General features: G+C 46.7%; 46 protein-coding genes and 1 pseudogene (2 of these 47 running past the window's edge). 32 read left to right on the top strand and 15 right to left on the bottom strand.

Features of this window, described 5'->3' with window-relative positions; genetic code table 11:
- From ispG to DYA43_RS10760, 7 genes are all read left to right on the top strand, one after another.
- Positions 1 to 982, top strand: partial view of a flavodoxin-dependent (E)-4-hydroxy-3-methylbut-2-enyl-diphosphate synthase gene (gene ispG, locus DYA43_RS10790; RefSeq protein WP_020429906.1) — the 3' portion only. The gene continues 137 nt to the left of window position 1, outside the view; only the last 982 of its 1,119 coding nucleotides appear in the window; the start codon falls outside the window, past its left edge; its stop codon occupies positions 980 to 982.
- A gap of 25 nt (positions 983 to 1,007) precedes the next feature.
- Complete coding sequence (hisS, locus tag DYA43_RS10785; protein ID WP_061056815.1) at positions 1,008 to 2,276, top strand: histidine--tRNA ligase; 1,269 nt, start codon at positions 1,008 to 1,010, stop codon at positions 2,274 to 2,276.
- Between the two features lie 38 nt (positions 2,277 to 2,314).
- Entirely contained in the window at positions 2,315 to 2,929 is a 615-nt protein-coding gene (locus DYA43_RS10780) for a YfgM family protein (protein WP_020328157.1), read from the top strand.
- Positions 2,930 to 2,941: 12 nt separating this feature from the next.
- Positions 2,942 to 4,099 (top strand): outer membrane protein assembly factor BamB, encoded by a 1,158-nt coding sequence (bamB, locus tag DYA43_RS10775; RefSeq protein WP_061056814.1) that lies wholly within the window; start codon positions 2,942 to 2,944, stop codon positions 4,097 to 4,099.
- A 205-nt stretch (positions 4,100 to 4,304) separates the two neighbouring features.
- Positions 4,305 to 5,792, top strand: a complete 1,488-nt coding sequence (gene der / locus DYA43_RS10770; protein ID WP_061056813.1) for a ribosome biogenesis GTPase Der — start codon at positions 4,305 to 4,307, stop codon at positions 5,790 to 5,792.
- Positions 5,793 to 5,866: 74 nt separating this feature from the next.
- Positions 5,867 to 6,751 carry a hypothetical protein gene (locus DYA43_RS10765; RefSeq protein ID WP_061056812.1) on the top strand — a complete coding sequence of 295 codons (885 nt, stop codon included), beginning with the start codon at positions 5,867 to 5,869 and terminating at the stop codon, positions 6,749 to 6,751.
- Positions 6,752 to 7,053: 302 nt separating this feature from the next.
- A complete protein-coding gene (locus DYA43_RS10760) occupies positions 7,054 to 7,272 on the top strand; it encodes a zinc ribbon domain-containing protein (RefSeq protein WP_020328153.1) in 219 nt (72 codons plus the stop codon).
- Here the strand turns inward: DYA43_RS10760 and xseA are convergent, their stop codons facing one another.
- Complete coding sequence (xseA, locus tag DYA43_RS10755; protein ID WP_172465297.1) at positions 7,273 to 8,610, bottom strand: exodeoxyribonuclease VII large subunit; 1,338 nt, start codon at positions 8,608 to 8,610, stop codon at positions 7,273 to 7,275.
- A 214-nt stretch (positions 8,611 to 8,824) separates the two neighbouring features.
- Here xseA and guaB point away from each other — a divergent pair, with 214 nt between their 5' ends.
- The 8 genes from guaB (at position 8,825) to DYA43_RS10715 (ending at position 19,663) form a co-directional block, all read left to right on the top strand.
- Positions 8,825 to 10,288 carry an IMP dehydrogenase gene (gene guaB / locus DYA43_RS10750; protein ID WP_020328151.1) on the top strand — a complete coding sequence of 488 codons (1,464 nt, stop codon included), beginning with the start codon at positions 8,825 to 8,827 and terminating at the stop codon, positions 10,286 to 10,288.
- Between the two features lie 126 nt (positions 10,289 to 10,414).
- A complete protein-coding gene (guaA, locus tag DYA43_RS10745) occupies positions 10,415 to 11,968 on the top strand; it encodes a glutamine-hydrolyzing GMP synthase (RefSeq protein ID WP_020328150.1) in 1,554 nt (517 codons plus the stop codon).
- 243 nt (positions 11,969 to 12,211) lie between these two features.
- The gene (locus tag DYA43_RS10740; RefSeq protein ID WP_061056810.1) at positions 12,212 to 13,882 is read left to right on the top strand and encodes a chitinase; all 1,671 of its coding nucleotides are present in this window, start codon (positions 12,212 to 12,214) and stop codon (positions 13,880 to 13,882) included.
- Between the two features lie 222 nt (positions 13,883 to 14,104).
- Positions 14,105 to 14,698 (top strand): acetate uptake transporter, encoded by a 594-nt coding sequence (locus tag DYA43_RS10735; protein ID WP_020328148.1) that lies wholly within the window; start codon positions 14,105 to 14,107, stop codon positions 14,696 to 14,698.
- Positions 14,699 to 14,862: 164 nt separating this feature from the next.
- On the top strand, positions 14,863 to 15,807 hold the full coding sequence (locus DYA43_RS10730; RefSeq protein WP_020328146.1) for a bile acid:sodium symporter family protein: 945 nt from the start codon (positions 14,863 to 14,865) through the stop codon (positions 15,805 to 15,807).
- Positions 15,808 to 16,166: 359 nt separating this feature from the next.
- Complete coding sequence (locus DYA43_RS10725; protein ID WP_061056809.1) at positions 16,167 to 17,483, top strand: MFS transporter; 1,317 nt, start codon at positions 16,167 to 16,169, stop codon at positions 17,481 to 17,483.
- An 18-nt stretch (positions 17,484 to 17,501) separates the two neighbouring features.
- Positions 17,502 to 18,701 (top strand): M20 aminoacylase family protein, encoded by a 1,200-nt coding sequence (locus tag DYA43_RS10720; protein ID WP_061056808.1) that lies wholly within the window; start codon positions 17,502 to 17,504, stop codon positions 18,699 to 18,701.
- Positions 18,702 to 18,754: 53 nt separating this feature from the next.
- Entirely contained in the window at positions 18,755 to 19,663 is a 909-nt protein-coding gene (locus DYA43_RS10715) for a LysR family transcriptional regulator (RefSeq protein ID WP_047457677.1), read from the top strand.
- A gap of 93 nt (positions 19,664 to 19,756) precedes the next feature.
- Here DYA43_RS10715 and DYA43_RS10710 read toward each other — a convergent pair whose 3' ends face one another.
- Positions 19,757 to 21,304 (bottom strand): alanine/glycine:cation symporter family protein, encoded by a 1,548-nt coding sequence (locus DYA43_RS10710; RefSeq protein WP_061056807.1) that lies wholly within the window; start codon positions 21,302 to 21,304, stop codon positions 19,757 to 19,759.
- Positions 21,305 to 21,654: 350 nt separating this feature from the next.
- Positions 21,655 to 22,917, bottom strand: a complete 1,263-nt coding sequence (locus tag DYA43_RS10705) for a D-amino acid dehydrogenase (protein WP_024374641.1) — start codon at positions 22,915 to 22,917, stop codon at positions 21,655 to 21,657.
- A 185-nt stretch (positions 22,918 to 23,102) separates the two neighbouring features.
- Here DYA43_RS10705 and DYA43_RS10700 point away from each other — a divergent pair, with 185 nt between their 5' ends.
- The 3 genes and pseudogenes from DYA43_RS10700 (at position 23,103) to DYA43_RS10690 (ending at position 25,631) form a co-directional block, all read left to right on the top strand.
- The gene (locus DYA43_RS10700) at positions 23,103 to 23,993 is read left to right on the top strand and encodes a LysR substrate-binding domain-containing protein (RefSeq protein WP_020328140.1); all 891 of its coding nucleotides are present in this window, start codon (positions 23,103 to 23,105) and stop codon (positions 23,991 to 23,993) included.
- 31 nt (positions 23,994 to 24,024) lie between these two features.
- Positions 24,025 to 24,438 (top strand): annotated as a pseudogene (locus DYA43_RS23325) (restriction endonuclease); the annotation flags it as partial.
- An 87-nt stretch (positions 24,439 to 24,525) separates the two neighbouring features.
- Positions 24,526 to 25,631 (top strand): IS3 family transposase gene (locus DYA43_RS10690; protein ID WP_225869420.1). Its coding sequence is split into 2 segments (ribosomal slippage): positions 24,526 to 24,784 and positions 24,784 to 25,631, totalling 1,107 coding nucleotides; the frame shifts between segments, so codons are not numbered across the junction.
- Between the two features lie 284 nt (positions 25,632 to 25,915).
- Here DYA43_RS10690 and DYA43_RS10685 read toward each other — a convergent pair.
- Complete coding sequence (locus DYA43_RS10685; RefSeq protein ID WP_061056804.1) at positions 25,916 to 29,434, bottom strand: AAA domain-containing protein; 3,519 nt, start codon at positions 29,432 to 29,434, stop codon at positions 25,916 to 25,918.
- A 236-nt stretch (positions 29,435 to 29,670) separates the two neighbouring features.
- Here DYA43_RS10685 and DYA43_RS10680 point away from each other — a divergent pair, with 236 nt between their 5' ends.
- Together DYA43_RS10680 and DYA43_RS10675 are read left to right on the top strand one after the other, a co-directional pair.
- Positions 29,671 to 32,367 carry a DUF8426 domain-containing protein gene (locus DYA43_RS10680; RefSeq protein ID WP_061056803.1) on the top strand — a complete coding sequence of 899 codons (2,697 nt, stop codon included), beginning with the start codon at positions 29,671 to 29,673 and terminating at the stop codon, positions 32,365 to 32,367.
- Positions 32,368 to 32,486: 119 nt separating this feature from the next.
- The gene (locus tag DYA43_RS10675; protein WP_225869419.1) at positions 32,487 to 33,695 is read left to right on the top strand and encodes an McrC family protein; all 1,209 of its coding nucleotides are present in this window, start codon (positions 32,487 to 32,489) and stop codon (positions 33,693 to 33,695) included.
- Positions 33,696 to 33,850: 155 nt separating this feature from the next.
- On the opposite strand, the gene DYA43_RS10670 is transcribed toward DYA43_RS10675, so the two are convergent.
- Positions 33,851 to 34,956 (bottom strand): IS3 family transposase gene (locus DYA43_RS10670; protein WP_225869418.1). Its coding sequence is split into 2 segments (ribosomal slippage): positions 33,851 to 34,698 and positions 34,698 to 34,956, totalling 1,107 coding nucleotides; the frame shifts between segments, so codons are not numbered across the junction.
- Between the two features lie 72 nt (positions 34,957 to 35,028).
- On the bottom strand, positions 35,029 to 35,199 hold the full coding sequence (locus DYA43_RS23260) for a DUF6538 domain-containing protein (protein WP_369688351.1): 171 nt from the start codon (positions 35,197 to 35,199) through the stop codon (positions 35,029 to 35,031).
- Between the two features lie 422 nt (positions 35,200 to 35,621).
- Here DYA43_RS23260 and hcp-2 point away from each other — a divergent pair, with 422 nt between their 5' ends.
- The 6 genes from hcp-2 to DYA43_RS10640 all read left to right on the top strand — a co-directional run bounded on the left by hcp-2 (position 35,622) and on the right by DYA43_RS10640 (position 41,938).
- Positions 35,622 to 36,140, top strand: coding sequence for a type VI secretion system effector Hcp-2 (gene hcp-2 / locus DYA43_RS10665; RefSeq protein WP_001142923.1), 519 nt, complete (start codon positions 35,622 to 35,624; stop codon positions 36,138 to 36,140).
- A 120-nt stretch (positions 36,141 to 36,260) separates the two neighbouring features.
- On the top strand, positions 36,261 to 38,240 hold the full coding sequence (locus DYA43_RS10660; RefSeq protein ID WP_061056800.1) for a type VI secretion system Vgr family protein: 1,980 nt from the start codon (positions 36,261 to 36,263) through the stop codon (positions 38,238 to 38,240).
- Positions 38,237 to 39,022: a DUF4123 domain-containing protein gene (locus DYA43_RS10655; protein WP_061056799.1), complete on the top strand. Its 786-nt coding sequence runs from the start codon at positions 38,237 to 38,239 to the stop codon at positions 39,020 to 39,022. The genes DYA43_RS10660 and DYA43_RS10655 overlap by 4 nt, the downstream gene beginning before the upstream one ends.
- Entirely contained in the window at positions 39,012 to 40,637 is a 1,626-nt protein-coding gene (locus DYA43_RS10650) for a hypothetical protein (protein ID WP_061056798.1), read from the top strand. The genes DYA43_RS10655 and DYA43_RS10650 overlap by 11 nt, the downstream gene beginning before the upstream one ends.
- A 204-nt stretch (positions 40,638 to 40,841) precedes the next feature.
- Complete coding sequence (locus DYA43_RS10645) at positions 40,842 to 41,630, top strand: hypothetical protein (protein ID WP_061057234.1); 789 nt, start codon at positions 40,842 to 40,844, stop codon at positions 41,628 to 41,630.
- Between the two features lie 8 nt (positions 41,631 to 41,638).
- Positions 41,639 to 41,938 (top strand): type VI secretion system PAAR protein, encoded by a 300-nt coding sequence (locus DYA43_RS10640; RefSeq protein ID WP_061056797.1) that lies wholly within the window; start codon positions 41,639 to 41,641, stop codon positions 41,936 to 41,938.
- Between the two features lie 798 nt (positions 41,939 to 42,736).
- On the opposite strand, the gene DYA43_RS10630 is transcribed toward DYA43_RS10640, so the two are convergent.
- Positions 42,737 to 43,810 carry a hypothetical protein gene (locus DYA43_RS10630; protein WP_061056795.1) on the bottom strand — a complete coding sequence of 358 codons (1,074 nt, stop codon included), beginning with the start codon at positions 43,808 to 43,810 and terminating at the stop codon, positions 42,737 to 42,739.
- Between the two features lie 884 nt (positions 43,811 to 44,694).
- Here DYA43_RS10630 and DYA43_RS10625 point away from each other — a divergent pair.
- The gene (locus DYA43_RS10625) at positions 44,695 to 45,372 is read left to right on the top strand and encodes an inovirus Gp2 family protein (RefSeq protein ID WP_061056794.1); all 678 of its coding nucleotides are present in this window, start codon (positions 44,695 to 44,697) and stop codon (positions 45,370 to 45,372) included.
- Positions 45,373 to 45,487: 115 nt separating this feature from the next.
- Positions 45,488 to 45,919: an RNase H family protein gene (locus DYA43_RS10620; RefSeq protein WP_061056793.1), complete on the top strand. Its 432-nt coding sequence runs from the start codon at positions 45,488 to 45,490 to the stop codon at positions 45,917 to 45,919.
- A gap of 59 nt (positions 45,920 to 45,978) precedes the next feature.
- On the opposite strand, the gene DYA43_RS10615 is transcribed toward DYA43_RS10620, so the two are convergent.
- From DYA43_RS10615 to radC, 8 genes are all read right to left on the bottom strand, one after another.
- On the bottom strand, positions 45,979 to 46,314 hold the full coding sequence (locus DYA43_RS10615; RefSeq protein WP_061056792.1) for a protein-tyrosine phosphatase family protein: 336 nt from the start codon (positions 46,312 to 46,314) through the stop codon (positions 45,979 to 45,981).
- A 297-nt stretch (positions 46,315 to 46,611) separates the two neighbouring features.
- On the bottom strand, positions 46,612 to 48,033 hold the full coding sequence (locus DYA43_RS10610; protein WP_061056791.1) for a GTPase: 1,422 nt from the start codon (positions 48,031 to 48,033) through the stop codon (positions 46,612 to 46,614).
- A 164-nt stretch (positions 48,034 to 48,197) separates the two neighbouring features.
- On the bottom strand, positions 48,198 to 49,676 hold the full coding sequence (locus DYA43_RS10605) for a hypothetical protein (RefSeq protein ID WP_061056790.1): 1,479 nt from the start codon (positions 49,674 to 49,676) through the stop codon (positions 48,198 to 48,200).
- A 44-nt stretch (positions 49,677 to 49,720) separates the two neighbouring features.
- The gene (locus DYA43_RS10600; RefSeq protein WP_061056789.1) at positions 49,721 to 50,425 is read right to left on the bottom strand and encodes a WYL domain-containing protein; all 705 of its coding nucleotides are present in this window, start codon (positions 50,423 to 50,425) and stop codon (positions 49,721 to 49,723) included.
- A gap of 210 nt (positions 50,426 to 50,635) precedes the next feature.
- Positions 50,636 to 50,884, bottom strand: coding sequence for a hypothetical protein (locus tag DYA43_RS10595; protein ID WP_061056788.1), 249 nt, complete (start codon positions 50,882 to 50,884; stop codon positions 50,636 to 50,638).
- A gap of 14 nt (positions 50,885 to 50,898) precedes the next feature.
- A complete protein-coding gene (locus DYA43_RS10590) occupies positions 50,899 to 51,348 on the bottom strand; it encodes a DUF2787 domain-containing protein (protein ID WP_061056787.1) in 450 nt (149 codons plus the stop codon).
- A 68-nt stretch (positions 51,349 to 51,416) separates the two neighbouring features.
- The gene (locus tag DYA43_RS10585) at positions 51,417 to 51,851 is read right to left on the bottom strand and encodes a DUF2787 domain-containing protein (protein WP_061056786.1); all 435 of its coding nucleotides are present in this window, start codon (positions 51,849 to 51,851) and stop codon (positions 51,417 to 51,419) included.
- The gene (radC, locus tag DYA43_RS10580; RefSeq protein ID WP_061056785.1) at positions 51,848 to 52,309 is read right to left on the bottom strand and encodes a RadC family protein; all 462 of its coding nucleotides are present in this window, start codon (positions 52,307 to 52,309) and stop codon (positions 51,848 to 51,850) included. Before radC ends, DYA43_RS10585 begins: the two co-directional genes overlap by 4 nt.
- A gap of 159 nt (positions 52,310 to 52,468) precedes the next feature.
- On the opposite strand from radC, the gene DYA43_RS10575 reads away from it, so the two are divergent.
- The 4 genes from DYA43_RS10575 to DYA43_RS10560 form a co-directional block, all read left to right on the top strand.
- Complete coding sequence (locus DYA43_RS10575) at positions 52,469 to 52,645, top strand: AlpA family transcriptional regulator (protein WP_061056784.1); 177 nt, start codon at positions 52,469 to 52,471, stop codon at positions 52,643 to 52,645.
- Positions 52,646 to 52,777: 132 nt separating this feature from the next.
- Entirely contained in the window at positions 52,778 to 56,137 is a 3,360-nt protein-coding gene (locus DYA43_RS10570; protein ID WP_061056783.1) for a DEAD/DEAH box helicase, read from the top strand.
- A 233-nt stretch (positions 56,138 to 56,370) separates the two neighbouring features.
- Positions 56,371 to 56,547, top strand: coding sequence for a methylation-associated defense system helix-turn-helix domain-containing protein MAD1 (gene mads1 / locus DYA43_RS10565; protein WP_009842282.1), 177 nt, complete (start codon positions 56,371 to 56,373; stop codon positions 56,545 to 56,547).
- Positions 56,544 to 57,671: the 5' portion of a type I restriction-modification system subunit M gene (locus tag DYA43_RS10560; protein ID WP_061056782.1), read on the top strand. Its footprint extends 372 nt past the window's final position; only the first 1,128 of its 1,500 coding nucleotides appear in the window; its start codon is at positions 56,544 to 56,546; the stop codon falls past the right edge of the window. Before mads1 ends, DYA43_RS10560 begins: the two co-directional genes overlap by 4 nt.

Below are 57,671 nucleotides of genomic sequence, written 5' to 3'. Positions count from 1 at the left end.
GCAAATCAAAGCGTTGGAAAATGTGGGTGCCGACATTGTACGTGTCTCGGTTCCGACGATGGATGCCGCAGAAGCGTTTAAGCTGATCAAACAGCAGGTGTCTGTTCCTCTGGTCGCGGATATTCATTTTGACTACCGTATTGCGCTGAAAGTGGCGGAATATGGCGTTGACTGTCTGCGGATTAACCCGGGCAACATCGGTAATGAAAGCCGAATTCGCTCCGTGGTCGATTGTGCACGCGACAAAGGCATTCCGATTCGCATTGGCGTAAACGGAGGCTCGCTGGAAAAAGACATTCAGATGAAATATGGCGAACCGACCCCGGCTGCACTGGTGGAATCGGCAATGCGCCATGTCGATATTCTGGATCGACTCAATTTCGATCAGTTTAAAGTTAGCGTTAAAGCCTCCGATGTGTTCCTCGCGGTGGATTCATACCGTTTGCTGGCGAAACAGATTGATCAGCCTTTGCATCTCGGGATTACTGAAGCGGGCGGAGCTCGCGCTGGTTCTGTCAAGTCTGCGGTCGGTCTCGGCATGTTGTTGGCGGAAGGGATTGGTGACACGCTGCGAATTTCTCTGGCGGCCAACCCGGTTGAAGAGATCAAAGTCGGTTTTGACATTCTGAAGTCGCTACGCATTCGTTCGCGCGGTATCAACTTTATCGCCTGCCCAAGCTGCTCACGTCAGGAGTTTGATGTGATTGGTACTGTTAACGCGCTTGAACAGCGTCTAGAAGACGTGTTGACGCCGATGGATGTCTCCATCATCGGTTGTGTGGTGAACGGGCCAGGTGAAGCGGAAGTGTCGCATCTTGGCCTGGCTGGCAGTAACAAGAAGAGCGCATTCTACGAAGATGGTGTGCGCCAGAAAGAGCGTTTTGACAACGATGACCTCGTCGATCAGCTGGAAGCAAAAATTCGCGCTAAAGCCGCTCAGTTGGATGTGAAAAATCGCATCGACATCAAGCAACAAGATTAATCTCAACGATATTACGGTAAGTACTGTGGCAAAGACTATTCAAGCAATTCGAGGCATGAACGACTGCCTCCCAACTCAGTCTCCGCTTTGGCAAAAAGTGGAAGGCATCGTGAAAAACGTAATCAGCGCGTACGGTTATAACGAAGTGCGCATGCCAATCGTTGAAGAAACAAACCTATTCAGCCGCGCTGTTGGTGAAGAGACAGACGTCGTTTCAAAAGAAATGTACACCTTTGAAGACCGTAATGGTGACAGCCTGACGCTTCGCCCTGAAGGTACTGCGGGTTGTGTACGTTCATGTATTCAAAACAGCCTGATCAACCGTGATGAACAGCGTCTGTGGTACATGGGGCCTATGTTCCGCCATGAGCGTCCGCAGAAAGGTCGTTACCGTCAATTCCACCAATGTGGTGTGGAAGTGTTTGGTCTAAATGGCCCAGACGTTGACGCCGAGCTTATCATGATGACTGCACGTCTTTGGCGTGAATTAGGCATCGACAAGCACGTTCGTCTTGAGCTGAACTCAATCGGTTCTCAAGAAGATCGTGCAGACTACCGCACAGCACTGGTTGCCTTCCTTGAGCAACATATCGATGTGCTGGACGAAGATTGTAAGCGCCGCATGCACACTAACCCACTGCGTGTTCTGGATACGAAGAACCCTGACATTCAGGCTATTTTAGGTGATGCACCGCGTCTTTCTGAGTACTTAGGTGAAGAATCAAAAGCACACTTCGCAGGTCTATGTGAACTTTTAGACGCTGCGGGTATCGAATACACGGTAAATGAGCGTTTGGTACGCGGTCTTGACTACTACAACCGTACGGTATTTGAGTGGATGACTGAAAGCCTGGGTTCACAAGGGACCGTGTGTGGCGGCGGCCGCTATGATGGTCTGGTTGAACAACTGGGCGGTAAAGCAACCCCAGCGGTTGGCTTTGCGATGGGCCTTGAGCGTCTGGTACTGATGATGGAAACCTTGGGTAACACAGACGTGCGTCGTAACGTTGATGTGTACATGGTGACTGCCGGTGAAGGTACGCTGACGGCTGGTATGAGACTGGTTGAGCAGCTGCGCGAGCAAGTTCCTGGTCTGCGCGTAATGACGCATTTTGGCGGCGGTAACTTTAAGAAACAATTTAAACGTGCAGACAAAGTCGGCGCGGCAGTGGCTCTGGTACTGGGTGAAAACGAAGTAGCAGAGAAGACTGTAGTTCTGAAAGACCTGGCTGGCGGTGAACAAGAAACGATTTCTCAAACCGAGATTGCGGGCAAACTGGCTCATCTCGTCTAAACGCTAATTTTTGAGATTTCATACTAAGAGGACAGGAAGTGGAACTCTACGATACTGAAGAACAACAAGTTGAAGCGATCAAAGATTGGTGGAAAGAGAACGGCAAAGCTGTCATCTTTGGCGCAGTGATCGGCTTGGGTGGTTTGTTTGGCTGGCGTTTTTATCAAGATTCTGTGACGTCAGCGCAAGAGGCTGCTTCTGCAAGTTACACCAAAGCGATTCAAACTCTGGCAACCAAAGGCGTTGACGGAGAAGCGGACGTACAAAGCTTTATCGACAGCAATAATAAATCTGAGTACGCAGTACTGGCGGCTATGCAACTGGCCAAAGCGCAAGTGCAAGCGGGTAATCTCGATGAAGCTCTGGCTCAGTTAGAGTGGGCGAAAAACGCCACGGGTGATGCTGCGCTGAAACCTGTGATTACCTATCGTGTTGCGCGTCTGCAAGCAGAACAAGGCAACTTTGATGCTGCGCTGAGTGAGTTGGCGAACATTAAAGAGCAAAGCTGGACTGGCCGTGTCGCGGAGCTGCGTGGTGATATTTCTCTGCGTAAAGGTGATAAAGCGGCGGCTTATGCTGCTTACACCGAAGCGCAGCAGGCGGATGATGCAAGTCAGACGCTACAGATGAAACTGGATGATCTGGCCAAATAAGGGCACACCTTGATGAAAAAGATGTTCAACAAAGTGCTCCTGTCTGCCGCAGTTCTGGGATTGCTGGCTGGCTGTGCGGGTGAAGAAGAAAACGTCATCATGGCACCAGTGCCTGTGGTGAAAAGTGAATTTACCCCTAGTTCAGAGTGGAGTGCTTCTGTCGGTGACGGCGTGGGGCACTACTTCTCGAAACTGTCTCCGGAATACGCTTACGACAAAATCTTTGTCGCCAGTCGAGATGGCGAAGTCAAAGCACTCGATCCGGCGAACGGCAAAGTCATCTGGAAAACGAATCTGGAAAAAGATACCCCTGCGCGTTTGTCTGGCGGTATTGCTTCAGCTTACGGTCAAATCTACATCGGCAGCGAAAATGGTGAAGTCATCGCACTAAACGCCGAAACTGGTGAAGAAACTTGGCGTGTTAACGTTGACGGTGAAGTCTTGGCTGCGCCGACCGCGGATCAAAACCAGATTATCGTGAACACCAGTCGCGGTGCGCTGGTGGCGCTCGATGAGCAAACGGGTGAGCAGAAATGGACTATCAGTACTGAAGTACCGAATCTGACGTTGCGTGGCGACAGCCGCCCTGTTGCAACATCGGGTGGTGTTTTCTGGGGTACGTCAGCCGGGCGCTTAGCGGCCGCCATTTCTGAACGTGGTCAGCTAATCTGGCAACAACCTGTTGGTCAGCCAAAAGGCGCGACAGAGATTGATCGTCTGGTGGATGTGGATTCCTCTCCATTGATCATCGGTTCTACGCTGTACACCGTGGGCTTTAATGGTCAGCTGATTGCGATTGACCTGCGTTCCGGGAACCCGATGTGGAAACGTAACTATTCATCATCAACGGATCTGGCCAGCGATGGCGGCCGACTGTTCGTCGTGACCGATAAAGATCACGTTGTTGCGGTGGATGCGCGCAGTGGTACTGAACTGTGGAGCAATGATCAGCTGCAACACCGTCTGCTTACGGCTCCGGTATTGATCAATGGTTTTGTTGTCGTGGGTGACAGCGAAGGTTACCTGCACTGGATTGACCGTAGTACAGGCGAATTCGTTGCGCAGCAAATGGTGAACGATAGCGGTTTCGCGGTAAGCCCACTCGTGCTGGACAATGGTTACCTGGTTATCAGCCGTGATGGCGATATAAAGAAACTGACGATCAAGTAATATTTCGTGATACAATTCACAAACGGCTCCTAGCTGGCAACGGTTAGGAGCCGTTTTATACTTTTCGTACTTGGAAGTGGCAGGATCGCCCGCCAAACTGCGAAACTATTTTAGAGAACCTTTGTGGTTATAGGTAAAAATTTAGCGCTTGTGAAAGAGTGTTTACCTATAACTACATAAGAAAAGAATCATTGTAGAGGTTGTTATGATACCTGTAGTTGCTCTTGTTGGGCGTCCTAACGTAGGTAAATCGACGCTATTTAACCGACTCACCCGCACACGAGATGCACTGGTAGCGGACTTCCCTGGTTTGACCCGCGACCGCAAATATGGCCAAGCAAAACTTGGCGAACATCAGTTTATCGTTATTGATACCGGCGGTATTGATGGCAGTGAAGAAGGTGTGGAAACCAAAATGGCTGCACAATCGCTGGCGGCGATTGATGAAGCAGATGTGGTGCTGTTTATGGTGGATGGCCGCGCTGGCCTGACGGTTGCGGATGAAGCGATCGCTGACCACCTACGCCGTATCGAGAAGAATACCATTCTGGTCGTGAATAAAGTCGATGGTATCGACGCAGAAGCGGCAAGTGCAGAATTCTGGCAGCTCGGCGTTGATCAAATGTTCCAGATCGCCGCTGCTCATGGCCGTGGTGTCGGTGCTCTGATTGACCGCGCTCTGAATCCGCTTGCAGAACAAATGCAGCAGGAAGAAGCGGCACTGGAAGATCTGACCGACTTCATCGATTCTGAAGAAGAAGAGAAGCTCGATTACACCGAAGAAGAAGCGGAAGAAGCGTACAAGCGTCTGCAGGATCAACCGATCAAGCTGGCGATTATCGGTCGCCCGAACGTAGGTAAATCGACGCTGACTAACCGTATTCTGGGTGAAGAGCGTGTGGTGGTTTACGATATGCCGGGAACCACGCGTGACTCTATCTACATTCCGATGAAGCGTGATGAGCGTGAATACGTGCTGATTGACACGGCAGGTGTTCGTCGTCGTAAGCGTATCAACGAAACCGTTGAAAAGTTCTCAGTGGTTAAAACCCTGAAAGCCGTTGAAGATGCGAACGTGGTGCTGCTGGTTGTCGATGCGCGTGAAAACATCTCTGATCAGGATCTGAGCCTGCTGGGCTTTGCTCTGAATGCGGGCCGTTCAATCGTGATTGCGGTGAACAAGTGGGATGGTCTGGATACAGACGTTAAAGAGCGTGTGAAGAAAGAGCTGGACCGTCGTTTGGGCTTTGTCGACTTCGCTCGTATTCACTTTATCTCAGCATTGCACGGTACGGGTGTTGGTCACTTGTTCGAATCGGTTCAGGAAGCTTACCGCTCTGCAACAACACGTGTGGGCACCTCGGTACTGACTCGTATCATGAAAATGGCGACGGACGATCACCAGCCACCATTGGTACGTGGTCGCCGCGTGAAGCTGAAATACGCGCACGCTGGTGGTTACAACCCGCCAATTATCGTGATTCACGGTAACCAGGTGAATGAACTGCCGGATTCTTACAAACGTTATCTGATGAACTACTACCGTAAGTCATTAGACATCATGGGTACGCCGATTCGTATTCAGTTCCAGAACAGTGAAAACCCATTTGAGGGTAAAACCAATAAGATGACACTGTCTCAGGAACGTAAGCGTAAACGCCTGATGAGCATGGTAAAAGATCGCAGAAAATAACAACAAAGCCCGGGTTTAGCCCGGGCTTTTTGCTATTCTGTGCCCACGAAATTCACTCTGTTTGAGAATTGTTTATGTGTTACACGCCAACGATCGTCACTTTCACTCAGTCCGTATGGACGCTCTCCAGTCAGGTACAGCGGGTTCAGCCGCTAAACAATACATTGTGTGTGGTCACACACAGCACGCCATTTCATCCGGTCAGTCATATTTGGCCCGATCATCCGGCGGATAAAGGAACGTTGACCTCCTCCAAGGGGGAATTTGAGGTGCTAGATTGCCAGGTCGGTGCTATTGAGTTGGAAACCGGCCGCTTAGAGGTTGGGCAGCAGATCCCTGTTAAACGTGATGCGCCTGGATGGGTCTTTGTGGTGGTTCATGTTATCGAGGCTGATTCGACCGCTGTGCTTCCTGGCGAAACGGTAATGCTGGCGGTGAATCAGACTTACCAACAAAGTCTCAGCCGTGGTCACAGTGCGGGGCATTTGGCGTATCTGGCCCTGAATAAAGTCTTGGCAGGCGGTTATTGGCGCAAGGATGCGGATCGCAAAGACCCGCACGGTCACTGTGATTTTAATAGTTACGCACAGGTCACCAGCTTCGTGGCAGAAGATCGCTGTGTTGATACCTACCGACTTGGTAAAACACTCCGTAAAAGGGGTTTAAACAGTGAGGATATGCTGAGAGACCTGTCGAAGATTGAGGAGCAGGTGAACCTTCAGTTAAGGCATTGGCTTCAATTAAGAGCAGACATTACCCTTTCCAGAGAGGCTGACGCTTTGACGGATTCCCGTTATTGGGAGTGTGATTTACAGGAGGGAGCGGTCGCGCGTATCCCTTGTGGCGGAACGCATGCAATGAGTTTAGCTAATTACCAAAGCATCACAGTGATGCTCAAAGTGGTCGATGAGCAACACATTGAAATGCACACTCAAGTAACCCCGTTATCGGAAGAATGATCCTTTTATTAAATTCTTTGTGTTTGGGTTTTTTAATGTCTATTTGGATTTTAAATCTGTTTAAAATTCAAAAACAGGATATGTAACTTATGCTTTCGGTGTGTGGTTATATAAATGTTCTTTTGAGGGTAGATCGCTGAACAGGATGTATAAAGCAGATGATCCGGTATTGATCATTCTAAGAAAATGATAGCAGCACCGGAGCCATAAAGAAGACCGGAATGAACGCGCTGTGATAAAGATCAAAGCAAGAAATGGGCAGATCACAGACCATGAACTGAGCGCAACAATGGAGAGACGTTATGAGTAATCTATGTCCGGCCTGTCAACAAGAGCTGGAATGGGATGGCCAGTATCACTGCACCCATTGCGAAGATCACTACAAGAAAATCGGTTATTGTCCGGATTGTGGTGCAGAGTTGGAAAAGCTGCAGGCATGCGGCGCGGCTAATTATTTTTGTAACAGTTGCAATGAACTGAAATCCAAATCGCGTGTGCGCTTTGAATTTGAAAAGCAGTAATCAATTTACGGTCGAGTGAACGTCGCCATCTGCTAAACGGGTGATCAGTTGATCGCCCGTTTTCACATCCGTCGCTTGTCGAACAATCTTGCCTTGTGCGGTTTGAGTGATCGAATAACCTCGAGAAAGGGTGGCCAGAGGACTTACCGTATCGAGTTTGTCGATAAGGCGGGTAAAACGATGTCGGGACATCACCAACTGACGCTGCATCGCGTCAATCAGATTGCGCTCGCGCAGAGCTAATGTATATCGTTGTTCACGCAACGTCTTCTCTGGAGACAGCAGTTGCAGGCGATGTTGCTGCTTAGCCAGATGCTGGCGAGTGCCATTGAGCTGTTTCTGTACCGCGCGCTCCAGGCGCATGCTCAGCTCATCAAGTTGTTGCTGCTGGCGCTGCAGGCGATACATGGGGTGCTGTTTATCTAAACGGTATTGCAGTTGCTTGAGGCTGACTTTTTGCTCGGCGAAATAGTGGCGCATCGCACTGGCGAGCTTGTGCTCATAGCCCTGAAACGCCTGCTTTTTATGACTGTTGTCACGACTAACGAGTTCAGCCGCCGCTGAAGGCGTCGGTGCGCGTACATCAGCCACAAAGTCGGCAATGGTAACATCGATTTCGTGCCCGACGGCACTGATGATCGGGATCTGACTGGCTGCAATAGTGCGCGCGACAATCTCATGGTTAAAGCACCACAGATCTTCTAAAGAACCTCCGCCGCGGCCGACGATCAACACATCACACTCTTCACGTGCGTTGGCGCGTCCAATCGCTTGGGCGATCTGAATCGCGGCGTCTTCACCCTGAACCAGAGTAGGATAAATAATGATTGGCAAGCTGGGATCGCGGCGTTTGAGTACTTGCAGAATATCGTGCAGGGCAGCGCCGGTTTTAGAGGTAATAATGCCGACGCAACGTGGATGCTCTGGTAGCGGCTTTTTCAACGTCTGGGCAAACAGACCTTCTGCGGCCAGTTGCATCTTCAGCTGATCAAATTCCTGCTGCAGGCGACCATCTCCCTCTGGCTGCATGCTTTCAATGATGATTTGGTAATCACCACGCGGCTCATACAGCGATAAGCGCGCTTTAACCAACACTTGCTGACCATTTTGCGGCTTAAAGCGAACCAAACGGTTACTGCCTTTGAACATCGCACATTTAACTTGTGCGCGGGAATCTTTGAGGGTCAGGTACCAGTGACCAGAGACAGGAGCGGAGAAGTTTGAGATCTCACCAAGCAACCACACAATGCCCATTTCATTTTCCAGTAATAACCGGACTTCAGCATTGAGACGGGAAACGGTATAGATGTTTGGATTGGTCAAAGAAGGCTCGCTAATTTGCTCAGACGTGAGTATGGAAATTAGCGGCAATATAATACATATCAAGGGGGTAATTGCAAATAAAAAATAAAAAAATGAGTGGTCAAGCGATTGCTCTGGGCGTATAATCCGTCCGCAATATCTAATCCAAATGCAGCACGCCTGCACTCATTATGCGAAACGATGAGGCTTGGATTGTTCTTTTTACTCCTTATATTGTGAGATATTGCAAATGCTAAGAATTGCCAAAGAAGCGCTGACATTCGATGACGTCCTACTGGTGCCAGCACACTCCACCGTTCTCCCAAATACCGCTGATCTTCGCACTCAGCTGACGAAAAACATCCAACTGAACATCCCAATGATCTCTGCGTCGATGGATACCGTGACGGAAGCCCGTCTGGCTATCGCTCTGGCTCAGGAAGGTGGCATTGGCTTTATCCACAAGAACATGTCTATCGAGCAGCAAGCTGCCGAAGTTCGTCAGGTGAAGAAATTCGAAGCTGGCGTAGTTACCGACCCTGTCACTGTTAGCCCGGATGCAACCATTGCTGATGTGATTGCCCTGACTGAAAAGCATGGCTTTGCTGGCTTCCCAGTGGTAACGGAAAGCAACGAACTGGTGGGTATCATCACTGGTCGTGATGTTCGTTTTGTAACAGACCTATCTAAGAAAGTTTCAGCAGTGATGACTCCGAAAGAGCGTCTGGCTGAGGTAAAAGAAGGCGCAACTCGCGCTGAAGTTCAAGAAAAAATGCACGAAGCGCGTGTTGAGAAAGTACTGGTTGTGAATGATGAGTTCCAACTGACCGGTATGATCACTGCGAAAGACTTCCACAAAGCTGAACGTAAACCAAATGCATGTAAAGATGCGCGTGGCCGCCTACGTGTAGGTGCTGCGGTTGGTGCTGGCGCAGGTAACGAAGCGCGTGTTGCTGCTCTGGTTGAAGCTGGCGTTGACGTTCTACTTATTGACTCTTCACACGGTCACTCTGAAGGTGTACTAAACCGTATTCGCGAAACACGCGCAGCGTACCCAGATCTCGATATCATCGGCGGCAACGTCGCAACTGGCGCAGGTGCTAAAGCACTGATCGAAGCGGGTGTCAGTGCTGTTAAAGTGGGTATCGGCCCTGGCTCTATCTGTACGACTCGCATCGTGACTGGTGTTGGTGTACCGCAAATTACCGCGATTTCTGATGCTGCTGAAGTAGCGAATCAATACGGTATTCCAGTGATTGCTGACGGCGGTATCCGTTTCTCTGGCGATATTTGTAAAGCGATTGCCGCAGGTGCATCTTGCGTGATGGTTGGCTCAATGTTTGCGGGTACTGAAGAAGCACCTGGCGAAGTGATTCTGTACAACGGTCGTTCGTACAAAGCATACCGTGGTATGGGTTCTCTGGGCGCGATGTCTCAAGGTTCTTCTGATCGCTACTTCCAATCTGATAACGCAGCGGACAAGTTGGTTCCTGAAGGTATCGAAGGCCGTATCGCATATAAAGGTCGTCTGAAAGAGATCGTTCATCAACAGATGGGTGGTTTACGTTCAAGCATGGGTCTGACCGGTTCAGCGACGATTGAAGATATGCGTACTAAAGCAGAATTTGTACGTATCTCTGGCGCTGGTATGGCAGAGTCTCACGTACACGACGTTCAAATCACGAAAGAAGCACCAAACTATCGTTTGGGTTAATCAACGTAGCGTCGATTTTTCTCTGACGAGAAAACAACGTAAACGTTTGCTTTTTCCTTGAAGCATTAATAAGAGGCGAGTACACTCGCCTCCGTTTTAATAACCTAGCTTATAAGACTGCTCAAAATGACTAAAAACATTCATGACCAACGTATTCTGATCCTGGACTTCGGTTCTCAGTACACTCAGCTGGTAGCACGCCGTGTACGTGAAATCGGTGTTTACTGTGAACTGTGGAGCTGGGATGTCGAAGAAGCGGATATTCGTGAATTCAATCCAGATGGCATCATCTTGTCTGGTGGCCCTGAAAGCGTTACTGAACTGAACTCACCTCGTGCACCACAATACGTTTTTGACTCTGGCGTACCAGTACTGGGCGTATGTTACGGCATGCAAACCATGGCGGAACAACTGGGCGGTAAAGTTGCGGGTTCAGACGAGCGCGAATTCGGTTATGCGCAGGTTAAAGTTTCTGGTGAATCATCTCTGTTCAAAGATCTAGATGCACTGCAAGACGTTTGGATGAGCCACGGTGACAAAGTGGTTGAGATCCCAGCAGACTTCGTGAAAGTCGGTGAGACGGACACTTGTCCTTATGCTGCGATGGCGAACGAAGAGAAGAAATACTTCGGCGTACAGTTCCACCCAGAAGTTACTCACACCAAACACGGTAAAGAGATGCTGGAGAACTTCGTTCTTGGCGTTTGTGGTTGTGAGCGTCTGTGGACGTCGGAATCGATCATCGAAGATGCAGTCGCTCGTATTAAAGAGCAAGTAGGCGACGATGAAGTGATCCTTGGCCTATCTGGCGGTGTGGACTCTTCAGTTGTAGCTATGCTGGTTCACCGTGCAATCGGTGACAAGCTGACTTGTGTGTTCGTTGATAACGGTCTGCTACGCCTGAATGAAGGTCAGCAAGTGATGGACATGTTCGGCGATAAATTCGGTCTGAACATCATCAAAGTTGACGCAGAAGATCGCTTCCTTGATGCGCTGAAAGGCAAGTCTGATCCAGAAGATAAACGTAAAACTATCGGCCACGTCTTCGTCGATGTATTCGATGAAGAATCGAAGAAGCTGAAAAACGCGAAATGGCTGGCTCAGGGTACGATTTACCCAGACGTTATTGAGTCTGCAGCATCGAAAACCGGTAAAGCGCACGTGATTAAATCGCATCACAACGTGGGCGGTCTGCCAGAAGACATGGAAATGGGTCTGGTTGAGCCACTGCGCGAGCTGTTTAAAGACGAAGTCCGTAAGATTGGCCTAGAGCTCGGTCTGCCGTACAACATGCTTTACCGTCACCCATTCCCGGGTCCTGGTCTGGGCGTTCGTGTTCTTGGTGAAATCAAGAAAGAATACTGTGACCTGCTACGTCGCGCAGACGCTATCTTCATTGAAGAGCTTCACGCTGCCGACCTGTACGACAAAGTGTCTCAAGCATTCACTGTATTCCTGCCAGTACGCTCTGTGGGCGTAATGGGCGATGGCCGTAAGTACGATTGGGTTGTTTCTCTGCGTGCAGTAGAAACCATCGACTTCATGACTGCGCATTGGGCACACCTGCCTTACGATTTCTTGGGTAAAGTGTCTAACCGCATCATCAACGAAGTGAACGGCATTTCTCGCGTGGTTTACGATATTTCTGGTAAGCCGCCAGCAACTATCGAGTGGGAATAATCCCTGTGCGATAGCAAGCCAACTTAATAAAAAGCCCCGGATGTATTCCGGGGCTTTTTTATGTCTATCTAAAGCCGAACTTTTTAGCGCAGTTAGCAGTTAATTTGCCAAGCATCAGTAACGCATCGTTTGGTTGACGAAGTGACTCGCAAAACCATATTTTCTGACCGACTTCTGCTATTCAATCCCACTACGGATACTTACGCTCTTGCTTGTGATGTGCAATCTGGAAGGAAGCGTAACATGTTAACGCCAAGCAAACTGACCCTGATCGCAGGGTGTCTTTTTACAGCCTGTGGTCAGGCGTCGATGACGATAGAACCCGATCCCAATAACCCCAATGGCTACTTAGTGTCGCGGGTAGAGTTGAACGCCGCAGAGCAGGCTAAAACGGCAAACCCGATGTACGCCATTTGGGCCAAAGCTTTACAGACTCAGCCCAATAGCGTCGTTGAAGCCATTGAACCCGGTTTGGCGAGCAACCCGGGTAACGTACAACGGGTTGAGCGCATGTTTCCGCAAAGTGAATGGGATTATCTGACACATATGGCGGCACCGGAATATACCTACACACGTTTTCTGCGCGCGATTGGTAAGTTTCCTGCCTTTTGTGGAGACTACACAGATGGACGTGATGCTGACGCCATCTGTAAGAAGTCGATTGTGACGGCGTTCGCCCATTTCTCTCAAGAAACCGGAGGCCATATCGCCAAAGATAATGTATCGGATAACCCGCTGGCACTGGAAGAGTGGCAGCAGGCGTTGGTGCATGTGCGTGAAATGGGCTGGTCAGAGGGGCAGGAGGGCTATACCACCGGATGCGGACAGAACGACTGGCAAAATGCCCGTTGGCCATGTGCCGCCGGACAGGGCTATTTTGGCCGTGGCGCGAAGCAGCTCTCTTATCACTTCAACTATGGAGCTTTCTCCGAAGCCATGTTCGATGGCGATGCGACGGTGCTGTTGAATAACCCGGGGCTGGTGGCTGATTCGTGGCTGAACCTGGCGTCGGCTATCTGGTTTTTCCTCACGCCTCAGGCACCAAAACCTGCGATGTTGCACGTGATTGATCGTACCTGGGTACCATCGCAACGAGAAATTGATGCAGGTATTGGCTACGGTTTTGGCACAACAATCAATGTGATCAATGGGGGGATTGAATGTGGTGAGCAGAATAAAGACAAAGGCCAGCCCGTCAACCGTATTCGCTACTGGGAAGGGCTCGCCGAACATTATCAAATTCCACAGCAACCTGATGAGAAAAACACCTGCTGGCAACAAACGCCGTATGGCAGCCTCAACCTTAACGGCGCGACTGACGTGCTGTATACCAACTGGGATGGCAACTGGAAGTACTATCCGGATCGCCCTGGCGGTTATTCGTTTGAGTGTGAACTGGTGGGCTTTCAGACCGCTTATTCCGCGTTGGTTGAAAGCGATTACGAGAAATGTGTTACTAACTTCTATGGTTCACACGCCAACTGGCCTCAGGTACGTGTGGTTGAGAAACTTGAACCTTCTGACCCGGGAACCGATCCGGGCAGCAATGTGTGGGATAAAAATGCGGTTTATAACGCTGGTGATCAAGTGGTGTGGAATGGGGCAACTTATGAAGCAAAATGGTGGACTCAAGGAGACGATCCCGCCAATGGAGGGCCTTGGTTATTAGTCAGTGGAACACAACCGACACCAGAACCAACGCCGGAACCTGCGCCAACTCCCGAGCCACAACCCACTCCGGATCTTGTACCTGATACAGGCAGTTTTCTCGAGTGGCAACCGGGAGTCTCTCAGGTCGCTAACGGCGATAAAGTGACTTACAACGGGCGCTGCTTCATTGCGAAAAACGGCCCGGGAGTGTGGGAAACGCCAGTGCAATCCAACTGGTTCTGGGACGAAATTTCCTGCCAGTAAAAAATATTTTTCTTTCTTCAATGGCCTTTCTGCAACGAAAGGCCTTTTTGTTTTTTAAAAGTTATTATTTATCAGTTGATTGGCGTTATCTATCGTGAGTAATTGTTTTTGTGTTATTTATGGGAACTAAGTTTTCATTTTTGAGTTCTATCTTTTTGTATAGGGGTTATTAAAATCCGCGCGTATTTTTTATCAACATTTTTTAATTTTAAGGTAACTTGAATGTCTACTAAATTAGCCAACCCAGCACCACTCGGTCTAATGGGTTTCGGTATGACGACAATTCTGCTGAATATCCACAACGCAGGTTTCTTCCCGCTTGATTCGATGATTCTTGCTATGGGTATTTTCTACGGTGGTCTGAGCCAAGTGATTGTAGGCATCATGTGCTTTAAACGTGGTGATACTTTCGGTACGACAGCGTTCACTTCTTACGGTCTGTTTTGGCTGACTCTGGTTGGTCTGATCGTGATGCCAAAAATGGGTCTGCCTGCTAGCCCGGCTCCATTCATGGGTTGGTACCTTGCGTTGTGGGGCATCTTCACAGGCTTCATGTTCATCGGTTCGCTGTGCTACCCAGTAGCAAAACAGGTGGTATTCGGTTCTCTGACTATCCTGTTCGCTCTGCTGGCTATCCGTGACTTCACTGGTAGCGAGTTCATTGGCATGATTGCTGGTTTCGAAGGTATCTTCTGTGGCGCGAGCGCAGTGTACTTCGCAATGGCTCAAGTTCTGAACAACGAATACGGTCGCGTTATTCTGCCAATCGGCGAGAAGAAAAAAGCCGTTCCTGCTGCACAGGAAATCGCTGCGTAATTTAACGCATCGCAAAGAAGGCTGGCCATGTGCCGGCCTTTTTTATTGTCTGAAGTTAAGCCCTTAATAAAAATCTGGTTGTTTCGATGTGAAGAGCTGAGTTAGCTTAGTTGGTGATATTTAAAACACTATAACAAAGCAATACACAACAGGAATGTATAACCATGTTAAGGACAATCACTCAACTCTTTCCTCTCTGGGCAGTGCTGTTTTCACTCTGCGCTTACTTTTTCCCTTCCGTTTTTGTCGATTTGAAAAGTCAGATCGTACCGCTGCTGACCATTATCATGTTGGCGATGGGGCTGACGCTCAAACCCAAAGATTTTCTCAATGTCGTTACCAATAAAAAAGCGATTGGTATCGGCCTGATTCTGCAGTTTTCCGTGATGCCGCTGGCTGCGCTCTTGGTGAGTTTATTACTCGGCTTCGATCCAATGCTGACGATCGGCATGGTGCTGGTGGGCAGTGTCGCGGGCGGCACCTCTTCTAACGTAATGTGCTATCTGGCGAAAGGGGACGTTGCACTGTCGATCACCATGACATCCATTTCAACATTATTGGGTGTGGTACTGACGCCTCTGTTGGTGAAGTTGCTCGCTGGACAAAGTGTCGATGTGCCAGCGATGAGCATGTTGATGAGTTTGGTTAAGATCGTGCTTGTGCCTGTGAGTATTGGCTTGCTGTGTAATGTGTTGCTGCATTCGGTGACTGAGAAGCTGGAGCCTGTTTTGCCGCTGATCTCCATGGTTGCGATTGTCATGATCATTGCGATTGTAGTAGCACTTAATGCGAGCCAACTGGCGACGATTGGGCCTATCGTAGCGCTGGCGGTCATTCTGCATAACAGTATTGGTCTTGCTTCCGGTTACTGGATCTGTCGTGCACTGGGCTTTAACGAAAGCATTTGTCGTACGGTGGCCTTTGAAGTGGGTTTGCAAAACTCAGGCTTAGCGACCGCGTTGGCGATGAAGTTTTTCACTCCGGCTTCGGCCGTTGCCGGGACGATTTTCTCCATCTGGCATAATTTGTCGGGCTCTCTGTTAGCAGGTTACTGGGCGAAGCGTCCGTTAAAAGGTGGGACAGCCATCAAGGCTGAAGTCACTCAATAACCCGGTCCAACTTTGGCGAGCTATGTAAAAGGAGACGTATGTCTCCTTTTTTGTTTCTCTTTTTTTAAGCCTATAGCTTTTAGTTTGCCGATTCGAATCATTCCCAAGGGCTCACGACATCGGGGGTTTCTAGGCTCTTGCACTATTGCTTTCCTCTATGCTCTTCTCTTTTAGGCTTACTTTCTAGCTAGCTGCACATAAACGGCGCACGTTGCTGAATGCTTGGGCAAATCGTCGAGTTGGAAACTTAACCTAAAGTTTTGTGGATTACTTTTGGTTTCTTAGTGATTGAATGGCAATGGCTATTATCTAATCAGTCGATAGCGAATGAATCGCGATCATTGTAAGGAAGGGAAACCATGAGCAGCACACTTTCTGGCTCAGTGAGCCAAGACCTGACGTCCGTCTCCACCGCTCCTGTGAAGCCGCTGAGTTCACGCAAAGCGATTGTCGCCATTTCACTGGGCAATGGGCTCGAGATGTACGATTTCACGGTCTACAGTTTTTTTGCCGTCATTATCGGCGAACTGTTTTTCAATGTCGGAGGTTCGGCTGCCGGATTGTTGCTGTCGTTGGCAACATTCGGTGTCGGTTTTGTCATGCGTCCGCTTGGCGCGGTATTGATTGGTAACTATGCCGATAAACATGGCCGCAAGGCGGCGCTGACTCTGACCATCGCGCTGATGACCATTGGTACAGGCATGATCGCGTTAACGCCGACTTACGAAAGCATCGGTATTGCCGCCACGGTGATGCTGGTGGTTGGCCGTTTGTTGCAGGGGCTCTCAGCTGGTGGCGAAATCGGCGCGGCATCGGCTGCTCTGATGGAATCGGATAACTATAAGCGTCGCTGCTATATGGTGAGCTGGCAACTGGCGAGCCAAGGCGCCGCGGCGCTGGTGGGCGCAATGATCGGTTTTGCGATCAATGGCTTACTCACTCCGGATCAAGTGCATAGCTGGGGGTGGCATATTCCGTTCGTACTTGGTTTGTTAATTGGCCCCGTTGGCTGGTATATCCGCCGCCATCTGGATGAACCGCACCAAGCACAGACCGCTGTCGAAGAGACGCCGTTTAAAACCGTGCTGTCGAAACAAGGGCGCACCGTACTGATCGGCATGCTGATGATCTGGGGCGCAACCGCATCGATGTATATCGAAGTATTTTACATGCCTACTTACCTGATTAAAGAGTTGGGATATGCCCCCACGACGGCTTTTGCTGTCGCGGTGCTGGCGGGTTTTATGCTGATGGTGTTAATGCCGATTATGGGGAAATGGGCGGATGGGCTCGGAAGCCGCAAAGTGCTGCCGCTGATTGGTATGCTGAGCGCATTCGTCTGTATCTATCCTGCATTCACTCTGCTTGGCGGCGAAGCATCGCTTGTCAAAGCGCTCTTCATTATCGGTGCTCTGATTGCCTTGTTTGCGCTCTCCAATGCCTCGCTACTGGTACTGATCATGGAAGCTTTTGCTCAGCAATATCGTGCCAGCGGCATTTCGATGATTTACGGATTTGGAGTGACGGTGTTTGGCGGTTTCACGCCGCTGCTGGTGGCCAGCCTGATTGAATGGAGCGGCAACAAAATGGCGCCGGCATTCTATCTGATGGTAGCCGTCGCCGTCAGCTCCCTGGCCATCTGGCGTTTTCCAACCCGTGCACCGCAACAACACTGATCGCTTGATAAGGAATTAATGATGACTATACCTGCTTCTTCACTGCTTAATAACGCTGACTTTGTCCAAAGTTGTGAGCAGTTTATTCAGACGCGCCATTCCATTCATGCCCATCCGGAGCTGGGTTCTGAGGTACCGAATACCGCGCAACTCGTCGCCAAGTTACTGCAAGAGTGGGGGTATGAAACACATACTCAGGTCGGCGGACACGGCGTGGTTGGCGTAATTAAGCATGGCAGTTCGGAGCGTTCCATCGGTATTCGTGCGGATATGGATGCGCTGCCAATTCAGGAAAATACCGGTTTACCTTATGCCAGTACTATTGATGGGCGCATGCATGCCTGCGGGCACGATGGTCACACGGCTATTTTGCTTGCTGCGGCGCACTATCTGGCGCAGCATAAACCGTTTGATGGCACCGTGAATCTGATCTTTCAGCCTGATGAAGAAGGCCTTTCCGGCGCTCAGGCCATGATTGATGACGGTCTGTTTGAGCGTTTCCCGTGCGATGCGATTTTTGCGCTGCACAATATGCCGGGCAAAGAAGTGGGGCTGGCCGACGTACGCAGCGGAATTTTCAGCGCTTCGTCGGACAAAGTCACCATTCGCCTGACGGGCAAAGGCGGGCATGCGGCTTTGCCGCATCTCTCTGCTGATGTGACGATCGCCATTGGTCATATCATTCTCGGTTTACAGAGCATTGTGTCGCGCAACATCTCTCCGAGCGATCAGAGCATTGTCAGCATTGGCCAGATCCAGGCCGGAACTACACCGAATGTGATTCCCAATGATGCGATGATGACCTTATCGGTACGCAACTTTAGCCAGCAGAATCAGGATTTGATTGAGCGGCGAATTCGCGAGATCGTGGCGGGACAGTGCCGTGCATTTGGCATTCAGGGCGAGGTCGAATATCTGCGTCAGGTTCCGTCGATTTTCAACGCTGCGGCAGAGACGCGCTGGGCGCGCAAGGCCGTACAAGCCGTGCTGGGGGAAGAGAATGTGGCAGGGGAAGATACTCAGCCGATCACTGGCAGTGAAGATTTTGCCTGGATGCTCCAACAGCGACCAGGGTGTTATTTCACATTGGCGAACGGCTTGGGCGAATGGCACGGCTGCTCGGTGCATAACCCGGGATACGACTTCAATGATCGCTTAGTGACGATTGGCGCGGCATGTTGGGTTCAGTTAGTGAGCAATTACTTAGCTAAAAGCTAAAATTAGTGCACTGTGGCTTTGCGAGCGGCACGCGAAAAGGTATATATAGCGACATGAAACTACATCAAATCAAAGCCTTTTTGGCCGTCAGTCAGGCAGGAAGCCTGAAAACGGCAGCCGAGCAGTTGCATCTGACTCAGCCTGCTCTCAGCAAAGCCATCAAAGAACTGGAACAGCAGTACGGTGTTGCGCTGTTTGAACGCAGTGCCAGCGGTTTAACCCTCACGCCGTACGGTGAACGGTTATTGGGTTACGCGCGAATGATGAATGAAACCGCGCGGCGTGCCAAACAGGACATCGATACCATGCGTGGTATTTCCAGTTGTCTGGTTACGGTGGGCGTAACGCCGATTGCCTCGTTGATCAAATCGCTGACGACCAGCCTCAACGAGTTCATGCGTCGTCATCCGGAAGTGACCCTGAGAATTGTCGAATTAAGACCAGCTCCGTTGCTGGAACAGATTCGTCAGGGTGGGGTCGATTTCGCCATTACGTCGCAGATCCCAGTGATTGACAGTGCGCTTGACTGGCAGGCTATCTGCCGCATTCCCAATGTTGTCGTCACGCGCAAATCGCATCCGCTGTGCAATACGCGTTCACTGCGTGCTCTGCATCAAAGTGAGTGGGTGACGCTGGATGCGCCGGATGACCCTAACACATACCACTATCAGTTGTTTGCGGTGAACGGTTTACCGATTCCGTCGAGGATCCGTGAATGCACGTCGATGACATTGGCCCGCTCGCTGATTCAGACGGCGGATTTGGCGGCGCTGTTTTCGACGGAGTCGCTGGAACTGGATTACATTAAGAACGAATTTGCGGTCGTCCCCCTTCTGGACAACATTCCCGACAGCGTGATCTCTGTTGTGCGGCCTAAGCGCGATATCATGACACAAAGCGCGATGGAGCTGTTTGAGCGAATACTGCAGGACATGCGCGATATCTATCCGGAGTTTCAATAGCGACGGTCGGGTGGCAAGGCCATGCGAATAAAAAAAGGGCCAGCGTAAGCCGGCCCTTTTGCTTTGTGTAATCCACTGCTTTTTTATTATTAATTAGGTTGAAGGTTGCTCAACGGCTTGTGTGCCTTCAACTTCAGCGCTCGGTGCTTTGCCCGTTTTGCGCTTGTATTTCTCTTCCCAGTAAGTGGCGTTCTTGATGCCCAACTTCACTGGGTTGAATACGTACTCTTCAACACCTTGCTTTTGCTGATCTTCATAATCTTTCAGCGCTGCCATGGTTGGTTTTGCCATAAAGAAGATGATCAGAATGCCGACGATGTTCAGCCATGCCATCAGACCAACACCCACGTCACCCATTGCCCAGGCAAGGTTCGCTGTTTTTACAGTACCGTAGAATACCGCTGCCATGATGGCCAGTTTCAGGATGAACACCAGACCGTCGATTTTGAAGGTACGACGAATGTAGGCGATGTTGGTTTCTGCAATGTAGTAGTAAGCCAGAATCGTGGTAAACGCGAAGAAGAACAGCGCGAATGCAACGAATGGTTTACCCACACCTGGTAGCGCGCTTTCAATCGCAACCTGAGTAAATACCGGGCCATTCGCACTGATGTCCGCCGCCAGGTTTTGTACCAGGAAGGCACCTTCTGCGCCGCCGTGTACGTTGTACGCACCAGTGATCAGAATCATGAACGCTGTTGCTGAACACACCAGCAGAGTATCGATGTAAATAGAGAAAGACTGAACCAGACCTTGCTGTGCTGGGTGCTCTACGCTGGCTGCTGCCGCTGCGTGAGGACCAGTACCTTGACCCGCTTCGTTGGAGTAAACACCACGTTTTACACCCCAGCCGATGGCTGCGCCAAGACCCGCCATAGGCGTGAATGCGTCACCCAGGATCATGCCGAAGATGCGTGGCACTTCGCCGATGTTCAGCAGAATGATAACGAATGCAGTGATCACGTAAGCCAGCGCCATGAATGGCACAACGATTTGCGTGAAGTTAGCGATACGTTTTACACCACCGAAGATGATGAAACCCAGTAGGATAGAAACAACCGTACCAGTAAAGATTTTTGCGAAACTGTAAGTACCGATAGCCGTTTCAATCATTGGGCCTGAGCCGAATGCAGATTCTACCGCGTTACCGATGCTGTTTGACTGAACGCCAGGCAGCAGCACGCCACACGCGAAGATGGTCGCGATAGCAAAGATCCATGCGTACCATTTCTGACCCATCGCTTTTTCGATGTAGTAAGCCGGACCGCCGCGGAATTCGCCTTCGTCTTCTTCTTTGTAGATCTGAGCCAAAGTTGATTCTGCGTATGCTGTTGCTGCGCCGAAGAAGGCAACAACCCACATCCAGAAGATAGCACCAGGACCACCAAAACCGATCGCTGCTGCTACGCCAGCGATGTTACCTGTACCAACACGGCCAGACAGTGATACTGCCAGCGCTTGGAACGATGAAATGCCTTTCGATGAGCTTTTGCCAGATAGCAGCAAACGCCACATTTCAAAGAAATGACGGACCTGAACGAAACGGGTCAGAATGGAATAAAACAAACCAGCGCCAAGGCAAAGATAAATCAGCACCGGGCTCCAGATAATTCCATTCAGAAAATCAACAAATGACTGCATGAGTATTTTCCCTGTTTAAAGATGGTTGTGTTTGTTTTGCGTTCAACATATTAATCTTTTTGTAACTCAAATGTTAATTGATTTATCTGCTAATGCTAAGGAGCGTGATATGGAACACAAAATCCTGAATGAATGTTAAAAAACGGCGACTTTATTAGCATTTGATTAATTAGTGAGCGGTTTGTTTTTTACATGCGATCGTACGGAAACAATACGTCTAGGGATGAATAACTATTCGTTATAAAGTGCTGTGCTGAAAGGCAGGAAAAGAGTAGATGATTGTTCTGGCTAAAAAATAGCCGCCATCCGGCGCGTGAATAAGCACCGGATGACGGAGATATGAGTGGGATTTAAGACGCGTTTTGGTAGCGGAACACGTTCAGGCCACGAGTGTCGATCTCGGCTTTGCCGCGGGTCATGATATCCGCCAGCAGATGCGCAGAACCACAAGCCATTGTCCAACCCAGTGTACCGTGACCGGTGTTGGTGAACAGGTTATCGAACTGCGTCGCACCGATGATTGGCGTGCCATCTGGCGTCATTGGGCGGAAGCCGGTCCAGAATTGCGCTTGGTCGAAATCGCCACCTTGCGGGAACAGATCGCGCACCACCATTTCAATCGTCTCTTTACGTGCGGTCGGAATCGATGGGTCAAAGCCCGCCAGTTCTGCGGTGCCCGCCACACGAATACGGTCATCAAAACGGGTCAGCGCCACTTTGTACGTTTCATCCATGACGGTTGATTGTGGCGACAGTTCTGGATTCACGATAGGCACGGTCAGTGAATAACCTTTCACTGGGTAAACCGGAATATCAATGCCCAGCGGTTTCAGCATCGCGGTTGAGAAGCTGCCTAACGCAACCACGTACGCATCCGCTTTCAGCAGACCTTTATCGGTTTGGACACCGACGATCTTTTTGCCTTCCGTCGCCAGCGATTTGATTTGAGTATCGAACTCAAAACGCACACCGTGAGCTTTCGCCAGTTCCGTCATTTGCTGACAGAACAGGTAGCAGTCGCCCGTTTCATCATCCGGCAGGTACAGGCCGCCCACCAGTTTGTCTTTCACTGGGGCCAGGCCCGGCTCTTGCGCGATACACGAGTCGACATTCATCAGTTCAAAACGCACGCCGCTTTCTTCCAGCAAACGCATGTCTTTTTCAATTGAGACCAGCTGTTTTTCATCACGGAACACTTGCAGCGTCCCTTGCTGACGGCCCTGATATTGCACATTGTGCTCTTTGTTCAGTTGGGTCAGACAGGCGCGGCTGTGGTTGGCAATCGCCAGCATGCGCGCTTTGTTGACCTGGTAGCGCGACAATTGGCAGTTCGCCAGCATTTGCGTCATCCAACCCAGCAGTTTTGGATCCAGTGACGGTTTAATTTTCAGGGGCGCGTGTTTTTCAAACAGCCATTTGACCGCTTTTTGCGGAATGCCCGGCGCCGCCCATGGGGAAGAGTAGCCGTAAGAGATCTGTCCGGCGTTCGCGAAACTGGTTTCTTCAGCGCTGCGCGGTTGTCGGTCGACGACCGTGACGCTGTGTCCTGCCTGAGACAAGTACCATGCTGAAGTGAGGCCGACCACACCACTACCTAATACGATAACTTCCATAACGACTTCCTATTACAAAGGCTGTTGATTGCTTAGAGCGACTGACTGTTTTATGAAGTCGCGACATCAAAACGGCGACCTCTGTTTGTTGGTGGCTAGTTTCTTTGCTTTACCTTTTCTTAACAATCGATAATATTTATCACCAGTGTTTAGTTTTTCTAAAAGCAAGCGATGTTAAGCAAGTCATGTTAAAAAGCCACAATGTCTCCGCATTACATACCTTTATGCTGGTCGCACAGCACCCGAGTTTCAGCAGTGCAGCGAAAGCGCTGCACCTCACCACGGGGGCGATCAGCCAGCAATTGTTGCAATTGGAAGGGCAGCTAGGTTTTAGCCTGTTTGAACGACATTCGCGAGGTGTGCGTTTAACTGAAGCAGGGCAGACGCTGCTCACGGTGTTGCAGCGCAGCTTTCAGGAAATTGATTCTGCAATACAAAGCCTTAGCCAACGTGACAACCGCAAAGAGATTCGCCTCAAACTGACGCCGTCGCTGGCCTTTAAATGGTTAGTACCGCGCCTGGATGACTTTTATCGTCACAACCCGGATATTCAGATTCAGATGTTTGCCGAAGGCGCGCTGGTGGACAGTGACCGCCGAGATTTCGATCTTGCGATCGACTACGGCCCGCTGCCATACCCCAAACAAAATGCAGAAATGTTGATGGAAGAATCGTTGCTGCCGGTGATGAGCCCGGCTTATCTGGCGGCGCACCCACAGTTAAGTCATGCCGCCGGTTGGCAGGATGTGGTGCTGCTGCACGATGCGATGCCGTGGGCCAAAGCGCCGCGCGATTTCGAATGGTTGTACTGGGCATCCGAGATGGGATTGGAACTCGCGACCCAGCGCGGCCATTTCTTCAACCGAACCGACATGGCGATGTCTGCCGCCGAAGCGGGCGTGGGTATTGCCATGGCGCGCATGGCGCTCATCACCAATGAACTCGACAGTGGCAAACTGGTCACGCCTTTTACACCCATTGCGGCCAACGCCGGTTATTTTCTCATCACCCACACCGCCAACGACACCACCCGCATCTTCCGCGATTGGCTGAAAGCGCAGATTGAAGGCCGCTGAAAAGGAATGATGGCGGGAAGGATAGACGGTGGTCGATACTTGGCTCACCAAAGACGGCTAACTACGCCTTGTTTAGTGTAAGGATTGGAAAGCGTGTGAGGTTCGGGTTCAAGCGTTGCGAGAAATGTATGGCGTGATGATTGAACATCAAGCCAGTAAAATGATCATCGTGACCTCTAGTGATGTTACAGCCGAAGCGCTCACGTCTGCTCAAGGTAAACGGTTGTGGCTGGTCAACGGGGGCGAATTGGTTCACATGATTGAAGAAGGGCGTAGCTTGATGCAAAAGCCGGTGATTGAAGCTCACCCCCAACTTTCCCCTAACTTATGTCCTAATTGTCACTTTGAACTGGTCGTGCGTATCGCGAAAAAAGGCCAGAATACAGAGCAATCGTTTTACGGCTGCACAGCCTTTCCGAAGTGTCGGTATACCTGTGATTGCTGAGAGTGTTTGGACCCGATCTGGCCTGCTCCCCTTAATCTAGTCCAGTCTACACTTAGTAATGTTCATCCAACCAAGGAGATGATGAACATGAAAAAGCGATTCAATGAACAACAAATCATTGCCATTTTAAAGGAAGCGGAAGCAGGTATCCCCGCCAGAGAGCTTTGCCGCAAGCATGGGATATCGGATGCGACGTTTTACACATGGCGCAAAAAATACGCAGGACTGGATGTCTCTGAAGCCCGTCGCCTTAAGGCACTGGAAGACGAGAACGCTCGGCTCAAAAAGCTGCTGGCTGAGACACTGCTGGATGCAGAAGCACTTAAAATCGCTCTTAGCCAAAAGTACTGACCGTCGAGGACAAGCGCAAGGCTGTTAAAGTCATTCAGAAAAGCACCCTGCTTTCAGAACGCAGAGCCTGTCTACTCGTCGGTATTCAACGCGCGTCACTGCGATATCAACCTCAAGCTAATCGCGAGGATGATAAGCTTCTGGCTCGTATAAAAGAGCTGGCATTGGAACGACGTCGATTCGGTTATCGTCGGATCCATCGCCTTCTGAGGCGAGAAGGTTTTGATGTTAACCATAAGCGAGTTTATCGCTTGTACTGCGAATTAGGCTTAACGGTCATCAGCAAACGGAGACGTAGAAAATCACAGTGTGTTGAGCGAGAGCCTCTCTTGCTTCCTTCAGTACCAAATCACACTTGGTCTATGGACTTTGTGATGGATGCGCTCAGTAACGGCAGACGAATTAAATGCCTGACGATTGTGGATGATTACACAAAGGAGTGCCTAGATATTCCTGTTGCTACGGGGATCTCGGGAGATGAAATCGTGATCACGCTGGAGTCTATCGCTGCGTTTCGCGGTTATCCAGCATCGATACGAACGGATCAAGGCCCAGAATTTACAGGGAAAGCGCTCCACCAATGGGCTTATCAGCATGGTGTGATTTTAAAATTAATCCAGGCAGGAAAACCGACACAAAATGCTTATATTGAAAGTTTTAATGGTAAGTTCAGAGATGAATGTTTAAACGAGCACTGGTTTAGGGATTTGAGTCATGCTCGTGACCTAATCAGCCTCTGGCGAATGGATTACAATGAAAATCGCCCCCACTCAGCACTGGGTTACTTAACTCCTTCTGAGTTTGCAGCGACAACAGAACGGCACGAAACAGTGGTAATTTAACAAGCATTACTAATGAAATTTTGGATTAGTTCTCGGGGGCAGGTCAGATCAGCTCAATGTTCAGATGCAATACGAGGTTTGTCGTACTCAAGTTCAAATTGTACTTGGAGCAGAAAGATGTAAATACAAAAAGGGCCAACTCTTTCGAGTTGGCCCTTTCCAAACGTTTGGGCCAGTGTTATCTGAATTGCCTACTTAACTGTATGATATGTAATGTTTATGTCAGATTCGGATTTTATCTTAGTACTAAACCACTTGTTATAAACGAGTGTGACGCTTTGTGTCTACGTCACGGGCTGCTTGTTTGTGCTGCAGCTGCGACTATTGAGGAAGTCGAGTTGGGTTTTAATCTCCTTCTCTAACTCACCGACATAAATCAATGATGTTTCGATATTGGCATATTTTGCGCTTCTGCTTGCACTAAACCAATTAAATGACCCCACCGCCATATACCGATCATCAGCAAAAACGCTTTTGCTATGGACACCATTTATCACGTTGATAACGATACCAAGTTGTTCCAAGGTCGCACAACAATGTTGAAACGCTTTTACCTTATTGGTATCTGGGTGATTTGCGACCGTGGTATTGAAATGTCTGTCGGTGTGTATGGTGATTTGAACACCTTTGTGCAGTGCCGTTTTTAGTAGTTCTAGTTGCCCAGTTGATTGCAGTTTGTCTAGCAATAACCAAGGCGAGACGATATCGATGCTTCGTTTTACTTCCCCCAACAGTTTAGACAAGAACGCATCGTGCTCCTCGGCATTGGTGAGCAATTTTGGATGGCCGCATATTTGTAATAAATCGGGACGCTGACCAACACTAAACTCAAGCTCATTCCGCTCGTCAGTGAAGAGATACTTGGCCAGTAATCCTCGTGGAGAAGATGATGGAGCCGCTTCAATTATGTCCAAATCACCAAAGACCAAGAATGCATCTTTAGCTCGCGAGACAGCTACGTTAAGCATTGAAGGATCCATGTCGATAAACCCGCCATCGTTGTGTCTAGTATACACCTGAGAAAAAATGATGATTTTGCGCTCAGCACCTTGAAGGGAATGAACGGTGCCAACGGTGAGTTGATCTTTCCCTTTACCTACTTTGATCTCGTAGGCATGACACGCGGTTGTGATCTGGTTCACTTGAGCTGAAAATGGCGTAATGATACCCACACATTTGGCCAGTGGTTCTCCGTAGTAATTCTCTATTTTAGCTTTATTAGCATGTAGCCATGCAGCGATAGTTTCTGCTTCTAGTTTATTGCGTCGGCTTCCGCTAAATGACTCCGCGATACCATCGACGTGTAAATGACTGAAAGGAGAGTAGAGGCTATCTTCGGTTGCTTGTCCTCTCTTGGGGATCAGGATGCCCTGATAGCAAAGCTCATTGCAGTACGAGATTAATTCATCATAACAGCGTCGGTGTTCTTGCAAAAACATGCCAGGTTCCGCTTCTTGCATATAATGAAAACGGCTTGCTTGTTGGGCTACATGCATCGCACTGCCAGTCACGACACTTCGGCCAGCCTCTTGAATGGCTGTGTATTCATCATCTGATTTGATCACTTTATGCTGTTTTAAATTACCTCGATCAATCGATGAGCTCACATTTCTAATCGGCGGGATTTGGTAAATATCACCGATCACCAAGGCTTTTTTGGCGAGTGCGAATGAGGCTGCGGCAACTTCTGGGGCCACTTGGCCAGCTTCATCAATGATCAAAAGGTCTATTTCATTAAGCAGATAGTCTGTTTCAAACTCATTATTCCCAACGTGAGACTGATAAGTCATATGAGAAGGCAGAGAATGGAACGTTGATACAATACAAGGGGTGAGCATCATCCGCCGCTGCCAACGAGGACGAACTGTTTTCAAGCCTGTTTTCCGGGCCTGCTTGTTCAGTTCTTGGCCCATATCTCTGCAACTCAGTAACCAGCATGCTTCCCAGTAATGGACAGCTAAGCGGAACATTCGAAAACGGGTAGTGATATCCAAAACCGAATCGATGTCGGCCAGTTGTGGAATGGTTTGTTCTGGAGCGTTCTCAGTAAGGTGATTAATAGAATCAAGCCAATTTTGCTGTGATTGCTCAAACTTTTGATACTGCTCTAACCAAGATTGATATCGGTTATTTTGATCGTCAAAATCATCTTTTTTGCTAGAAAATACTTGCTTGAGTAGGCTCTCAAATCGATCTGATGACAGATTTTCAATGTGTTCTTCATCGTGCTCAATAAGGCTGAACATGAAATTTTTGCGCTGAAGTTCAAGTTTGTTCTTGATTGGCGATAGCCACCTAAACAGAGTTAACCATGTAGATTCGTTGCCTAGGTAGGTTCGCCATGCAGTTAACCGTTCTTTGGCGTTATCTTTCAATGCTTGCGCACTAGAAACCGCTTGTTGTTGATCTGCCAATGTTTGTTGTGGATTGTCCCCAAGGCGTGAATGGATGTCATTCAGTTGGCGGTTGTAGTGATGCCAATTGCTTTGGATTTGATCTAACTGGGTTTGATGTCGGCGTAATTCGACAAGGAGATATATTTTAACTTGCGTTACATCAGCAAAATTCTGTTGTGGAAACGCCTGTTTTGCTCTATCCAAATAATGCGCTTGGGCTTGATCGAGAAAATCCAATTGTTCGACTTTTTCATAGAAATGCTTAGTTTGGTAGCGTTTGGCAGCTTCCGATTCACCATAGGCTGATGGCAGGTAGCCTCCGTAGCTAAAAATGTCGGGTAACCATCGGCCTGATAGCTCATCGTCGCCCTCATCGAAGTCTTTACCAAAAGCATCAATGATGTTGGTTACGGCTTGGTTATTCGTCGATGCTGCAATGATGAGCGGTGGCTGACTCTCTTTTAGCGCCGATTCAATCCACAATGATGCGACTACAGATAGAACGAACGTTGTTTTACCCGTGCCTGGAGGGCCATTGACCGCAAGAATATCGCCTTCCTGCAGGGCTAAGGTGTGTGCCAAAGCATCGCATTGCGCTTTAGCTAACGGGAATTGACGATTTGAGTGACCAAAACGCAGATTCACTGTCTGAGATACATCAAGACACTCATCGTGGTTGGTTACTGTTTTTGCCGCGTAACTATCAAGCAGAGGCAAGTCTGTGCTTGAATTACAGAGGTTATCGTACAGTTTTAAAATATGTCTTGAGGCCCCTAAACACTCGCTGATTTTGTTGACTAAACCACGACTTTCAATGTCTTCGTAGAACTGCTCGATTCGGGATCTATCGCAGTAGTCGGCAAACAGTTTTTGGGTGAGCCCGTAATAGTTTTGCCAATCTTTTTGATGGTTCAGATACTGTTCTTCTCGTTCGAATTTGGCTGGAATACCTTCAGCCGATTGGGCTGTTATTTCGTGCACTGTCAGGAATTTATCGAGTTTATCGACGTCAGCGATAGTAAAGGTGTCTGTCCCTTGAGGAGCAAGTAAATCACGAGGTATGAATGGCGTGGTGTGGGGAAACATTCGCCCTTCACGATTGACCCACAAAGAGCAGATAATCGGCGTCAGTACCCCTGGCATATTACCGCTGTAATCTTTGCCATGTACCTTCCTAAGATAATAGGTGACTGGGCGAAGATGAATTTGTACGGCGGTGAGAGTATCTGGTTCATTGCGAAACAGATCTTCTAGCAAGGGAGAATCCGGTTCTAGCTTACCTTCTTTGAATTCGTTAGTTGTCGTCCGCTCATAATTCGTCAGATCTTGCTTTTTTAATGCACCTTTTGCGCTGTCGGCATCGGCAAGCGAATTACGCCAATAGTGAACCCAGCCCTGATTATTCATACCTCACCTTGGAAACTTTGCTTTAAATGTGTGATTTAAAAACAGTATTCTATTGCATACAGGACGTTTTTAGTGGAACTTTGGTCGATTATTTGATGGAAGTAATGTGTGAATAAAACTGAGTAGGCGGTGAACTCTTTGATGAAGCATGAACAAGCCGAAACCTCTAATTATGGGTGTAACTAATTTAGGGGAGGTTTACAATTCACCAATCGTATGCCGGGAGACGTATTTAAATGGCTATATATTGTGGCGACAAGAACTCTACTCATTTACTTAACAACATGTCGGAGTTTAAAGAGCGTTGTTTTATTCAAGGGCTATCACTTTTTACAGATCTCGCGGTATGGAATTCAACGACGAGCCAAGAGCTTATTGATTTTTTCGTCGAAAACTTGGATGAAGGTGACGGCGACTTCTTTGAAAAGTTAGAAACTCAACTAGAAAATTCTTCTCCAGAAGCCAAAGTACTAGCGTCTGAAATGCTGTGGCTGATGTTTCTTTGTCCAAGTAATATTGGTTTTGAATCTAAGCGCAAAAGTATTGAGCGAGTATTTTCCTGGAGTGGCTACGAGGTCGCTACAGAAGCTCGAAAAAGATTTCTTTCTGGTAGCGCTTTGACCGGAATTGGAAGCGCTGGAACTGCTTACAATACGGGCCGTTGGCGCGAGCTTGTCTATGTAATTCGATTGGTTGCTGCTTTGTTAAAGCTTTCTGAACAGGAGAGAAGAGAGCTTTTAAATGATGTTGAGCGATTACCTCTGTGGCTAGAATTTATTCCTGAAAATGGTTCTAGGCAGTTTCGTCATATGTTTTTATACCTGCTGTTTCCAGAAGTTCATGAGCGCATATTCGGCAATACGGACAGAAAAGCTATATTGACTACTCTAGCCGATATAGCTAGTGCCCAATACAATCGTATGGATGCCAAGGACGTTGATGCTCAACTATTGGCACTGAGGCGCTCATTTGAAGTAGAGTACGGGACTAAAGAACTCGACTATTACGTAGAACCATTACGTTCGAAATGGAAGCAAGCTAAGTCATTGTCCACTAATGAGGTCAACGACACAGCACAGGAGTATGATGTGAAGAGTAATAATAAATCTCAACCACTTAATACGATCCTTTATGGTCCGCCGGGCACTGGTAAAACCTACAACACGATTAATAAGGCATTAGAAATTGTGGACCCAGATTATTTTAGAGCTAATAAGGATGATCGAGTTGCTATCAAAAAGCGATTTGATGAGCTTCTAAACAGCAATCGTATTGGTTTCGTTACCTTTCATCAGAGCTTCAGTTATGAAGATTTTGTTGAAGGCTTGAAAGCAACTACTGAAAATAATCAGGTAAATTACGAAATTGAAGATGGAATTTTCAAACGTTTATGCGAATCTGCTCGTGCCAAACCAACAGTAAAAGCAGCTCAAGATAATGTTGATATTAGTGGCCGTAAAATCTGGAAAATGTCATTAGGTGATATCGCTGGTGATGATGCTTTTATCTATCAGCAATGTGTTGAAAATGGTTACGTTCTTTTAGGTTATGGCTATGACATTGATTTCACTCACGCAAGTGATCGTAAGCAAGTGGCTCAAACATACCGCAGCAATAACGTAGAAATTGAGAATGAGAGCTATGACTACCAAGTAACGTCAGTAAACAAGTTTAAGAATGAGATGAGCATCGGCGATTTGATCGTCGTCTCGGATGGTAACCGTAAGTTTCGTGCTATTGCTGAAATTACCAGTGATTACTACTTCAATAACTCTGAGGTTGATGATGTTAGCTACTCTCAAGCAAGAAAAGTCACCTGGCATAGAGTGTATGAACCATCATTGCCTGTTGATGAATTGTTCAAGAAGAACTTGTCTCAAATGACCTTGTATCGACTATACGATTCAACCATTGATACTGAAAAGCTCCGATCTATATTACAAGGTAGTGATGATTCTGGTAACGTCGCGCCGGGACGTACTGTAGGTAAGTATCAGATCGAGTCTATCTCTGATGAACTGATAACTATCCGTAAGCCCAATGGCTCAGAGCTTCCTATGCCAAAATCGATTGTTGATGAGCTTTGTGATTTAGTGCGTTCTGGTGATATTTCGATTGAAGATATTAAGCAGAAAAGAGTGTTTGATAAAACTGACTCTTTGATGGAAAAGTTTCTGGTTAATGGCTACCCAAATGTCTTAAGCCCTTTAGTTGAAGGGATTGTTAACAAAGGAATATCGCTATCTAATCAAGCATCTTCAGACAAGAGAGTGTTGATTATCGATGAAATTAACCGAGGTAACATTTCCAATATATTTGGTGAGCTAATTACCTTGATTGAGCCGAGTAAGCGAGCCGGTGGTAAAGAAGCGCTGTCGGTTAAGCTTCCATATTCAAAAGATGTTTTCTCGGTTCCAGATAACGTACACATCATTGGCACGATGAACACGGCTGATAAGTCACTTGCTCAGCTTGATATTGCATTACGCCGCCGCTTTCAGTTTGAAGAAATGATGACGAATTATGAGCTGCTTGAGACAATCCCGCTAATAGAAGGTATTGATGTTAAGCTGATGGTTGAAACTATCAACAAAAGAATAGAGCTATTGTACGACCGTGAACACACAATAGGTCACAGCTTCTTTTTACCTTTAGTTGAATACCCTTCGATTGAGAAGCTATCAGAAATCATGGGGCTGGAAATTCTTCCTCTTTTAGAAGAATATTTCTTTGAGGATTGGGAGCGGGTAGCGATGGTATTAGGAGATCAGCTTAAGACCGATGAGAGCTTACGTTTTATCTGCGAACAATTCGATGCTGACGAGATGAAACTGCTACTGGGAGATGCTTGGGAGTTAAACGGTGTTCAGCCTTATGTAAGGAACAGTCAAGCTCTGAAGAGTCCTCATGCTTACATCGGTATCTATTCTTAATGCTCGTTAGAAAACCTCATTCAACCATTACCATTCGAGAATTCGGTTTACTGCTTAATGGTGGTGATCAGTCGAGTATTGATCGCCACTCAATACCACGTAAAGCGTTTGAGTGGCTAATGATTAACGGACAGAGTAATAATCAAAATTCAGTCGATCTTATAAAGCTAAAAAAACATGGCAGTTCTATTGCACTGCAAGTTATCAATTATGTTGGAGTATTAGAAACGCCTTGCGGCACCCGTATTGAAATTCTACCTAAAATCTCAGAAAAGGAAGACAGTAAAGCCGCAACGAGAATTCTTCTTAAGATGCTTTCAACGGTCCATAAACTTAGCTTGCATAGGTTTGAAAATTCTTCCTTACAAACGTTAAACAGACCGCTATTTGAAATATTGATTGGCTATTTCTTGAAAGAAGTCTCGGATGTGATTAAGAAGGGAATCCGCAGCAAGTACACCAGAGTTCAAGTTCGTAAACCTTACTTAAAAGGTCAGCTACAAACATCAAAGCAAATAAACCAAAGGCCAGGCTGCTTAAATAGTTTTCACATAGCTTACGATGAGTTTTCGCCAGATCGAGCAGAAAATAGATTAATACGCTCTGCGCTGACTCAAGTGATGAAGTGGTCCAAACACAGTGATAACTTACGTTTAGGTAGTGAATTGCAGTGTGCTCTTGATGATATCCCTCATTCAGGAAATTATGTATTAGATTTTCGTCAATGGTCCAATGAACGTTCGCTCATTCATTATCGAGCTGTGAAGCCTTGGTGTGACCTTATCTTGAGTTATCAATCACCAGTATCTCTTGCCGGGCAACATAATGGTGTATCTATGCTTTTTCCGATTGAGAGTCTTTTCGAACGTTATGTTGCTATCAAACTTGATAAATTACTCCCACTTGGACTTAAGTTAAGTTCACAAGTAAAAAGTAATTCTTTAGTCACTCATACTCCGAATTCGGGGAATACTGAGGCATGGTTTAGACTTATACCTGATATTATAGTGAGCGAAAAAAATTCGAAAAAGCCGTTCTATGTTGCTGATACAAAGTGGAAGAGGATTAATGAAAAGCTAGCTACGGCTAAACATAAATATGGTATTAGCCAATCTGACATGTATCAAATGTTTGCCTATGGACATAAATACTTAAAAGGAAGAGGTACGGTTTACTTAATTTACCCGGCGTATGAATCCTTCAAAAATCCATTACCCCCATTTTTCTTTGATGAGCAACTGTCAGTAAGAGTAGTTCCTTATGACCTTGAAAATGATGCGTGTGAGTTTATCCAAGAATATACATCGCTATCTGAGCTTTCTTGCTAGGTCTCGGATATCACTATTTACTCGATTTGATTTAAGTATCAAGTCTAGGGCATCCAATGCTCGACCGTTTTCAATGAGTAGCTTTGCGTTGCCTATACGAATAGCGGCTTGACCTGCCCCCGAGAACTAATCCAAAATTTCATTAGTAATGCTTGTTAAATTACCACTGTTTCGTGCCGTTCTGTTGTCGCTGCAAACTCAGAAGGAGTTAAGTAACCCAGTGCTGAGTGGGGGCGATTTTCATTGTAATCCATTCGCCAGAGGCTGATTAGGTCACGAGCATGACTCAAATCCCTAAACCAGTGCTCGTTTAAACATTCATCTCTGAACTTACCATTAAAACTTTCAATATAAGCATTTTGTGTCGGTTTTCCTGCCTGGATTAATTTTAAAATCACACCATGCTGATAAGCCCATTGGTCGAGCGCTTTCCCTGTAAATTCTGGGCCTTGATCCGTTCGTATCGATGCTGGATAACCGCGAAACGCAGCGATAGACTCCAGCGTGATCACGATTTCATCTCCCGAGATCCCCGTAGCAACAGGAATATCTAGGCACTCCTTTGTGTAATCATCCACAATCGTCAGGCATTTAATTCGTCTGCCGTTACTGAGCGCATCCATCACAAAGTCCATAGACCAAGTGTGATTTGGTACTGAAGGAAGCAAGAGAGGCTCTCGCTCAACACACTGTGATTTTCTACGTCTCCGTTTGCTGATGACCGTTAAGCCTAATTCGCAGTACAAGCGATAAACTCGCTTATGGTTAACATCAAAACCTTCTCGCCTCAGAAGGCGATGGATCCGACGATAACCGAATCGACGTCGTTCCAATGCCAGCTCTTTTATACGAGCCAGAAGCTTATCATCCTCGCGATTAGCTTGAGGTTGATATCGCAGTGACGCGCGTTGAATACCGACGAGTAGACAGGCTCTGCGTTCTGAAAGCAGGGTGCTTTTCTGAATGACTTTAACAGCCTTGCGCTTGTCCTCGACGGTCAGTACTTTTGGCTAAGAGCGATTTTAAGTGCTTCTGCATCCAGCAGTGTCTCAGCCAGCAGCTTTTTGAGCCGAGCGTTCTCGTCTTCCAGTGCCTTAAGGCGACGGGCTTCAGAGACATTCAGTCCTGCGTATTTTTTGCGCCATGTGTAAAACGTCGCATCCGATATCCCATGCTTGCGGCAAAGCTCTCTGGCGGGGATACCTGCTTCCGCTTCCTTTAAAATGGCAATGATTTGTTGTTCATTGAATCGCTTTTTCATGTTCATCATCTCCTTGGTTGGATGAACATTACTAAGTGTAGACTGGACTAGATTAAGGGGAGCAGGCCAACATCATTTTTCTCTTATTGATGCTTCTAGTCTCAATGCTCGCATACGTGCGATGTTAAAGTCACTGGTTTTAAGTGACTTTTTTATCTCACGCTTGTTGAAGATAAGTCTGTACTTAGAAGGGATTACGTATCGAAAATAGTAGTTGGTGTTTCTTCGAGTTAGATAGCGCATTTTAGTACCAGTTTTTTGTACCAAATGCATTTCTCACCAGGGGATAATAAAAAAAAACCTTGAAAATCAAGGGGTTTTTTAATTTGGTGGGCTGGCGTAAGTTGATCTTGTTTAGTAATTGATTGAATTTTAATGTTTTATTTCGGTTTTGTTTTTGATTTGGTTACTAAGATGGTTACTAAAATAAAATGCTTTAAATATTTAAGTGTTTTTAGCGATCTATCGTTGATGACATTTATCTGACTTTTCGATGCGCCCTAAGCAATAAGTTGCCTGGCTGGCAAATTGTTGCTTGAAAGTGGGAGATTTTTTGTGCGTTAAGACTATATTTTGTTTCAGTCTTCTGAATTTTTCTTGGTTTCTAGTTTGGCATTCTTCTTGTAGTAGTTGGTTGAATATCTTTACTTACTAAAGGAAAAACGATGCCAACTCCATGTTATATCTCTATCGAAGGTCAAACCCAGGGCCTAATCACTGCCGGTGCCTGCACTGCGGATTCTATCGGCGATTCATTCGTTGAAGGTCACGAAGACGAGATGCTGGTTCAGCAATTCGATCACACAGTGACTGTCCCTACTGATCCACAATCGGGTCAACCATCTGGTCAACGTGTTCACAAACCATTCAAATTCACTGTTTCTCTGAACAAAGCCGTTCCTCTGCTGTACAACGCACTGGCGTCAGGCGAGAAGATGACGACTGTTGAACTGAAATGGTACCGCACGTCTATCGAAGGCAAACAAGAAAACTTCTTCACGACTAAGCTGGAAAACGCGTCTATCGTCGATATCCAATGTGAAATGCCGCACTGCCAAGATCCAGCAAAATCTGATTTCACTCAGAACCTGACGGTCTCTATGTCTTACCGCAAAATCACGTGGGATCACGTGAACGCGGGTACTTCAGGCTCAGACGATTGGCGTAAACCAATCGAAGCGTAAGCCTTCCTGTGATTTCGGTGCTCATCATCCTGTGAGCACCTGAAACCTTAATCCCAAGTTATCCCGACGGGTGATTTGTGTTTAAGGTTTTTGTCTTTTATCTGAGAAAGGAGGAGCGCCATGGCGACATTGGCGTACACCATTCATGTTGAAGGGCTGAGCGATGATGCCCTTGTGGTCACAAAGTTTGATGGGCAGGAATCCTTGTCCTCCAGTACTTTTCATCATCGTCCGTGCTACGGCTTTTGCTATCATATTGATTTGGCAAGCCGCCAACCCAATATCACCGCGGAGCAGATAGTCGACAGAAATGTAGAGCTCAGAATGTACCGTGACCAAAAGCTGGTTCAACGAGTACACGGCGTTGCCAGATCTTTTATTCAGGGCGATACTGGTCATCATTTTACTCTTTACTCATTGACTCTCGTTCCCGCGCTTGAGCGTCTTTCCCTTCGTCATAACAGCCGTATTTTCCAATACAAAACAGTCCCCGAGATAATTTCCACTCTGCTGCAGGAAATGGGGATACAGGACTACGCCTTTTCTTTAGAGCGAGACTGCGCGCAGCGTGAATTTTGTGTTCAGTACCGTGAAACAGATCTGGCTTTTCTTCATCGTTTGGCTGCTGAAGAGGGTATTGTTTACAGTTTTGTTCATGAAGAAGGTAAGCACACTATTGCCTTTAGTGATTCAAGCGCGCTGCATCCATCATTGACCGAGCCGGTACCTTACAACGCGATGGCTGGTGGCGCCGTTGATACACCATACATTAAAGGTTTTCGCTATCAGTCTGAGGCCGCTGTCAGTGAGGTCCAATTAAAAGACTACAGCTTTAAGAAGCCAGCTTATTCGTTCAGCCAGGCCGTTCAGGGAACGGACATGGACTACCAGCAAGCAAGATATGCGCATTTCGACGCGCCAGGGCGTTACAAGGATGATGTTAATGGTAGCGCCTTCACTCGGGCCCGCATTAACTACCTACGACGTGAATCTCAGGTGGCTTCTGGTCAGAGTAACGAGCCACTACTTCGTGCTGGCTACAAGTTTACGCTGTGTGATCACTTGGACTCAGCTTTCAACCGAGACTGGTTATTGGTCTCGGTCAACCATCAAGGTGAGCAGCCACAGGCTTTGGAAGAAGAAGCTGGACAAGGTGCGACGACTTACTCAAACCAGTGGTGTGCCATTCCTGGCCATCAACACTGGAAGGCTGAACCCGAATCGTCCCCCAGAGTTGATGGCCCCATGATCGCCACGGTGGTCGGCCCAAAAGGCGAGGAAATCTTCTGCGATGAGCATGGGCGGGTAAAGGTGCATTTTCATTGGGATCGCGACAGTCAACAGGATGAACATAGTTCATGTTGGGTGCGCGTTTCACAAGGATGGGCGGGCAACCAATACGGGGGGATGGCAATCCCACGTATTGGGCATGAGGTGATTGTCTCTTTCCTCAACGGAGATCCAGACCAGCCGATCATTACCGGGCGCACGTATCACGCAACGAACAAATCGGCTTACGCTCTGCCTGAGCATAAGACCAAAACGGTACTCAGAAGCCAGACCCATCAGGGAGAAGGATACAACGAACTCAGCTTTGACGATCAGGCAGACCAAGAGCTGGTTTATCTGCGAGCACAAAAGAACTTGCAAGTTGAAGTTGAAAACTCCGCAGATACTCGCGTCAATTACGACCATGTGGTCAGTATTGGTCACAATGAACAGCGAACGATTGCGCAAGACCGTTCACTGAAAGTGGAGGGGAAACAGCAACAGACAACGGTGGGAGACTATCTCTGCCAGATTCAAGGGGATGAGCATGAGTCTGTTCAAGGCGATTGGGCGAAAAAGATAGCGGGAGCTGTCGGTATCAACGCTAATGGGGATATCACGATCAAAAGTGGAAATAAAATCACCCTTCAAGTCGGGGGGAGTTTTGTCGTGATAGACAGCAGTGGCGTTGCCATTGATGGAGCAAAAATACTGATCAAATCCGGCGGGGCTCCGGGATCTCTTGCGCTGCCCACCTGCCCTGACGTTTTAGAAACTGCTGCAGCCAATGGCAGTGCATTTGTCGCCAACTGCCCGGGAGCGAAGTCATGAAGATGTCCCAGACTTTTGCTGTCGTTGATCGAGCCATCGAGCCGGATGTATTAGCCGTCTGTGACCGTTTTGAGTGCGAGTGTTGGTGTCTTTTCCCAGAGCCTGTGGATGATGAATTTGCTCGTGTGGCACCATACCTAGTCCGTGTTAACGCTGAACTGGTCGATTGGCTCAAACCCAAAGCGATGCCTTGGGGATTCATTTTTGAGTCAGATGAGGCGCCGAAAAGTCTGCGGGCGCACTTGAGAAGATTGTTGGATGTGGTCGTAGAGGAAAACTCTCAACGTTTGTTTTTACGCTTTTATGATCCGCGAATATTGTGGTCGTTGTTGAATGCATTCGCCCCACTGCGACTGAATCACTTTCTTGGACCAATACAGTCAGTGAGAACGTTTTTTCCTCAGCAGGTACAGTCAGGATTTGAGCAATTAGCGCCGTATCGTCCCTTTGGCTATGAGATTTATAGTCCGTTTCCGATATCACAAGGTCAATATGATGCGGTGCTCGATCAATGTCGTCTCAACTTAATTGCCGATGTCGCTTTGGTGCTTAACGATGACTCTGCAGAGTTCAGTGCTCAGTTAGTCAATCAACTCATCGAGTGGGATATCGCTCAGCCTGAGTCGATAAAACGTATTGCGGCATTATGCCAGGAGCAGAATGTAATGAGCTGGGCACTCTTCCCTAGTGACTGGCAAGTATCCTTGTCTCAAACGGATCTTTCATCGGATTTTCGTGTCAACAGCCTGCTGCATCAAGTAAGGAGTCAACATGTCTTGTAAGCATTTACCTGGCGAATCGTGTCATTGCAATCAGGCACTGCCTTGTTTAACTAGTTACCAGGTGGACAGTGAAGCGGGAAGTATGCAATACAAAGGCGGAAAATTTAATCGCCGGGACATCGGGGTTGTGGATAAGGGTAAAGGTGCCACTATTTCTGTGTCGGTGGTCGGAGATTGTTGTAGCGAGCTATCAACCTGCCCATCTGGCTATATTACTGATCATAAGAAATTTTCTGAGGCATTGTCCGCAACAGCCTGCCAACAGCACGTGTTAACCTACAATCCAGAACCAAGTCAGAGGATGGATCTGCTGGGGGCAATTCAAAATCTGTTGTCGGAGAAGAAAACCACTGGAGTACCCAGTACCCGCTATCAAATTTGCCTGACTCAATGCGCAGGAAAACCACAGCAACCAACAACGGTGTGGTTATCCCCGCCGGTTTCTTACTTGCTGGGCGTTAACCCGGCAGATAGCTTTGTAGATGTCTATCCGGCAATAAAAATTAAGTCGAGCCTGACGTTGTCTGGCAAAGCAACCAAGAAATCTATCTCTGATGAAGAGCGCTATGAAGCCTATCAGCACAAAGAACGCGCTTCCCAGTTTGATGGACTGAGCGTGCCGAGTGAAGAGATCCAACGAAAATTCTCTATCTCTGGTAGCTTCGCGATCCATGAAGGGAGCCATGTGACTAAGTATGGTTTGGGCTTCACGCACAAAGATTCCAATATCCCGGGCAAACCGAGCACGCGAGATCTCACCGCGGAGTTTGAAGGGATCAAGAAGAAGATGAATCTGGTTCGTGCTGCATGCAATATCGCCGAGCAAATTCAATCGGGCTTGTACACCGATCAACCCGGAAAAGGGAAAGATGAAATCAAAGTCTTCAGCTATGAACTTCAAGCACCGACGCTCACGCTCGAAGGTGAGCAACGTCTTGAAATGATAGACAATGGGTTAGGTGTCACTGGTGATGTTACGCTCAAGTTGGCGCCGCTTATCGGCATTGAAATGAAGCTCGATATGCTGTTAGCCGCGGCAAAATATTTCAAAGCAGATAACATTATCAACGTTTTGAGAAAAAAAGCGGCAGAGCTTGAGAAAAAAGTAAAGGATGGTGGAAAAGGGGCGTACGCAGGAGCGGAGTTTGACATTAAGTTGGCAACGGCTCTGAACGCTCAGGGCACGATACATTATGCGGGTACAAAAGACCCCACATACGACTTCGAGACAAGCGTTGATGTCCCAATCTCTGGAAATTTGAATGTCCGTGGCGGGGCCAATGTATGGGTGATGGAAGGCGCTTTTTTGTTAGACAGCCGAATCAAAGCAAAAGGGATGCTGGCTCTAACCACTGAAACTAAAGACCCAAAAGCTCAGGTAGACTTGGTATTTTACCATGATGGTATCTGGGCCGAGGTTTTTGTAGATAGTTCATTCAACCTGAATTCAAATCGTGATGATAAAGATAAAAAAGAGGATACGAGCAAAAACGGCTTCAGAGGGGGGGGCATTGGTGGATCTAAACCAACATCGTCCAGTCCTCCACAAAAATGGCAATGGGTTGAGGCTCAGAAGAAAAATACGTCACCTTACCGGGTCACTGTAATCGGATAAGCAGAGGAATGAATGAAAAAGACCTTAATTGCAGCATGTATCGTTATGTTAGCAGCATGCTCTGGAGAGAACGAATTAATGAACATCAGAGAACAGGTATCTACCGTTGATATCCAGATTGAGAACGAAGGCCAAAAGCCAGAAGTTCTATACACCACCAATATCCAATCAGAAACAGTCTATTGTTTTGCCGCCTTCAATAAAATGGACATGTTGGATAACTTGAAAACGAGCAGTGGTACCTTCTCATCAGGCTTTAATCCTACTGCCTACTTGCAGCCAGGCGATAACGTTCTTAACCTCGATGTGGTACCTATTGGTGTTTATGAACAAGACGATACCTACCGTCCGGATGACCAATGCGAAATGACCTTGTATGGGGCATTCCCCGATGGCAAAAAGGTGGAAATATCCTCACTGCATGTCACGGTCGAAGATGGAAAGCCGACGACCAAAACATCAAAAGATTATCCTTCGAATCATCAAACTCCACTCAATGACGTAGCGGGTCATCTTGATGGACATCTAACAGAGTTCTCCCGCCCCTTTAAGGTTAAGTCTATTCCTCGTTGGCGTTGGGTCGATGCGACACCGATTCGTGAGGACAACCCAGAGCAAATGAAGCAGTTATATCGTGCGTATACAGACCTCATCAAGCTAATGGAAGCGCGTGATTTCGAAGGGCTCAAAATGGCGTATTCGCTGTCGATGCGAGAATATGCGATGGCCGACGGATATTTTTCCTCACCAGAAGACTGGTTTGATGCAGTTGGGTTTGAAACCAATTTCGGCCATTGGGAAGACGCGGAAGTAGAACCTCGCCGTGACTGGAGTGAATATGAGCTGAAGTCGTACATGGGAGGGCGTCTTGTTCGCCTAATGGATAACCGAAGCCATTCCCCGTTGAGAATCGGTTCCAACGAAAACAACAAAATCGTATCCATTCTTCCATATTTTTCAATGATCGACGGCCGGGTTGTCGTTTCTCGATAGGAGGCACTATGCCAGGTGCAGCAAGATTGGGGGATATTGGCTCTGAGCATAACTGTTTTCCTCCAACGCCCATAACGGCGGGTAGCTCAGGTGTCATGATTAATTACCAACCGGCGGTTCGACAAGGAGACCCGTTGCAAGACCACGGTTGTCCTTGTGACAAAACGCCTCACGGTAATCATCCCAGAGTCGTTGCAGGCGGCTCATCGGGTGTGTTTATCGATGGGAAGCCAGCGGCCCGCTTAGGTGATGCCATTGATTGCGGGGGCGCTATAGCCTCCGCATCTTCGGATGTGATGATTGGGTAGTAAAGTGATAAAAAACATACTCGTTTCCTTATTTTTACTTTCTATGCCTCTCTCGATTGTGTCGGCGATCATTTTTAATGAACAAGGTGGACTTATTATCGCGCTCTGGTTTGCCATTGCGATCGGACTCACTGGGTTTGGGGCAGTTCGTCGATTTAGAGAGGAGCTGTCTTGGCTGCATGGAGAAACGACGGGGATCATCGTTGAATTTGAGGAGTCCGTTAGATACGAGCAGGCTGGAGAGTCAATCACTGATCGAGAGTACTATTACACACCGATCATTGAGTATACGTGGGAGGACACAGTCTACCGAACGGAAACACTAGTGGGGTACGGGCCGAATGCCCTTCGGCTTTCAGGGCGAAATGTCGGAGATGAGGTTGTCTTGCGTGTTCCGATTGAATGTCCTGAGCAAGCGAGGGAGAAGACTTTCTTCTCCGTCTACGTTCATTTGTTTATTGGCATAGTATCGTGCTCTCTGTCTTTGGGGCTCATCTGGATGATTGTTTTAATGCCTCGCCCGATATAGACGCAAATCACTTCTAGTGTATAGGTGGGGGCGTCTGAAGAGACGCGCCTCAAAGGGATACTAGCCTCTCTACTCCGTGATGATTTGACTCTTAGTCAAACGCCATGCCTGATCGTCGTATGATCAATTGGGCCCAACTAACTAAGGGAATAATGACAGTGGATAACCATTAACACCTTGGAAATGAGTGCAATTTTGACTAAGAGGTGATTATTAGAGCGTGGGTTATTCGCAAATCTACGAGTAAGATATCTATCTTTCATTGTCGATCATTCTATGTCATCGTCGTTTAATATTGCCCTATTTTGATTGAAATCATGCCATGCTTTATCAATAATTTTACGCATGGTGGTTTTTACAGGTTTTCCATTAGACATTGTTTTTAGCTTTTTATAGTGATCTTCAGTTAATTCAATTGAAAAATCAGGGATGTTTTTAGTTTCAAAAGCTATTTTTTTTCGAGAAAATTTGCTTTTTATATTTTTTAGTTCTTTGTCCCTATCTTCAAATTTGTTGAGGAATACTATAATATCTAAGTAGTTTTGTATGAAGGTGTTAATGTGGTCACGATCAGGTTCTGCATAATGATGTATATTTAAACTTGATTTTAAATTATTGTATACCCAAGAGCTCAGTTCGTAATTCGATGAAGTAGTAATATCCCAGTCTCCAGGAATTTTTAATCTGACCTTATCATAACTTTCTTTGATGCTAGATATTGTTTCAAACAGCCAAGATTCATCCTCCCTCGATGATGTTTGATATTTAATAAAGGCATTTGTAATTATCTCATCTGTATTTTCATTATTTTCGTTTAATGTTAAAAGTTGAGATAAAAATGGAAGTTTAAAATATTTCCTTCTCGAGCTAAAACCTAATCCTAATGTATATGTTCTTGTTCTGTTTTTTAATTTATCTTTTTTTGAATGGCATTCATTTGGATGGTTTACATCTAATTCGATGATTAATCTTATTATCGTTAGAGTAAAGAACGTTGCTCGTGGATTTTTGTTTATCCAAGATATATTTTTCCTAAGATCGCTAAGAGTTATTAAATCTCTTCTTAATTGGTCAAGACAATAGTTAATGTCTTCTATCTCTTTATTTCCTAAATGCCCTTCAGAAAAATCAATACTTGTTATTCCAACCTTTATATAGAGAGATGAGGTGAATTTTTCTTGAAGTTGACTTCTTTTTAAATTAATTAAATCTTCATTTTCCTTTATTACTCTTTCTCCGCTATAGGAATTTAAAAGATTGATCATGTCGATTAGGTTTTCATTAATTTCATTATTGAATTCCCTTATTTTATTTCTAATAAATGTAATTCTATTGTTAATCATTCTATTGTCATTCTCTGTGGTTTCCGTACATTAATTTCTACATTTTTATGTAGAAATGTCGAGGTTTTGTCGTGAAAAAAGTGAGCTTTTTAACGCTTTTTTATGTCGATAAAATGTAGAAATCTTTTGATAGACCCCCCGTGATAACTAGGTTTGTTCGATTGAGAGGGAGTGGAGGTGAAACGGATTATTGACTTTTTCTATCAATGTCGAAATGTGGCTATCAAAGATTTTTTCACAAGTGAAATTATGAGGCATTTTATGTCCTGTTGAATTTATATATTCGGGCTTGTCTATTGGGCAATAGTTAGATTTTTAAACTTTTTAGCTTTGAAATTTAATTTTGGTATTATCTATCTGTAAATTTTAAGTGTTATAGCGTTTTTGTAATGTGATATTTCTAACTAATTTGGTTTTAATTAACGCGATGGACTTTACTATAGGTGAGTGGTGGGGATCTTTGTTAATTTTGTATAGGGGTTCGAAATCAGTGTGGGCGGTGCTTGTTGTATATCCTGCTTAATCTGTATATATCAGAGATGAAGAATTAGGTAAATGGTTTGTAATTACTCTTTAAATGTGATTATTTTCTATACTTTAATTTGAAACCTAATCTAAGGTCTTTCTACGATGTTTTTGGGATTTTTTAATTATTAATTTTTTTATTTGAGTGTATTGAGGTCTTTTTTTGTTCTTTCTGGATTAAGTGTTTCTGTTTTTAAGTTTTAAATGTGTCTGTTTGGTTAATATTATTAGCACCTTATTGTTGTTGATATCTTATCTAAAACACATACAGCACAAGTTGTTGTTCAATTTAAAAGTGATGTTTACTTTAAATAACGGCATGAGGCTATCTATGAACCAACTAGTGGGAGTAGATAGAAATGAATGTACGATCTAGAAAAAATAAGAACCTAAAGCTGACAACCAAAAGTACTTTTTTAGGTAGGCCTATTCAAACAACACATGGTCCTCTGTGTATTGATTATTTGGAGAAAATACACGATACCATTGAACGGGCACTGGATGATTATCCACGCCTTATGGCTTTACGTGTGGATCTAAAATTCCCCCAACTGCGAGAGAGAGAAGATTTGGGTTATTTAATGACGGACTTTATTCGTTCATTACAGTCGCAGATCGATCATTCGGGTCGAAAAAGGAAAAGAGAAGGGGGGAGAGTGCATCCTTGTAAGGTGCGAAGTATTTGGGTGAAGGAGCGCTCAACATCGATCAATGACCATTACCACCTGGTTCTGCTTTTTAATAAGGACAGATTCAACTGGTTGGGAAAAACTCTATCCCATCCAGAGAATTTAGGCGGATTTATCGTCGAGGCTTGGGCTAGAGTCGTTGGTGTTGATTATGACGAGGCCAACGGACTGGTGTATTTCTCAAAGGACAAGAGGAAAGATAGTGTTGTTATTCATCGATTAAATCGTCATTCATCGGATTTTGACGATTCTTTTGATGAACTGTTTAAGCATGCCAGTTATCTAGCCAAAGAAGATACCAAACACTTTGGTAACCGTAAGCGAAATTTCGGCTGCTCTCGACGTTAGCCTCGCTTATTGAATATCTCAGCGTAATGTATCGGTACCTTCTTTTTTTACCATGAGGACTTATCTGTTGAAGAGGCGCAATCCTGTGACTCATTAAATGAAGAAGGTACATCTCATGACTCAAGCTCGCTGTTCTATTTACATCGGCGTATCGGTTTACAAAGACCAAGGCGCTATCGGTATTGCGGTATACGATGATACGCAGACATTGTCTGGCAGCCACAGACTGCTTATCGATAGGCCCACCGACAGCGCCGAGTTGGAGCTTATCGCTTGCATTGAAGGTTTACGCTACGCCATCGATGGCGATGTCATCTACAGCAGCAGTGATTTCTGTGTACGTGGGTATAACGAATGGTTGGATGATTGGAAGAGAAGAGGTTGGCGCAAGTCAGATAAGAAGCCTGTGGCCTACCGCCAGCTTTGGCAGCTAGTGGACGAAGAGCGTAGCAAAAAGTTCGTTGATGTTCGCAAACTGCGTTCGTCTCCAGAATTAGATTTAGCCTATAGATTGGCAAAAGAGGAATTAGAAGAAGAAGCTCATTAACTTTAAAAATTGAAGAGATAGGCTCACCGATAAGGCTGGTGGCCTATTTCTCGATGGTGTTACTTTTTATAGTTAATTTCCAGTTTATCAGCCAAGGGATACTTGGCAATTTCATAGTCAGGGTTCAAGGTTGCCAACTTGTGTGCAGCGATTGAGGCGGCTGATGCCAGTCCAAAAATCGCCGCAGGGCCTGATGCTAATGCGGCGACCATAGTCGCGGAACGTCCAGCGGTATACACACGACATTTCAGTCCCTGACGTTCTATAAGATCTTCAATTTTCTTCACGGTTTGAGAGAAGTTCTTCACGTTGGTGAGCGTGAATGATTCTCGACGAGAGATGTGCTCTTTCAGAGCGGTTTCGTCAAGGTGGTGTAATACATTGCCTTTACTCATAATTTGTCCTTAGCGCTCTCGTCTGAAAGCATGATAGTGGGTTGACGTTAGAATACGAATGAGTGAGACATAGGCTGTCTCACTGAAATTGGTTGATAAATTTTTGTGAAGTGGCGCACTTTTTAAAGCACAGAGCCGATTTCTCATGGTTAAATCAGCAGGGATAAGAATGGTTTTTGTAAATTGGAGTTGTTATAAATTGTTGTTATTTAATGGTTTTGTTGTGTCCGAGGAACGACCTAAGCACTTTATTTGAATAAGGGGGATTGGCTCCCCCATCTGTTGACTGTATTGGAGTTACTCTCTGTGCTCGGGGCTAAAGGTGGCGAAGTTTTGGGTATCTTTACCTTGGGTTTCGAGCTGTGCTTTAAGCCAGTTAAAGATATCCAGAGTGCCAACAGGGCCATCCGAGTGTATACGGTCATCGGGATCAAACGCGGTTTCTATCAGTGTTGCGCCTGTTAGTCTTTGCTTGGCCGTTTCGCGCAACTTTTCCAAATCTCGTGGGCGCACCATATCGACCTTGTTTAGACAAATAACAATTGGTTTGTTCAAGCGGTTAAGCTTATTTAAGATTTGTACATCAATATCAGAAACGCCTCTGGCAAGGTCTATGACCATGACAAAGATATCGACATTATGTAAATGTTCGTGAGTCAGGCTATTGACCGATGGACTAATGTCATTAAAGCCCGGAAAGTTGATTAAGTTAATCGCGTAATCTTCATCAAGTGGATAGAGCTCGGCTTCACTGGTCGCGCCAGCAATCGGATCAACATTTTGTGTATCTAACCCAAATACGGCATTGAAGAAGGCATCTTTCCCTACCGAACCATCACCGACCACGCCAATATTAATTCTGTTCAGGACAAGTTGTCTTAACGCGGCTATGTGGACAACAGCAGGAATCGTTTTGCGGTAGGCCGGACCTGCGAGAGCCGTGGCTGCCCAGAGCCCACTTGCCGCCCATCCAACGGGACCTAAGAACGATGACACGGCTCTGGCTATCATCGGACTTGCAGCAAAAGGAAGCCCTTTACCAATAATGGCTTTGCTGATCCAATGTGCGACGATGATGGAATATTTATAGACGGCAAATCCCCCGTATTTTTTTAAAAGCAGTTGAATGAGTAGCATGCTGGATACACCAACAGGGATTTCTTGATAGTCGATACCTAGGCTGCGAAAGAGTGCATCCCTTTCACTTTGGCTCATCTGCTCATAAGCATCGACAAACAGTTTTTCAACGATGCGCTTTTCGAGCTCTTCCGTGGAGTATTGCTCGTAGTTTGCGCCTTGAATGAGATCAACAGCTCCAGAAACAAAAGCGCCTGTGTTGGAAGTGATGCCCCCTATGGCATCGACAATAGAGTCGGCTGATTGACTGATAAACGATGAGTAATTAGGCGTGGCTTCTGCTTTGACTTTTTTAGCCACATCTAGCACCACTTCTCGATAAGTGGCGACATCGGTGTCCGTGTCTTTTCCTAAGGCTTCTTTGAGCTTGTTCTTTGCCATTCTTGTCGTGGTAGCAAGGGTGTTGCTGCCCGCTTTACGTAGGTGCCAAGCAATACGCTGTGCATCTTGTCGTAAAGTGTTGGGTTTAAACTGACATTCGCTCTCGCTGAGTTTGAGGTACTCCAGAATCGGAAGCACTTCTTCAGGATTGTAAGCCAGAGCGCGTTGGAGTACGTCGACTTCACTGAGGGATTGCGGCATAGGGAGGCTCCGTGGTATTGGCTATCGTGTGAGCCACCAGCATACGGATGAGCGCGACATATCGTGTCTTGCTTGTTAGCGGAGGTGAATGTCGAATAGGAGTTGTGAAAACAGTCACAAAAAAAGGTGGGAGATGTCCCACCTTGGTCGTTGGCAAGGGGTGATTAATGACCGACTAGATTTAAACAGCTAGACATGTCCATGACAGTGAGGTTGGTTTTATCCATACCACACGAAACGCTATAGGTGCCATTCGCTGCGGTGTTGGTTATTATCCATAGCCCAGTCGAGCGATGCTCGGTGTAAATCATGCTGCTATCGTTGAGATATTCCCAAGCTGAGCGTATCCAACTGAGTGCGCCATATCCTTCGGTTAAATCAATCTCTGGACTAATAGTGCTGACGCCATCAAAGGCGGTCGGCGCATCAATCAGTTGATTGGTCAGTGCGTAGTTCAAACCGTCGACATTGGCATTATCTCCTGACTCAAAATCAAACTGAGCGTAGGTGGTGTAACGGCCATATTGGTCTTTTGTCATCGCGGTGAGCGGCGTGCCTGAACGATTGGCATCGATATCGAGCGCTTCACATTCCGCCGCATCATTGACGCCTCCTTGCGCGTTTATCGCAAATTCATAATAGACGTCACCGACCGTATTGCCTTTTTGGTTGGCTCGCAGTTGCTTGGTGCAGTGATAAGCCGAACTTGGGTAGCTGTTCAATGTATCTTCATCCATCACCACAAATGTCTCGCTGTCATTGTATTGACCAAGTGTGGTATTGGTTTTTAGGTAGTGCGTCATGGTGACAATGGTGTCCAAATCATTGCTGACCTGATACACGGTTTCTTGTGCGTATTCAGGGTGACCGACATACTCTTTGCGATACCAAGTATCCGCCACACTGATGTCATCGGAGGCAGGATTACCTAGCCAATACTCCACATACGCAACATGAGCATCGGGGTAAAGGGCTTCAAAGGCGCGCGTTTCTTCATACGCTTTGGCCAGACCTATGGTAAGCGACTGAGCCAATTGATGTTGAGCGGTATTGCCTTGCTTAATGAAGTCACCATATAAGTCACTGACGGCAATGTTATAGCGGTTTGCTAAACGGTACTCCTGCTCGGCAACGCGTTGCTTGATTTTTCCTTGCAAAGATGAATTGGCGGCCAGTGCTTGGCAGCCGTCTGCCCCAAGTTCACTCAGCTCAGTTTTTATCGCATTCCAAATCACGGTGGTGAATGGCGTCGTGTTCAAAATGTCATTGCTGTAGTTTGAAGAAAACTTAGGTGGAAAAGTGAGCTGATAGGCTTCACTGACCACACCATAGTCGGAATCGTAAGCACCAACAGGAACATTAATAACAATTGGCGCGTAATCGGCGCAAACACCGTCTATGCCTGAAAATTCAAACTGACCATTTTGGTCGGTCAGTGCCGAAGGTTCGTTGTCGTCTAACTGACCATTAAGATTGTAGTCGACAAAGGCGGTGGCCCCTTCGACATAGCCATCAATAGCTACGCCCGTGAGGTCGGCTTGACTGCCTGCTGCATTATTGCTGTCGCTACTGCCGTCTCCGCATGCGGTTAAGCTGGCAGTGACCAATGCTAGTAGCACCGTATTCAATTTGAATGATTGCATAATGGTGTCCTTGAATGATGAAAAATAGGAGTAACTCAGCGAACTTATCGCTGAGTGGGAATAACCGTATCGGAGAGTGAAAAGTCACTCGGGTACTCAAAAGTGAAGGTGGATATGTCCGCCTGAATAATGTCGGAGAAGGCGAGCACATCACGCTCGTGTTTGTGTTCGTACACAAGGTAGAGCATGCCTTTTTCCCAAATCAGGCCGAGTGGGGTGAAGTAGTCTGTCTGGGTGTCATCAATGAGTGTTAAGCGAACCTGACGCTTAGCATTAATGGCTTGGCTGAGCCGTTCGAATACATCAAAGTCGTAGTCGTCTTGCTTAGGCAGCGCAAGACGCACCTCAATTTTGGCAGGCTCCATCACATCGCCAATTTGCAGTGGCATAAAGGCCTCGCAAATGCCTTGCTCAAAGTGAGCCGGCAGCAGGCCTTTCACCGATGAAAAGCACAGTCCGAGCAGCATGGTTTCCCATGAAGCGGACGAGACTTTGTTGTGGTATTTACGCTTGTAGGTGTAGCTGTTACGTGCACGTTCAAACCGTTCGACTTGGAAATAGTCGGGGTAGTACATGATGACGTTGAGATAGCGCTGAATGGTGCGCTTAGTACGATAGACGCCCAGCTCGGATAGGCGAACTCGCAGCTCTTCAGCCGAGATTTCTCGCAATCGCGGAATGTGTGAATAGATTTCAAAGATGAGCTTAAAGTGCTCATCGGTTGAGAGTGTGTAGTCTGAGGGTTGCATGGCATCACCAACTTTCGTCTACCCAGCCACACGCACTGAGCGCTGTGCTTCAGTGAATGTCACGGATAGGGGTTAAACGAAGACTGGTGGCCACACAGTCTTAACGGGTCCTTATTGCAATGAGGCTAGGGTATGGATGAGCGAGACATATCTTGTCTCGCTCGGTGGAGAGGTTGCATATCTGTGATTGAGTTGGCATTTTGCGACGCATTACTGCATTGCTTGGCGGATTTCTTTCAATAGATAACCGCGGCTGAGCAGTTCGCGCACGGCGGCCCATCGCAGAGCCTGAGTCGATGAGCAAGACCGGACGAGCTCAAGCAAGTCATGGTCACTGTGTTCTTTCACCTCGTCGCGAGCCTTTTGGTATTGAGCGTGAAGATAATGACCGCCTTTTGTGATGACTTGCAGTAAGAGCACAGACAGGGTTCGGCGTAGTGATGGGGGATGTTTGTCCATGGGGTCCCTTTTGATTATTGAGCGGTGATGTTTATCTCATCAAAGGCGTCCATATCGACGTAAGCCAGAAAGTTACTTTCCCATAACTGGTACAGCTCTTTTGCATCAGGGCGGCCTTTCATGGGTAACCAACCTCGATGAGCGACAAAGAATTCGCCGACACGAAAATCAAAATCTAAGCTTCGTTCAAGTTCGGGGTAGTAATTTCCGATGTAGGCAAAATCGGTGATGTACTCGATGCTCCAATCGCCGCTGGTGGTGTGACAAATACCCATCTCAACCGGATGAAAACCACCTTCATCCGCGCTGTAGCTTTTATCGCGAAAGTTGAACACCAGATAGCGACTGGCGGCGAGTGTGCCACTGCTGTCACTGACTAACTGCTTAGTGAGTTGTTCACTCAGTAGGGCATGCAGTTTGTCTGAAATCGGTAAGAGGGAAGATGTAAAGGTTAATGAAGACATAGCAAGACCTCCTTAGGTCAGGATGAAGTCGAAAAAGAAAAAGGAAATAAAGAGGAATAGGCGCGGCGCTAAAACTCACGAACCATGGTTAGCTGCACCTCATCAAACACGTTGCGTGAAAGGTGGCGAGCAAAGGCTTTCATCCACACCATGAGCAGTTCAAGTACCTCAGGGTGAGATAAGTCAGCGGCCCCCGAATCGGGCTGATAACACCAGCGATTGGCGAGATGGAAATAGAGCTCAGGTTCAACCGCGATACTGCTTTCATTGGGATAGGAAAAGCTGGCAAAGCACACTACCTGCCAATCACTGGATGGTGACTCACGTTTAAACTGTACTTCAATCGGGTGCAGTCCTTGTCGATGTAAGTAATAACTTTTTTGGCGACAGTTCAGCACAATGCGTTCAGCAGACTCTGAAATGCAGTAGCGAGCCATCAACTGCTCTAGTGAACGGTGAAGGTCTCCATCGAGTTCAATGTCGCCATAACGTTGCTTAATCATAACCAGCCCCTCTCAGCAAAAGAGACACTGTCTTTCCCCACCACAATGTGGTCCAGCACTCGTACATCCACCAGCGATAAAGCGTCTTTTAGCCTTTCGGTAATGCGTCTGTCGGCTTGTGACGGCGTTGCATCTCCAGAAGGGTGGTTATGGGCCAATATCACGGCCGCAGCATTCACTTCTAGCACCACTTTCACCACTTCACGCGGATAGACACTGGCCGCATCAATGGTGCCGTGGAACAGCTCTTTAAACTCCATCAGCCGGTTTTGGTTATCCAATAGCAATAAGGCAAACACCTCATGCTCATAGGCTCCCAGTTTGCAGCGAATGTACTCCATAGTGGCATCAGGATTGGTGAGCGCATCACCGCGCACGTAACGGTGAGCAAGTATCTCAGCGGCATGTTCAAGGATCTGGTTTTCTTGATAGCGCTGCTCTTTTGTGTAGTCGGTCATATCAGGCTCCGAGTGAGGTTCATTAACGGGATACACGTTAATGACATAGACCTGATAATTTTTTGATTAAGCCTTGTCGCGCCAAGGCTTAACACATCACCGTCTTTTTTTACGCCAGCGCTTTATCCCATGAGGACCACAGACATAGGAGAACGTCCCATGAGATTTTTAAAGCTAAAAGAAGTAATGGAAAAGACAGCACTAAGCCGTTCAGCGATTTACCGCAAGATGAATGACGGGGAGTTCCCAGAATCAGTGAGTTTGGGTGAGCGAGCGGTGGCTTGGGTGGAAAGTGAAGTGGATGAGTGGATGACGGAGTGTTTAGCATTGAGGTGATTCAGTGCCGCTTTGTTTTCAGAGGGAGCCGTCACACTCTATCATTCTTCTGGCATTCTTTATCGCCTTATGCAATCAGGCTGTATATCATCGTACGTTAATGATGTTTGATGGTATTGTAGGTTTTGGTTAGTGGAGAATAGAAAAGAAAGCTTAGTTAATATATTGAAGTCCTGGCATTTAGTGGAGTTTTTTCAAGCCTACTCGGTACCAGACAAAGACGACAGTAAAATTGCTCCAGTAAACGTGGCTGGTCACGAATTGCAGTCGCACGGTAATTACCTACTTCCGTGGTTAAATCCCGCGGCTCGTGACAAGATCGGCCTTACTCCAGGGAAAAAGTGTGTTTATACCCTATATCTAGGTTTGTTCGATAAATCGGCGATAGATAAAAAAGTTGCAGAGTATTTTTCTTCCAACTGCCAGGAGGATTGCTTCTCTGAAGAGATAGAGCAAAGAAGAGACAATGAAGGGGCGTCTTGCTTTGCCAAATTGATGTTGGATGAGTTTGGTACTCCCCGGCTTGACACCTTTTCGGTAAGCACGTTGCCTTGGGCGCTAGCAGAGTTACTTGCGGGGAGAGCTACAACAATATCTCAGGAGCGATTTGATAGTCGCTGCGACGATCTTAACGAGTTTATGGAGCGCTGGAAAATAACTTTGCCTAGCCACCCTCACTCAGACGGAAGATATACTCTTTGCGTGAAAAGTCTGATGAACTTGATTGAAGGGCTTTATCAATGGGCTGGTATTTCCAATCAGGAGCTGTTGCTTTCAGAACACTCAACGGTTTATCCGTTTCAGATGGCTTTTTTTGAGTATGAAGCGAAGTCAGATAACCTTTTGGAGGACAAAAGCAAGTCAGAAGAAGCTGAAGACGATAATGAAGATGACCCTAGCGATAACGAATCTCAGTTACCTATTCTAAACAGCTTTTACATTCGAGATATAGAGCGTGCCATTAGTGCGATTTCTACTGGCAGAGCCAGCAAGCCTCTTCAAACCTATCTTGGACAATCCAGTCATAAGCATATCGACCTGTATACAAACGATTCGATACCGTTGATCCATAAGCACTTGAACCCTAAAGAAACACCAGAAGGACGGTGGCTGACAGAACCCGCGCATAACATGTCCTTAATGCAGCAGTTCGCTATCAATACCGTATTCAAGGAGCTAAAAACAGGTGGTGTAATCTCAGTTAATGGTCCTCCTGGCACAGGTAAAACGACCTTGTTACGGGACATAATTGCGCAGAACATCGTTGAGAGAGCAAAAGTTTTGGCTTCTTTTTCGAAAGCTAGCGATGGTTTAAATCCAGAAGGATTTCTTGTTCAAGAACTTACTGATTTTGAAATGGTCGTGGCGTCATCAAACAATGCTGCCGTTGAAAATATCTCAAAAGAGCTTCCTCAAGCCAAGTCGATAGCTGACAGATACGCTAATACCAGTTTCTTTCGTTCTGTTGCCAATCAAATTAGTGCTGATGAAAAAAAAGGTCGTTTACAACCCCTGAACGACAAAATGCAGAGCTGGGGAAATATCTCTGCTGCCATGGGTGCTTATAAAAAGAGGCAACGATTTCTCGATCGCTTTTTCTTTAAGTCCCACTATGAAAAACACAAGGAGCCAGCGGTTAGAGAACCGTCTTTAGACTTCTTGAATTTTTGGCAGTACCGTTCAACTTATACAGGACCTTCTTTTAACACGGCCAAAAAAGCTTTTAACGAGAAGCTATCTCGTTTTCATGAATTGAATGACAAATTGGCCTATTTTGATAGCCTGCAAAATGCTTTCGATGAACATCAATTTGATGTTTATTTACATAGAATGAACCTAGCGCTAAATGAGCTTGAAAACTATGCTCATTCACTCTCTGTAGAGCTAGATGCCCTGAACTCAACGAGAAATGCTGAAGTGAAAAGGGAAGAGGAAGTTTCAATTTCCCTTGAGTTACTGAAGGTTAACTCACCTGGTTGGTTCAGTCGGTTCTTTAACACTAAGAAAAATAAACAATATAAGGCCTCACTATCCCAAAAGCTTAGTGAGTTCAAAAGTGTCAAAAAAGCTATCCGGTTAATTGTTGGTGATGTTGAAGCCAAAAAAATCGAGATAAAAGGATGTGCAAAGAAAATTTCGCAGCAGCGGGCTGATATCGCCTCTAAAGATCTAGAGAAGAGGACGCTTCTAGATGAGTTAGGTGCCTATAGAACGGAGTTTAAAGGGTATCATTTACCAGAAATTACTGATGATATCGAGGATCATGACAGGCAGAGGCATGCTTGCTGGCAGCACGCAACCATCAATGAATTACGGTCTGACATTTACGCGGCAGCGTTAGAGCTTCACGAGGCTTGGTTGATAGAGGCCAGTAAGCAGAGTGCCTTTCTATCAAAGATAAGAAAAATCAATGATGTTGTGTTAGGGAAGAGTAGCGAAAATGCACTGGCGATTTGGCAGATACTGTTTATGTTTGTCCCCGTGGTTTCGACGACTTTTGCTTCATTGGGAAATATGTTTTCTAAGCTGCCCCCAGAATCTCTAGGTTGGCTCATGATTGATGAGGCCGGGCAAGCAATACCCCAAGCAGCGGTTGGTGGGTTGCTTCGTGCTAAGCGGGCTGTGGTTGTTGGAGATCCTCTGCAAATCGAACCAGTGTTTACTTCCCCACCAGAGCTTATTGACTACCTAATGCAATCTAAATTGCAAGAGGAATCCGAGAAGTGGGACCCTTGTAAGTGGTCAGTTCAGACGTTAGCCGATCGCGTTAATCCATATGGCTGTATGATAGATATGGATGGTGAAAATCAATGGATAGGTATACCGTTATGGGTACATCGCCGATGTATAGAACCAATGTTTAGCATTTCGAATGAAATAGCTTATAACAATCGAATGATACATGGCTCTGACAACAATAAAGATGTTGAGCCAAGAACTCATAAGGCCTTAGGACACAATCGATGGAATGATTCACAAGGAGACTGTGTACTCAAACAGTACAAACGTGAGTTGGGTGAAGATGTTAAGGCTCTTTTACTCGAATTAGCAGCGCACAATGGTGACTTAAACAGCATCTACCTGATAACACCGTTTAAAGCGGTAAAAAAAGAGTTGAAAGAAGATCTAAGGCGCAGCAAGTCTGAGCTGTTGAGTAACTCGAATTGGAAAGGGAAGGACTTTAATAACTTTTTGAAACACAACGTGGGGACTGTTCATACCTTCCAAGGCAAGGAGAACGATACCGTCATTTTGGTACTTGGTTGTGACACAAGAAACAGTGGCGGGGCGTCTTGGGCCTCTTCAAAACCAAATTTGTTGAACGTAGCGGTTACCCGAGCCAAAAAACACTTGTATGTCATCGGCGATATTCAGGTTTGGTCCGACAAGCGCTATTTTGATAAAACATACAGTAAGTTGAATCATTTTAGTCTGAAAGACTATTCGCAGAGCGATAGTACAACGAAACACAAAGACTCATTGCCTGTTTAGGTTAGTAATAGTTCTACACTTACGAGTTGCTGAATTATCAATATAGTTTGGAAGCTATCACTGCATTGATAACTATGAAACAAATCTCCACCAGCTTTCACTGGTGGGGATTCGTAGTTTTTCTATGCACTCAGTCTTGTATTGAGTCATCCCACATTGCCGATTCCCCAATTTTCCCATATTCTCTCACCATTAATTCTGATGAATAAAACCAACATGAGATAACACTCTGAATGGTAGACCAAATTTTAACCTTGAAAGAGGTGGCTGCTTACCTGAAGTTAGCCGAAAAAACAGCATATAGATTAGCAAGCGAAGGAAAGCTTCCTGGTTTCAAAGTCGGCGGTTCTTGGCGCTTCAAACGTGAAGACCTTGAAGCGTGGATAGAAGAGAATAAGAGCAAGCAATGACATTAATAAATCTCAAAGACTTAGAAGCGCACCTTTGGCATGCGGCCCACATCATTACGGGACCAATTGACGCTTCAGACTACAAAACCTACATCTTCCCAATCCTATTCTTTAAGCGCATCTGCGATGTTTACGATGAAGAATTCGAAGAGGCGATGGATCAAGTGGGTGACGAAGAGCTTGCGAAAGGCGATATGTTTCACCGCATTCAAATTCCAGCTAACTGTCATTGGAAAGATGTGTTTGCAGAAACCAAGGATATCGGCCAAGCCCTAAAAGATTCATTCCGTGGCATTGAGCTAGAAAACCCACAGCTGCATGGCATTTTTGGTGATGCGAGCTGGACCAACAAAGAGCGTCTATCAGACGAACTGCTATCGACACTACTCAACCATTTTAACAAGGTTAACCTTGGTGTATCGAGTGTACGTAATGATGACATGGGCCGTGCTTACGAATATCTCATCAAGCGCTTTGCAGATAAAGCAAACAAGAAAGCAGGTGAGTTCTACACACCGCGTACCATTGTTCGTCTTATGGTTAATATTCTAGACCCACAAGCTAACGAAAGCGTTTATGACCCGGCTTGTGGTACAGGCGGTATGCTGCTTGAAACCATCCACCATGTTAAAGAGAGTGGCGGCGACCCACGTCTTCTAAAAATCAAAGGTCAAGAGAAGAACCTGACTACCGAAGCGATTGCTCGAATGAATTTGTTCCTACACGGACAAGAAGACTTTGAAATCGTACGTGGTGATACACTTCGTGATCCTAAGTTTTTGAAAAATGACCAACTAGAAAACTTTGACTGCGTAATCGCAAACCCTCCATTTAGTTTAAAAGAGTGGGGCCACGATTATTGGACCAGTGATCCATACGGTCGTGCAAACTTTGGTTTAGCGCCCAAAACCAACGGTGATTTCGCCTGGGTGCAGCATATGTTTGCTTCATTGAATGATAAAGGACGCATGGCGGTCGTGTTGCCACATGGTGTACTTTTCCGTGGTGGAGCAGAGGGTAAAATCCGAACCAAGTTGTTAAAAGAGAACCGCATCGTTGCAGTAATCGGTGTAGCTTCAAACCTGTTCTATGGTACGGGCATCCCCGCTTGTATTCTCGTATTG

The sequence above is a fragment of the Vibrio fluvialis genome (genome assembly GCF_900460245.1).
GTDB classification, from domain to species: Bacteria; Pseudomonadota; Gammaproteobacteria; order Enterobacterales; family Vibrionaceae; genus Vibrio; species Vibrio fluvialis.
Note: the sequence above shows the minus strand (reverse complement) of the source record. Positions and strands in the feature narration are given on the sequence as shown.

What these genes read in the sequence shown, in the direction of transcription:
- bamB (WP_061056814.1), top strand. Translation starts at nt 2,942, where the DNA reads ATGAAAAAGATGTTCAACAAAGTGCTCCTGTCTGCCGCAGTTCTGGGA.
- der (WP_061056813.1), top strand. Translation starts at nt 4,305, where the DNA reads ATGATACCTGTAGTTGCTCTTGTTGGGCGTCCTAACGTAGGTAAATCG.
- DYA43_RS10765 (WP_061056812.1), top strand. Translation starts at nt 5,867, where the DNA reads ATGTGTTACACGCCAACGATCGTCACTTTCACTCAGTCCGTATGGACG.
- DYA43_RS10760 (WP_020328153.1), top strand. Translation starts at nt 7,054, where the DNA reads ATGAGTAATCTATGTCCGGCCTGTCAACAAGAGCTGGAATGGGATGGC.
- guaB (WP_020328151.1), top strand. Translation starts at nt 8,825, where the DNA reads ATGCTAAGAATTGCCAAAGAAGCGCTGACATTCGATGACGTCCTACTG.
- guaA (WP_020328150.1), top strand. Translation starts at nt 10,415, where the DNA reads ATGACTAAAAACATTCATGACCAACGTATTCTGATCCTGGACTTCGGT.
- DYA43_RS10740 (WP_061056810.1), top strand. Translation starts at nt 12,212, where the DNA reads ATGTTAACGCCAAGCAAACTGACCCTGATCGCAGGGTGTCTTTTTACA.
- DYA43_RS10735 (WP_020328148.1), top strand. Translation starts at nt 14,105, where the DNA reads ATGTCTACTAAATTAGCCAACCCAGCACCACTCGGTCTAATGGGTTTC.
- DYA43_RS10730 (WP_020328146.1), top strand. Translation starts at nt 14,863, where the DNA reads ATGTTAAGGACAATCACTCAACTCTTTCCTCTCTGGGCAGTGCTGTTT.
- DYA43_RS10725 (WP_061056809.1), top strand. Translation starts at nt 16,167, where the DNA reads ATGAGCAGCACACTTTCTGGCTCAGTGAGCCAAGACCTGACGTCCGTC.
- DYA43_RS10720 (WP_061056808.1), top strand. Translation starts at nt 17,502, where the DNA reads ATGATGACTATACCTGCTTCTTCACTGCTTAATAACGCTGACTTTGTC.
- DYA43_RS10715 (WP_047457677.1), top strand. Translation starts at nt 18,755, where the DNA reads ATGAAACTACATCAAATCAAAGCCTTTTTGGCCGTCAGTCAGGCAGGA.
- DYA43_RS10710 (WP_061056807.1), bottom strand. Translation starts at nt 21,304, where the DNA reads ATGCAGTCATTTGTTGATTTTCTGAATGGAATTATCTGGAGCCCGGTG.
- DYA43_RS10705 (WP_024374641.1), bottom strand. Translation starts at nt 22,917, where the DNA reads ATGGAAGTTATCGTATTAGGTAGTGGTGTGGTCGGCCTCACTTCAGCA.
- DYA43_RS10700 (WP_020328140.1), top strand. Translation starts at nt 23,103, where the DNA reads ATGTTAAAAAGCCACAATGTCTCCGCATTACATACCTTTATGCTGGTC.
- DYA43_RS10685 (WP_061056804.1), bottom strand. Translation starts at nt 29,434, where the DNA reads ATGAATAATCAGGGCTGGGTTCACTATTGGCGTAATTCGCTTGCCGAT.
- DYA43_RS10680 (WP_061056803.1), top strand. Translation starts at nt 29,671, where the DNA reads ATGGCTATATATTGTGGCGACAAGAACTCTACTCATTTACTTAACAAC.
- DYA43_RS10675 (WP_225869419.1), top strand. Translation starts at nt 32,487, where the DNA reads ATGATTAACGGACAGAGTAATAATCAAAATTCAGTCGATCTTATAAAG.
- DYA43_RS23260 (WP_369688351.1), bottom strand. Translation starts at nt 35,199, where the DNA reads ATGCGCTATCTAACTCGAAGAAACACCAACTACTATTTTCGATACGTA.
- hcp-2 (WP_001142923.1), top strand. Translation starts at nt 35,622, where the DNA reads ATGCCAACTCCATGTTATATCTCTATCGAAGGTCAAACCCAGGGCCTA.
- DYA43_RS10660 (WP_061056800.1), top strand. Translation starts at nt 36,261, where the DNA reads ATGGCGACATTGGCGTACACCATTCATGTTGAAGGGCTGAGCGATGAT.
- DYA43_RS10655 (WP_061056799.1), top strand. Translation starts at nt 38,237, where the DNA reads ATGAAGATGTCCCAGACTTTTGCTGTCGTTGATCGAGCCATCGAGCCG.
- DYA43_RS10650 (WP_061056798.1), top strand. Translation starts at nt 39,012, where the DNA reads ATGTCTTGTAAGCATTTACCTGGCGAATCGTGTCATTGCAATCAGGCA.
- DYA43_RS10645 (WP_061057234.1), top strand. Translation starts at nt 40,842, where the DNA reads ATGGACATGTTGGATAACTTGAAAACGAGCAGTGGTACCTTCTCATCA.
- DYA43_RS10640 (WP_061056797.1), top strand. Translation starts at nt 41,639, where the DNA reads ATGCCAGGTGCAGCAAGATTGGGGGATATTGGCTCTGAGCATAACTGT.
- DYA43_RS10630 (WP_061056795.1), bottom strand. Translation starts at nt 43,810, where the DNA reads ATGATTAACAATAGAATTACATTTATTAGAAATAAAATAAGGGAATTC.
- DYA43_RS10625 (WP_061056794.1), top strand. Translation starts at nt 44,695, where the DNA reads ATGAATGTACGATCTAGAAAAAATAAGAACCTAAAGCTGACAACCAAA.
- DYA43_RS10620 (WP_061056793.1), top strand. Translation starts at nt 45,488, where the DNA reads ATGACTCAAGCTCGCTGTTCTATTTACATCGGCGTATCGGTTTACAAA.
- DYA43_RS10615 (WP_061056792.1), bottom strand. Translation starts at nt 46,314, where the DNA reads ATGAGTAAAGGCAATGTATTACACCACCTTGACGAAACCGCTCTGAAA.
- DYA43_RS10610 (WP_061056791.1), bottom strand. Translation starts at nt 48,033, where the DNA reads ATGCCGCAATCCCTCAGTGAAGTCGACGTACTCCAACGCGCTCTGGCT.
- DYA43_RS10605 (WP_061056790.1), bottom strand. Translation starts at nt 49,676, where the DNA reads ATGCAATCATTCAAATTGAATACGGTGCTACTAGCATTGGTCACTGCC.
- DYA43_RS10600 (WP_061056789.1), bottom strand. Translation starts at nt 50,425, where the DNA reads ATGCAACCCTCAGACTACACACTCTCAACCGATGAGCACTTTAAGCTC.
- DYA43_RS10595 (WP_061056788.1), bottom strand. Translation starts at nt 50,884, where the DNA reads ATGGACAAACATCCCCCATCACTACGCCGAACCCTGTCTGTGCTCTTA.
- DYA43_RS10590 (WP_061056787.1), bottom strand. Translation starts at nt 51,348, where the DNA reads ATGTCTTCATTAACCTTTACATCTTCCCTCTTACCGATTTCAGACAAA.
- DYA43_RS10585 (WP_061056786.1), bottom strand. Translation starts at nt 51,851, where the DNA reads ATGATTAAGCAACGTTATGGCGACATTGAACTCGATGGAGACCTTCAC.
- radC (WP_061056785.1), bottom strand. Translation starts at nt 52,309, where the DNA reads ATGACCGACTACACAAAAGAGCAGCGCTATCAAGAAAACCAGATCCTT.
- DYA43_RS10575 (WP_061056784.1), top strand. Translation starts at nt 52,469, where the DNA reads ATGAGATTTTTAAAGCTAAAAGAAGTAATGGAAAAGACAGCACTAAGC.
- mads1 (WP_009842282.1), top strand. Translation starts at nt 56,371, where the DNA reads ATGGTAGACCAAATTTTAACCTTGAAAGAGGTGGCTGCTTACCTGAAG.